Raw genomic sequence first — 54,526 nt, forward strand, 5'->3', positions numbered from 1 at the left:
GGAGCAAGCTCCGCTCCACGCCAAACCACATCGCCTCTTCGTAGAGCGGAGCTCGCTCCGCTCCGCGATGTCTCATGCGCACGTCTCAAGCCATCATCCACAACAGGCAAAAAGAAAGCGGAGCAAGCTCCGCTCTACACAAACCACATCGCCTCTTCGTAGAGCGGAGCTCGCTCCGCTCCGCGATGCCTCACGCGCACGTCAAGCCATCATCCGCACAACAGGCAAAAGGAAAGCGGAGCAAGCTCCGCTCCACGCCAAACCACATCGCCTCTTCGTAGAGCGGAGCTCGCTCCGCTCCGCGATGCCTCATGCGCACGTCAAGCCATCATCCGCAGAACAGGCAAAAAGAAAGCGGAGCAAGCTCCGCTCTACGCGTGTATTTCAAGCGGACGACGCCGGCTTACTCGCGCATTTCGGCGAGCGCGGCCAGGCGCTTGCGATCCTTCAGGCTCACCCGGTGCGGGTCGTCGGTGGCGATCAGGCCGTCCTGGCGCAGGCGGGTGAAGCTGCGGCTGACGGTTTCCACGGTCAGGCCCAGGTAGTCGGCGATGTCGGTGCGCGACATCGGCAGCACCACCTCGTCGCCGCTGTAACCCTGGCGGCGGCGGCGCGCGTGCATGTCCAGCAGGAACGAGGCCAGCCGCTCCAGCGGCGTCATCCGCGCCAGCGACATCAGGTTGTCGCGGGTGGCGTCCAGCTCCACGCAGGCGCGTTCCAGCAATTCGCGCTCCAGTTCCGGATAGCGCGCGCACAACGTGCGCATGTCCTGCATGGTGAAGGCGCACAGCTCGCTGTCGACGATCGCCTCGATCGAATGGCGGTAGTGGGTGGCGCCGCTGAAGCCAATGAAATCGCCCGGCATCAGGAAGCCGGCCACCAGCCGGCGGCCGTCGGCCAACAGGCGGATCCGGCGCAGCGCGCCGGCGGTGACGGTGAACACCTCGCGGCGGGAGTCGCCTTCCCGCGCCAGCACTTCGCCGGCCTTGAGCGGAATGTCGCCGGCCAGGGTCTCCAGCGCCCGCGCCTGGTCCAGCGGCAGTGCCGCGCAGACCGCCAGGTGGCGGACCTGGCAACCGACGCAGTCGCCCTGGGCCGGGCCGGCCAGGGGATCGGCGTCCCCTCGGCTCCCGGGGACAACGGGCTGTCCGTTGTGACGCAGTACGCGCAGGCTCATGGGGGCGGTCGGGTCGAGAAAACAGGGGCTTATAGTATATCGGCCCGGCGCGGCATTCCTTTCGGCTGAACGGAAAACCGCCCCTCCCGGTCCATAAAATCCCCGCTGCCGCCCGGAATCGGTTAAAGTGCGCGCCGTTTGCCAGCGGCCGTTCGTTTCCCCGACGGTCCGCCGATGCCGGTCCCCCGCGGTCCCGCATCCGCCCCACTCCGACTGCTTTCGCTGTGCAAACCCGGAGTCGCCATGTGGCGTCTTCCGCCTTTTTCCCCTCTCGCAGCGCGGTTTCCAGGGAACGCTACGGGTAAACGGCCGATCCGCCATCGCCGCCGCGCCTGACCGCGCGTTGTCGGCGCGGGTGGCGTCCGCCGCCTTTGGAGTATTCCGCAATGACGTTCGAATCCCTCGGCCTGGCGCCGGCACTGCTGCGCGCGCTGGACGAGCAGGGCTACACCGAGCCCACCCCCGTCCAGGCCCAGGCCATTCCGCTGGCGCTGGCGGGTCACGACCTGCTGGCCGGCGCCCAGACCGGCACCGGCAAGACCGCCGCGTTCGGCCTGCCGCTGATCCAGTACCTGGCCACCACCCCGCAGGAAGTCGCCCCGCGCGGCGGCCGCAAGCCGCGCGCGCTGATCCTGACCCCGACCCGCGAACTGGCCGTGCAGGTGCACGACAGCCTGCGTACCTACGGCAAATACCTGCGCATCCCCAGCACCACCATCTACGGCGGCGTCGGCATGGGCAACCAGCTGGACGCGCTGCGCCGTGGCGTGGATCTGGTGATCGCCTGCCCGGGCCGCCTGATCGATCACATCGAGCGCCGCAGCATCGACCTGTCCGGCATCGAGGTTCTGGTGCTGGACGAGGCCGATCGCATGCTCGACATGGGTTTCCTGCCCTCGATCAAGCGCATCCTCGCCAAGCTGCCGCGCCAGAACCGGCAGACCCTGCTGTTCTCGGCCACGTTCGCCGATCCGATCCGCGATCTGGCGCTGGAGTTCATGCGCGAGCCGCAGCAGGTGCAGGTGACCCCGAACAACACCGTCGCCGACACCATCGCCCACCGCGTGCATCCGGTCGACGGCGGCCGCAAGCGCGAACTGCTGCTGCACCTGCTGGCCGCGGACAGCCGCGTGCAGACGCTGGTGTTCGGCCGCACCAAGCACGGCTGCGACAAGCTGGCGACGTTCCTGGAAAAGAGCGGCGTGCGCGCCGCCGCCATCCACGGCAACAAGTCGCAGGGTGCGCGCCTGCGTGCGTTGGGCGATTTCAAGGCCGGCCGCGTCAACGTGCTGGTCGCCACCGACATCGCCGCGCGCGGCATCGACATCGATCAGCTGCCGCGGGTGATCAACTTCGACCTGCCGATGGTGGCCGAGGACTACGTGCACCGCATCGGCCGCACCGGCCGCGCCGGCGCGCAGGGCGAGGCGATTTCGATCGTCGCCCAGGACGAAGCCAAGTTGCTGCGCCAGATCAACCGCATGCTCAAGCGCGATCTGGACATCGTGGAAGTGCCGGGCTTCGAACCGCAGGTGCCGATCCGCTGGGGCAACTCGCAGGCCGGCCGCGACGATCGTCCCGCCGGCAACAAGGCACCGCGCAAGCACAACCGCCGTCCGCACGCCGCCCCGCCGCGGCATGCCCATGCCGGCGGTCCCAAGCCGCAGGGCCAGGGCCGTCGCCAGGAAGGCCGTGGCGCCCGCGGTGGCCGTGGGGGTGGTTCCGGACGCTGATCGCTCCAGCGAAGGCCGTCTCCAATCAGCCGCGTCGACGTCCGTCGACGCGGCTTTTTCGTTTCCGGCAGGTGCGATGGACGCGCGGCGGAAACGGAACCCGCTCAGAAGCTGTACGACACCGACACGCGATAGTTGCGGCCCGGTTCGCTGTAGCGGCCGATGCCGTCGTCGGTGGCGTAGCCGTACAGGTAGAAGTCGCCGCGGGTGACGTTGCGGATGCGCGCCCACGGGTAGTAGCGCTCGTCCATCAGGTTGTACACGCCGGCGTTGATGCGCAGATGATCGTTCACGCGCAGGCTGCCGAACAGATCGATCGTCGTGTAGGCATCGCTCAGGAACCGCTGCGGTACCTGGCCGAAGACGTCCGGCTGCAGATCCACGTCGCGGCCCTTCTTGGCCAGCGAATGGGTCAGGTTGCCGGTGATGCGCAGGCGGTCATCCCAGCCCTGCCAGCTCAGGCCCAGCACGCCCTTGTCCGGGTTGATGCTGTCCAGCGGGCGTCCGTTCTTCTGCTCGCCCTCGTTGTGCGACCACGCCGTGCGCAGCAGCCAGGCGTCGCCCAGTCGCCACAGGCCTTCCAGCTCCACGCCCTTCACGGTGACCTTTCCCACGTTGGCCGGCGTGTTGTAGTCGTAGCCGAGCCGGGTGGTGCAGGTACCGCGCGAGCAGGTGCGGTATTCGGTGCCTGGATTGGCGGTCACCCGCGTGTTTTCGATGAAGTTGTCGTAGCGATCACGGAACACCGAGATGCCGAAACGCGCGTTGTCGCTTTCCCAGCGATAGCCCAGTTCCACGCTCAGGCTCTTTTCCGCCTCCAGATCCGGATTGGCCGCCGCGGTTGGCACCAGCACGGTGTTTCCGGTTCCCACTTCGGTGATCTGGGTGGTGCTGGTGGGCGCGTACATCTCGCCGGTGGTCGGCGCGCGGAAACCGCGCCCGGCCTGCAGCCACAGCGACTGGTTGGGCAGGAACCGGTAGCTGATGCCGGCCTGCCAGGTGGGCGAGGCGAAACTGACGTCGCGCACGCTGCCGGTGGGATCCAGGAAGGTGCCACCCACCCGCGGCGAGTAGTCATAGCGGTCGTAGCGCGCGCCCAGGGTCAGTTGCAGGCGGTCTTCCAGGAAGCCGATGCGATCGCGCAAATACAGGTTCCAGGAGGTCGCATCGGTCTTTGGCACCTGCGCCGGGTCCACGGTGGCGGTGTCCAGCGCCCCGGCATTGTTCCAGCGGTAGTCGATGGCGAGGAAGTCTATGTCGCGCTGCTGCCAGGCCGCGCCGTAGACCAGCGCGTGCCGGGTCGAACCGGTGTCCAGGGCCTTGTCGAAGTCCAGCGCCACCCGGTCCAGGCTCTGCTCGGTGGTGCGATCCTCGGCGCGCCGACAGGTCAGCGCGAGCGTGCACGGGGTGGTGACCGGCGTGGCCGGCGTGCTGGATGTGCCGCTGCCGGTCAGGATGCGGGTGATGCCGCGGCTCTTGGTCTCCTGGCGATCGGCCTGCAACTCCATGGTGTCGAACATGGCGTTGCCGGCATCCCACCGGTAGCGGATGCCGTAGCGGTCACGTTCGCTGCTGTCGTCGCCCCAGCGCTCCAGGTAGCCGGGCCCGCTGACCCGGCTCAGGTTCTCGACCAGGTTGTCCACCCGGTTGCGCTCATAGACCACGCCCAACCGGTGCGCATCGCTGATCACGAAATCGACCTTGGCCAGCACGTTGGTGCTGTCGTGATCGATCGGATCCGGCAACCGGCGCGCGCTGCCGGTTTCCGCCGCGGTGTTCGAGAACCAGCCCTCGGATTCGTGCGCCTTGCGCCGGGTGTAGACCAGCATCGATTCGACGATGCCGGTGCGGTTGGCCAGGGTCAGCGAGCCGAGTTTCTCGTCGTTGTGGCTGGTGTATCCCAGTTTCATGCCGACATGGGTGTCATTGCCTTCCTGCTTCAGGTAGTCGGCCGGATCCTTGGTGGTGAACACCACCGCGCCGCCCAGCGCGCCGCTGCCGGCGGCGATCGAATCCGGTCCCTTGATCACTTCCACGGTCTTCAGCGAATCGATGTCCAGGCCACCGCGCCCGGCGCGGAAGAATTCGTAGCTGCGCGCCGTCTCCAGGCTCTCGGCCATGCCCAGGCCATCGATGGTCAAGGCGACGCGATCGCCCTCGATGCCGCGGATGTTGAAGCCGTTGTCGCCAAAGCGACCGAGGTCGACGATGCTGACGCCGGGGATGTAGCGGATGACGTCTTCCATGCTCTCCGCCATCTCGTTTTCCATCTGGCGGGCGTCGATGACGGTGACGTTCTGGTTGGCGGACTTGCGCTTCTCACGCGCGGCCTTGACCTCGACGGGGTCGAAGGTCTTGGTGCCGTCGGCATCGGACGGGGTTTCCGCGTGCAGGGGGAAGGACAGGCTCGACGCGATGGCCAGCGCGAGCAGGCTGGGGGGCAGCTTCATGGTGGAACTCCGACAGTCGGGAAGGGAAATGCGCGCTTCGATGGGAGCGCTCCGGTCCTGGCTGCCGCCGCCATCGGCGGTCCTGCGTTGCTGGGAAAGGCATCGCGCACGGGCGATGCGGGAAGTGGGGTGACGCCCGCTATCGCGGGTGTTGGCAGGGATCGACGCGCCGTCGCGACGGAAGGCGCCGCGCAGGACGCGCGCATGGGGACATCCCCTGGAGCGATGCGGTGTTCATCGGCATCCCCATGCCGGTGCCTGTCAGCGTCCCGCGGCGGTGCGGGCCGGCCGTGCCGGCGGCGGCAACGCCGCGTCGGCCGCGTCGACTACGCCGTCGTGGTTGCGGTCCGCGGCGTCGAAACTGCGCCGACCGGACACCTGGTACTCGGCGAAGGTCATCCGGCCATCCTTGTCCGTGTCCAGGGCGGCGAAACGCACGCGCGTCTGCTTGTCCGAACCGCCACCCAGCGCGGCGTAGTGCTGGTCCAGGCGCTGGCGGAATTCCGCCAGGTATTCCTCGCGGTCCAGCGCGCCGTCCCGGTTGGCGTCGGTGCGTTCGAATTGTCCGGCGCGGGCGCGATCGAATTCCGCGCGTTCGACCTGGCCGTCGCCGTTGCCGTCGTACAGCGCCAGGAAGCCATCGCCGGTATGCGCGCTGGGCAACTCCATCCGGCTGCGCCTGCGCTCGGCGCGCGCGGCGCGTTCGGTGGCCGCGTCGCCGCTCTTCGCCAGCTCGGCGTTTTCCTTCTCCAGTGCCTTCCGGCCTTCGGCGAACACGCGTTCGCCGGAAGCGTCGAACTCGGCCCGCGACACGCGCCCGTCGCGATCCGCATCCAGCGCGTCGAAGCGGCGGCCGGTCTGGGTGATCTGGTTTTCGCGTGCCTGTTCGCGCGCCTGCCGCGATCGGGTTTCGAACTCGCGCACGTATTCTTCCACGTCCACGCTGCCGTCGCGGTTGGCATCGGTGGCATCGAAGCGCTGGCGGCGGAAGGCTTCGAATTCCTCCCAGCCCAGGCGACCATCGCTGTTGCCGTCATGCTGGGCGATGAAGGCGGTGATGTTGTCGCTGTGGCCCACCACCAGCGGGCGCACGGGCGGCGATTGCCAGGCATTGGCGGCGAGGGGAAGCAGCAGCGCGGTGGCGACCGCGCCGGTGAGGAAGGCGGTTTTCATCGAGGGACTCCAGCGGATCCGGAAAGGCGGATCAGGGTTCGAGCACGCGGAAGGTCAGGGTGTAGCTGTGGCTGTATTCAGCCACCGGCGCGCCGGCCGGGGCCGGCGTGCGATGACGCGACAACGCCAGCCAGGTGCCGGCGCGCTGCAATGGAAAACTCACCCGGCCTTCGGCGTCGGTGGTCAGGTTCACGACCTGCGCCTTGCGATCCGACGTCCAGACCGCCTCGGTGATCTCGACCGGCTGGTTGGCCAGCGGCTTGCCGTCATGCTGGACGACAAAGGCGAACGACTCGCCCACGTACAGATCGTTGGGATGATCGACCGGCACGAACTCCAGCCCCTGCCCGCGCGCGCGCAGCGCCGCGGTATCCGGCGCGCCGATGCTGACGTAGGTCTCGGCCAGGGTAAGTGACTGGAAATTGGACAGGATCTTGGCGCCGGCCGGGATCTTCACCGCCGGATCGCGCGAACTCTCGCGCTTGCCGCCGGCTTCCCAGGTGCGGAACAGCGCGCCCAGGCGCGGCCCGGTGCTGAACCGGTAGGTGCCCTTGCCCTGCGGCATGCGGTGCTCGGCGACCGCGCGGGTCTTGAACACCTGCACCGTGTCCGGCGCGGCGCTGGCGCCGTCCGGCCCGATGATCACGAAGCGGCTGTTGTCGAACGCGGCTTCGGGCACGAAGAAGGTTTCGGCGAAGGCGGCGTCGAGCGCCAGTGTTTCGCCGGCCTGCGGGGCGAAGTTGCTGGGCGAGAGATAGGGCGTGTGGGCGGAGGCGGTCGCGAAGGCGGCCCAGGCGAGCGCGCCGGTCAGCAGGGTCAGCGGTTTCATCGTCGGTTCCTGAGGGGACGGAATCGCTGGCGGAACCGGGGACGGTTGCTGGCTGCCGGGCGCATCTTAGATGCAAATGCGAATCGTTACAATCCAGTGAAGATGGATTTCCGAAAGAAGCCCGACACAGCGGGCGACGCCGGATTTGCCGCCTTCATGCGCCGCAGCGGACAATACGCGCATGGATATTTTCAAGATCTTCACCCTGGAAGCCGCGCACCGCCTGCCAAACGTGCCGGAGGGGCACAAGTGCGCGCGCCTGCACGGCCATTCGTTCCGGGTGGAACTGCACGTTTCCGGCGACATCGATCCGCACACCGGCTGGGTGATGGACTTCGCCGACATCAAGGCCGCGTTCAAGCCGATCTACGACCGCCTGGATCACCACTACCTCAACGATATTCCCGGTCTGGAGAACCCGACCAGCGAGCGCCTGGCCGCATGGATCTGGGAACAGCTCAAGCCCGCCCTGCCCGGCCTGAGCGAAGTCGTGGTCCACGAAACCTGCACCGCCGGCAGTCGCTATCGCGGCTGAGCGCCCGGACCGGCGACATGTCGGTCGCTGGGTAGGGGCACCGTATCGCATGGTCGAAAACGGCTGGCCTCGCCGACCACGCGAATCCTTGGAAACCCGGAAGAAAACGTTTGCACCGCGGCGGTGCGCCTGTGCACGCCCGTTTCCCGCGCAACCGTGGCTTCCCGTCCTCGCCTCCCCCTGTTCAGCTTTGTCCCGCAAACCGCTGATTTTTAACGGGGACTGACCGTTCGTCGGAAAACCATACGCCTGTTATTGCACCGCAACAAAGACCTCGATATGCTGCGCCGCAACATCCTCGTATTCCCTTTTGGAGTGCACCATGTCCGCACAGTTCAACGAGCAGTTCAGCACCTACACGCACCAGTTCGCGGCGGCCGCTGCCCGCGCGAACCGTCTGGCCCTGGAAAGCGCCGAGACCATCTTCGGCGTCCAGCTGAAGACCTTCGAGAAGAACGTCGACGCCACCACCGCCTTCTTCGGCGAGCTGGCCGAAGTGCGTGATCTCGACAGCTACAAGACCCTGTGGCCGAAGGGCGTGCAGATCGCCAAGGACAACACCGAGCGCCTCGTCGCCGCCGGCCAGGAAGTGTTCGGTCTGGCGCTGAAGACCGGTGAAGCCTTCGGCCAGCTGGCCAAGTCCCAGTACGAAGCTGCCACCGACAACGTCCAGGCCACCGTGGCCAAGGCGACCAAGGCTGCCAAGGCCGCCAAGTAATACCGCTTCAAAGTTCTCTCTACATTGCGCGGACTCCCCTCCCGCCGCGCAATCCGGCCCGGCCAGCGCCTCCCCGCTGCCGGGCCTTTTCTTTTTCCGCGCTCCCTTTCCTGCAATTCCTTCCCCCGCCCTGCGGGGGAAGGTGCCCGAAGGGCGGATGGGGGCGCTTTTGGCCAGATCCCACGGCCACCGAAAATCAGTTCTCCCGACAGCCGGAAGCTCGAAGGCAACCGCGGAAAAGCCCTCGCCCGGCTTACCCCGGCAACACCAACCGCCCCGCTCCCACCGCCGGATCCGCCGACGCGGCATGCATCAACCGCCCCCAGCACGGCGCATCGATGCGCGCCTTCAGCAGTTCGAAGTTCTCGTCCCGCCGCGCCATCTCCGGATCCACTTCGCTGGCGATCCAGCCGATCAGCTCCGCACCGTCGGCACGGATGGCGCGCGCGGTCAGCCGCGCATGGTTGAGGCAACCCAGCCGCATGCCCACCACCAGCACCACCGGCAGGCGCAGCGCGCGCACCAGATCGACCTGATCCAGCGACGCCGACAGCGGCGCCGCCCAGCCGCCCACGCCTTCCACCACCACCACGTCCGCCTGCGCCCGCAACCGCTGGAAGGCATCCACGATCGGCGGCAACGCCAGGACCACGCCGGCTTCCCGCGCGGCGATCTCCGGGGCGAGCGGCGCGGGTAACGCATAGGGATTGAGATCGGCATAGGCCGGACGCGGATCGCTGGCAGCCAGCAACGCCAGTGCATCCTCGTTGCGCCAACCGTCCACGGTGCGTTCGCAGCCGCTGGCGACCGGTTTCATCCCGACCGCGCGAAGGCCCCGACCACGCAGGGCATGCAGCACGCTGCTGCTGGCGAAGGTCTTGCCTGCCCCGGTATCGGTGCCGGTGACGAAGAAGCTGTGCATCCGTTTCCTGTGGCAATGCGCCCCGTCGGCGCGTGGCCGCCCATCGTAGCGGGCCGGTCCGGCGAAGGCAGCCGCGTGCCAGCGGAACATTCCGACGCCGGCGCGTCCTGTTTTGGCGGGTCATCACGTTGTCTTCATCAATCCAACCATTCCCGGCGCACCGGCCCCCTCGCGGGTTCGGGCTAGAATCCAGTGATGTCCTTCACCAGCCAGACCCTGACCGGCAGCAAACCGGAACAATACGCGCAGCTGGCCGCCCAGGCGCGCGCCCTGCTCAGCGGCGAAAGCGACCACGTCGCCAACGCCGCCAACCTGTCGGCGCTGGTCTACCACGCGCTGCCGGATCTCAACTGGGCCGGTTTCTATTTCCACGACGGCACCGAACTGGTGGTCGGTCCTTTCCAGGGCCTGCCCGCCTGCGTGCGCATCGCCCTGGACAAGGGCGTGTGCGGCGCGGCCGCGCGCACCCGCCAGACCCAGCGGGTGGAAGACGTGGAGGCCTTCCCCGGCCATATCGCCTGCGACAGCGCCTCGCGCTCGGAACTGGTGGTGCCGCTGGTCAAGGGCGATCGCCTGATCGGCGTGCTGGATCTGGACAGCCCGCGGTTGGCGCGTTTCGACGAGGAAGATCAACGCGGGCTGGAAGCCATCGCCGCCATCTACGTGGAGACGCTGGCATGAGCATCAGCACCGCGAAGATGCGCAATATCGGTCCCAAATCGGCGGCCTGGCTGCGCCAGGTCGGCCTGCGCACGCAGGAGGATCTGGTGGCGGCCGGTTCGGTGGAAGCCTTCATGCGGGTCAAGCGCGCCGGTTTCCGTCCCAGCCTCAACCTGCTGTACGCGCTGGAAGGCGCACTGCTGGACTGCCATTGGCAGCACCTGCCGGAGGAACGCCGCAGCGAACTGCTGGTGGCCTACGACGCCGCCGCCGCGCTGCTGCCGCCACCCCGTGGCCGTCCGGCAGCCGCGCCGGTGACCACCACCACCCATGGGCAGGAAGATGAAGGCAGCGCGCCTTCGATGAACCTGTTCGACTCGCCGGGCGGCGGCGAACAGGACGACTGATCCGCCTCAGGACAGGCGCCACGCCGCCGGCGCGAGCGCCAGCGCCAACAGCAGCAGCGTTTCCAGCACCTCGGTGCTGGCGCCGAGGCAGTCGCCGGAGATGCCGCCGAGGCGGCGCTTCCAGTACCACGCGGTCAACGGTGCCAGCAGCAGGCACACCAGCAACGGCGGCGCCAGCCACAGGCTGATCGCCGCCAGCGCCACGCCCCACGCCCAATCCCAGTACGCGCCTTCGTTGCGGTACCAGGCGAAGCGCTCGGCCATGCCCGCATGCAGCGGCGGCAACCAGCGGCTCCACAACAGCGTGGTGGCCCAGCGCGCCCACGCAGGTACCAGCAGCACGCCCCACAGCCACGCGCCATCGGCCAGTTCGGCCAGCAGCACGAACTTGGCCAGCACCTGCATGACCACGGTGACCACGCCGAACACGCCCATGTGCGGATCCTTCAGCACTTCCAGGAAGCGCTGCGGATCGCGATGCGCGGCACCGAAGGCGTCGGCCACGTCGCCCAGCCCGTCCAGGTGCAATGCGCCGGTCACCCACACCCAGGCCAGCAAGGCCAGCAGGCCGGCCAGCCACGGGCGCGCGTCCAGCGCCCACAGCGGCAGCGCCACCAACGCGCCGATCAGCACGCCCACCAGCGGGAAATACACCGCCGTGCGGCTCAGTTCTTCCTCGCGGAAGTCGCGCAGTTGCGGCGTGGGCAGGCGGGTCAGGAACTGCACCGCCAGGATCAGCTTGCGCATGCTCATGCCTGCCGCACCTCGATCAGTTCGCCCCACAGCTGATCCCGGTCATCGATCTGCACGCGCAGGCGCAGGCGGGTGCCGTAATCGATGCGCACCGCCCACAGCGACGCCAGCGGCAGGCCGCAGGCCAGCGCCAGCGCCAGTCGCAACGGGCCGGCATGGCTGACCACCAGCGCGGGCGAGGTGTCTTCGCGTCGCGCCAGCGCGCGCAGGCCGCGACCGACGCGTGCTTCGAAGCCGGCCCAGGGTTCGGCGTTGGGCGGCGGATGCGCGCCGGGATCCCGGTAGAAATCCTGCAAGGCGCGCTGCGAGTGCGGGTCTGCCGCAAGGGTGTCGCGATGGCGACCGTCCCAGTCGCCGAAATCCCACTCCGCCCAGTCATCGGCGATGTCCACCGGCAACGCCTGCGCGGCGGCCAGCGCCTGCGCGGTATGCAGCGCGCGCTGGCGTGGCGAACTGATCACCCGTGACCAGGCAATGCCCGTGCAACCGCCGCAGACCGCGTCGGCGGCGCCCGGCAGCAGCGGCGGATCGGTGCGGCCATCGAAATGACCGACGCGTCCGGTCGAGGCATGGCGCACCAGGTCGAGGATCATGGCGTCTCGTCGCGTCCGGAAACCGCGGCTTCGGCGAAGGTGGCCATACCGGCGTGCAGCGCGCAGGCCAGTCGCAGCAGCGGCACCGCCAGCGCGGCGCCGCTGCCTTCGCCCAGGCGCAGATCCAGTTGCAGCAGCGGGCGCGCTTCCAGCGCGGCCAGCACGCGCGCGTGGCCGCGCTCGGCGGACTGGTGCGAGAACAGCAGCCATGGCCGCGCCTGGGGTTGCAGGCGGACCGCCGCCAGTGCCGCGGCCGAGACGATGAAACCGTCCACCAGCACCGGTACGCCCCGCTGGGCGGCGGCGATCATCGCGCCGGCCATCGCGGCGATTTCCAATCCACCGACACGACGCAGCGCCTCGCGCGCGGGCTGCGGGTGCGCGGCGATGTGCGGACGGTGCAATGCGAGCGCGTCCGCGATCACCCGTTGCTTGTGCGCAATCCGATCGCCCTGCAATCCGGTACCCGCGCCGACCAGTTCCTCCAGCGGCAGATCCGCCAGCGCGCAGGCCAACGCGCTGGCCGCGGTGGTGTTGCCGATGCCCATTTCGCCGAACACGAACAGATCGGCGTCGCCGGCCGCTTCCACCGCGCGCCTGCCCGCCGCCAGCGCATGCGCGAGTTCATCCTCGTCCATCGCCGCTTCCACGCTGAAGTCGCGGGTGCCCAGGCAGGGCTTGTCGGCGTGTACGCCGGCGATGGGCTGGCTGCCGCGGGTGCCGGCATCCACCAGCCGTAGCGGCAGACCGAGTTCGCGCGCCAGCACCGAGATCGCGGCGCCGCCGTGGGCGAAGTTGTGCAGCATCTGCACCGTCACCTCGGACGGAAACGCCGACACGCCCTGGGCGACCACGCCGTGATCGCCGGCGAACACGATCACCGGCACCCGTGCCAGCGTGGGACGATCGGCGCGTTGCAGCGCCGCCAGTTCCACCGCCAGGGTCTCGATGCGGCCCAGCGAGCCCTGCGGCTTGGTCAGCTGATCCTGGCGCGCGCGCGCGCGTTCGGCGTGTTCGGGGGAAGGTTGCCGGCAATCGGCGAGGATCCAGTCGGAAGACACGAGGCGATTTCTTGCGGCGAGGGAACCGGGATTCTACGGGAGGCCTCGCGCCCATCCCCGTCCGCCCCGATGCATGCCTTGCCTTGCCCGCTTTCCATCGATGCGCGCTGCCGCCCGGGCGCGGCCCGCCCATCCACAGGATCGGCATCCGCCAGACCGGTATCTGGTAGGATCGCCGCGCTTTCTGGTGACCCGCGGACGATTCCGCCCCGGGTTGAAACGGGAAGCCGGTGAACCCGCGCACGCCATCCCGGCGCTGCGGGTGATTCCGGCGCTGCCCCCGCAACGGTAAGCGAGCCAGGACAGGGCATACGCCACTGTGCATCCGCACGGGAAGGCGCCCTGGCCGGCGATGGCGCCGCCATCGCGCTCGCAAGCCCGGAGACCGGCCCGAAAGACGACTGGTTGCGACGCGGCGGGCGTTGCGGCGGCGAGCGCCGTGCGTACGGCCGTTTCCGCTGTCTTCCCGTTCCCGCGTTGCCGCCTCCCCTCGTTATGCCGCGCGGGAGCGCGCGGCGCATGGAGCCGATTGCAATGCCACCTATCCGTACCCTGTCCCTGGCCGTCGCCCTGGCGCTGCCGGGCCTGGCGCTCGCCCAGGACGCCGCCACCGAACTGGACGAAGTCGTCGTCACCAGCACCCGCACCGCGATCGCGCTGGAAGACAGCCTGGCGCCGGCGCAGGTCATCGATCGCGCCGACATCGAGCGCAGCCAGGCGACCTCGCTGCAGGATCTGCTGCGCGGCCGCGCCGGCATCAACCTGACCAATGCTGGTGGCCCGGGCAAGCAGACCTCGCTGTTCCTGCGCGGCACCAACTCCAGCCACACCCTGGTGCTGATCGACGGCGTGCGGGTGAACTCGGCCGACTTCGCCGCCGCCGCCATCCCGGATCTGCCGCTGGCGCAGATCGATCGCATCGAGATTGTGCGCGGCCCGAACTCCAGCCTGTACGGCTCCGAGGCGATCGGCGGCGTGATCCAGATCTTCACCCGCCGCAACCAGGGCACCTACGCGCCGCACTTCCAGATTGGCGGCGGCAGCAATGGCCTGCGCCAGGCCAGCGCTGGCTTCGGCGGCGGCGGCGAGCGCGGCTGGTTCGGCGCGGACGCGGCCTACCAGCGCACCGATGGCATCAATGCCTGCCGCGGCTCGGTATCGCAGGGTCGCGGCTGCTACGCCGACGAACCTGACCGCGACGGCTACCGCAACGTCTCGGCCAGCCTGCGCGGCGGCTACAAGCTGACCGACACGCTGACCGCCGAGGCCAGCGCGCTGCGCGCCGAAGGCGCGAACCGGTACGACGGCTACTACAACTACACCGAGAACGTGCAGCAGGTGTTGAATGGCAAGGTCCGCTACGTGCCGACCGACCGCTTCGCCCTGACCGTCAACGTCGGCCGCAGCGACAACGAGACCGACAACTACCGTAACGAAGTCGATCACGACAGCACCCACAACACCCACCGCAACACCGCCAGCGCGCAGGCCGACATCGGCCTGGGCCAGGATCAGTTGCTGACCGTCGGCGCGGATTGGTACATCGACCATCTCGACAGCACCACCGACTACGCCGCCGACAGCCGCCGCAACACCGCCGGCTTCGTCGAGTACCAGGGCAAGTTCGGCGCCCACCAGTTGCAGGCCAGCGTGCGCAACGACGACAACGAGCAATTCGGCAACCACACCACCGGCAACCTCGGCTGGGGCATGAGCTTCGGGCGCGGCTTCAAGCTCAGCGCAACCTACGGCACCGGTTTCAAGGCGCCGACCTTCAGCGATCTGTACGACCCGTGGAGCGGCAACCGCGACCTGGAGCCGGAGAAGTCGAAGAGCCTCAATGTCGGCATCGCCCAGAACGGCGACGCCTGGCGCTGGGCGCTGGATCTGTACGAGACCCGCATCGATGATCTGATCACCTATGACGGCAGCAGTTTCGCGATGGTGCAGGTGGACGAGGCCCGCATCCGCGGCGCCGAGTTCACCGTCGACGTCACCCTGGCCGGCTGGGATCTCTCCGCCCAGCTCAGCCACACCGACCCGCGCAACCGCAGCGCCAGCAACAACGACAAGCTGCTGCCTCGCCGCGCGCGCAACACCGGTCGCATCGACGTGGATCGCGCGTTCGGCGACTTCCGCGTCGGCGCGACCGTCAATGGCGCGGGCTACCGCTACGACGAGCTGACCAACGCCACCCGCCTGGGCGGCTTCGCCACCGCCGACCTGCGGCTGGAATACGCGGTCACCCCGGAATGGACGTTGCTGGCCAAGGTCGACAACGTGTTCGACCGCGAATACGAAACCATCGCCTGGTACAACCAGCCCGGCCGCGAATACGGCCTGAGCCTGCGCTACCAGCCCAAGCGCTGATTGCGTGCATGAAAAAGCCCGGCAGACGCCGGGCTTTTTCTTTTTTGCCATCCCTCCCTTGTGGGAGCGACATAAGTCGCGATACCGGAAAGCCGGAAACTCCGGAAAAGCTCGCGACTCACGTCGCTCCCACAGGGAGACATCCGGGTTACAGAGATTTATCGAACAATCCTTGCTGCTCGACCGCGAATGCCGGGCGCCTTGTTGCCTTTCTCCCTTGTGGGAGCGACCTAGTCGCGATACCGGAAAGCCGGAAACTCCGGAAGAGCTCGCGACTCACGTCGCTCCCACAAGGAAAAATCCAGGTTACGAGGCGTCTTCGAACAGCCCGGGCTGCTCGACGACATCCTCGCGATCGCGGAAGCCGGACAGGCCCACGCCGACCAGCCGGTACAGGGTATCGGCCGGCAGGTCCACGCGTTCGCGCAGGGCCAGCGCGATGGCGGTGAACTCCTCGAGTGTGGCCGGCGGCGCTTCTGGGGTGAAGCTGCGGGTGAGGATGCGGAACTGCGCGGTTTTCAGCTTCAGCACCACGGTGCGGCCGACGCGATCGGTCTTGCGGGTCGCTTCCCAGGTCTTGCCGGCCAGGCGCCGCACCGCCTCGCCGATGTCCGCCAGCGGCACGTCGCGCTCGAAGGTGTCCTCGGCGGAAATCGACTGCACCGGCTGATCCGGTTCCACCGGGCGCTCGTCGACGCCGCGCGCACGCCGGAACAGGCTGCCGCCGAAACTGCCGAAGCGCTGTTCCAGTTCGATCTGCGGCCACTCGCGCAGCTCACCCACGGTGCGGATGCCCATCGCGTGCAGCTTGCCCAGCATCACCTTGCCGACGCCGGGAATCCGCTCCACCGGCAGCGGGATGAGGAAGGCGTCCACCTGACCCGGCTTGATCACGAACAGGCCGTCCGGCTTGCGCCAGTCCGAGGCGATCTTGGCGAGGAACTTGTTCGGCGCCACCCCGGCGGAGGCGGTCAGCGCGGTTTCCTCGCGGATCTGCGCGCGCACGGCCTCGGCGATGGCGGTGGCCGAAGGCAGGTCGGTCTTGGGCGCGGTCACGTCCAGGTAGGCTTCGTCCAGCGATAGCGGTTCGACCAGATCGGTCTGGCGCAGGAAGATCTCGCGCACCTGCCGCGACACCGCCTTGTAGCGCGTGAAGTCCGGCGGCACGAAGATGCCGTCCGGACACAGCCGTTCGGCGCGCACCGCCGGCATCGCCGAGCGCACGCCGAAGGTACGCGCCTCGTAGGAGGCCGCGCACACCACCGAACGCGCGCCGCGCCAGGCCACGATCACCGGCTTGCCGCGCAACGACGGATCGTCGCGCTGCTCCACCGACGCGTAGAACGCGTCCATGTCGATATGGATGATCTTGCGCATGCCGGCGGTATTGTAAGAGTCCTGCGGTCTTCTTTCCCTGCGGGAGCGATGTCGGTTGCAATGGCGGGAACCTTACCCTGAGGAAAAACTCGCGACTTACGTCGCTCCCACAAGTGGGGTTATGGATGGCAGGGCCAAGGATTTGAGAATTTTTCCTTGTGGGAGCGACGTCAGTCGCGATGGCCGGAATCGTCCGCTGAGGGAAAAGCTCGCGACTTACGTCGCTCCCACAGGTTGGGACAGGAAGGCGGTGGCCAGGGTGCCCAGGGTCGTGATGGCCTGTTCGGCGCGTGCGTCCAGCGGGTGGCCGTAGTTGAGGCGGATGCAATGGCGGAAGGCCCGGCTGGCGGAGAACATCGGTCCGGGCGCCAGGCTGATGCCCTGGGCGAGCGCCTGCCGGTGCAGGGCCAGCGCATCGACCTGCGGCGGCAGTTCCACCCACAGGAAGTAGCCGCCCTGCGGCCGGGTCATCCGCGTGCCCTCGGGGAAGTGGCGGGCGATCGCGCCCATGTATTCCTGCTGCTGCCGTTCCAGCGTCTTGCGCAGGCGCCGCAGGTGGCGCTCGTAGCCGCCCTTTTCCAGGTACGCGGCCAGGCCGAGCTGGCTGGGCGCCGAGGTTGCCAGCGAGAACGTCAGCTTGTGGTGGGCAATCTCGCGCCGGTAGCGGCCCGGCGCCACCCAGCCCACCCGATAGCCCGGCGCCAGGCTCTTGGAGAACGATCCGCAATGCAGCACCCGTCCGCCACGGTCGAACGCCTTGGCCGGCAGCGGGCGGCGTTCGCCGAAATACAGTTCTGCGTAGACGTCGTCCTCGATCAGCGGGATTTCATGGCGATCGAGCAGGTCCACCAGCGCGCGCTTCTTCTCGTCCGGCAGGGTGCAGCCCAGTGGATTCTGGAAACTGGTCATCAGCCAGCACGCCGCCGGACGATGGCGTTCGATGGCCTGCGCCAGCGCGTCCAGGTCGATGCCTTCGCGCGGATGGGTGGGCACCTCCAGCGCGTGCAGGCCATGCCGTTCCAGCGCCTGCAGGGCGGCATAGAAACAGGGCGATTCCACCACCACCGTATCGCCGGGCCGGGTGACCGCCTGCAGGCACAGGTTCAACGCTTCCAGCGCGCCGTTGGTGATGACGATCTCGTCGGCCGACACCTGCACGCCGGCGATCAGGTAGCGCAGCGCGATCTGCCGGCGCAGCTGGATCTTGCCGGGGGTCAGATCGTCCACCGTGCTCCACGGATCCAGCGATTGCGCGGCGCCGGCCATGGCCCGGCCCAGCTTGTCCAGCGGATACAGCAGCGGGCTGGGAAACGCCGAACCCAGCGGCACCACGTCGTGGACCATCGCCGATTCCAGCACCTCGAACACCAGTTCGCTGACGTCCACCGGCCGCGCGCCGTCGGCTGGCTGCGAGGCGCGCTCGGGCTCCGGCGGCAATGGCCGCGCGTCATCGGCCACGTAGTAACCCGAGCGCGGGCGCGAGCGGATCAGGCCGCGCGCTTCCAGCAGGTAATAGGCCTGGAACACCGTGGCCGGACTGACCTTGCGGCGGGCACTGGTCTGGCGCACCGACGGCAGCCGCTGGCCCGGCCGCAGCAGGCCGTCGCGGATGGAGCGGGCGATGTCCTCGGCCAGGGATTCATAGCGCTTCATAGGAGCATTAAAAATCAATCAGTTACGGTTACAGCGTCAAATCTGATCCGGTTTTCTGGCAAGGATTCTGATTCTTGGACAACTGCTCCGCAATGCCTACGATCCCGTCCAGATTCCCGCCCCTCCGTCCGCAGTCCCATGAACGCACAGGTCGAACTCAATCTGGCCCTGATCCTGTTCCTGCCCTGGTTCGCGATCCTGGCCGCGCTGTACTGGATCTATCCGCGTCAACCGCGCGGTACCGGCCGGCGCCTGTTCGACACCATCGCGCTGGTGCTGGCCACCGCGCTGTCGGCCTGGGGCATGCATTGGGGATTCCTCAATGCCGATCCCAATGCCGGCGCGATCTGGAAACAGGTGCTCGCCACCTCCGTCGCCTACGGCCTGTTCCTGATGGTGATGACCCTCGCCATCGCCGTGCGGGCCTGGTGCATGCCCGCTTCCCCCGCGCGCGCCCGCTGACGCGCCCCCACTTCACCGGACCACGTCCATGAAACTCCTGCTCGTCCTCGGCTTTCTCGGCATCATCATCTACAACCTCGGCGCCGGCCTGTACTACATGCTGGTCGACACCGGCGGCAGCAAGCGCACCGTCAACGCGCTGACCCGGCGCATCGGCTTCTCGGTGGCGCTGATCGTGATCGTGATGATCGGCATCGCCAGCGGCTGGATCCAGCCGCACGGCGTGCTGAACTGATCCCGCCGCCAGCGGGTGGCGCGCTTCCACTGCGCACCACCCGAAGGGCCGCCGGTGTTCAGCGGCGTGCCTCAGCCTCGCGCAGCTTCTGCGCGCATTCCTCGCAGCACACCTCCACGGTGTGGCCGCCGATGGTGACTTCGATGGCGTTGCCGTCCAGCGGGTAATCGCAGACGGCGCAGGTCTTCTCGCTCATGACACTCTCCGGTGGTTGCCCGGCCGTTCCGGGCAGGGACAGGAGACCATCGCGGCGACGGCGGCGCTGTCGGATTCTTTAGCGATTCGATACCAACGCGCTCACCCGCTCTTGGCGAGCGCGGCCTGGCGGAACGCGCTCGGCGTGCGCCCATGCACCTGCTTGAACGCGGCGGCGAAATGGCTATGGCTGGAGAAGCCAAGATCCTGCGCCAGTGCCGACATGTCCTCGCAACCGGCGACGAGATCCAGCGCGCGCGCCAACCGCAGACGCAGGTGGTAGCGGTGCAGCGGCATGCCTTCGACCTGCTGGAAGACCTGGGTCAGGTACACCGGCGATCCGCCGATCTCCACTGCGATGTCAGCCAGGCTCCAGCGCCGGCCCAGATCGCTGGCCAGCAGCACCTTCACCCGATCCACCAGCCGGCGGCGCGCGTGGGTGGCGGTGGTGCCATGGCTGGTGCGCGGTCCCAGGCTGCGACACAGCAGGGTCAGTCCCAGGCTTTCGGCTTCCAGCGGCTCGATCGCGCGGTGACGGAGGCTGTGGCGCAGCAGCGCCACCAGCGCCTGCGCGCGGGGATCGATGCGCCGCGATTGGGTGCGGAAACCCGCTTCCTCGCGTCGTTGCAGCAGATCCGCCGGTGCCAGTTCGCGCAGCAGCGTCGGCGAAATCGACAGCACCAGACTGGCATCGCCGCCGGCCACCGGATGGCTGACCTGATAGCCCTCTTCGGCATTGAAGAACAGGACGTGGTTGGCATCGGCCACCGATTGCTCGCCGCCGACGTGGCGCAGGTACAAGCCGCGATAGGGAAACACCAGATGGGTGACCCGCGCGCATTCTTCCGCACTGCGATGGCGACATTCACCGCGGCACAGCACGTCCGTGATCCCGACGGTGCCGGTATCCAGCAGCGGATGGACGGTGAACTCGGACATCGCGATCAGTGCTTCGCCGGTTGTGGTCGCGTCGCTAGGTGATGCTCGCGCAGCCACAGGAACCACGGCAACGCCAGCGACACGCCCACCGACAACCCCAGCAGCGGCAACCACCAGCGGCGCATGCCCAGCCGCCGCCCTTCGATCGCCATCAACGCGATCACCGCCACGCCCGACACCAGCACGTCCGCCCAGGCGAAGCCGGCAATGGGGGTGGCGAACGCCTGTCGCGCCAGCAGCGGCAGGTCGATGCCGTGCTCGGCGATCCATGGCCACAGCCGCGAGAGCGGCCAGAGCGTTCCCAGCAGGCACAACAGCGCGTAGACGGTTCGCATGTCCTCATCCTGGCTGGCCGGTGCGCCGATGATGACAGGCCCGGCGTCATGGCGCCGCCACGGCCGATTGAAGCAGCTCCCGGCCAGGCGTGCTGTCGAAATCTTTAGTGGTTTCCCGGCCTAGCTCGGTGATGCGCTATCAGGCCCATCGAATTCGCTCCTTCCGGAACGCTTCGTCAGGGCATTCGGCCGGCGGCCCCTGGTAGCTTCAACACGGATACCACGCACAGCGTCCCCGGCCATTGGGCTCCGTGCCCCCGCGACTTCGCAGTGAAGATGCCCGTCAGCTGAACACGTTGCCGGCTATATTCGGCATCGATACTGCTTACCCAGACTTGCTCGTCGAAATTACCGCTGTAGCTCTCCGCCTCGGGCTCCGGATGCAGCGCGGCGTGCTCGAAATATCCGTAGTAGTAGCCCTCCACACGGATGAATTTTCCTTCATATGCGGTGGGTCGGGCTGCGAGATCCGCCAGTTCCACTGTATTGGCCGCCCCTAGCGTGGAGGGACATTCTTCCCGTGCCGACCCCGACCAACTGTACTTTGCCGCAGGGACATCTTCTTCCCGGTGGCAACCCGCCAGTGCGATTATTCCCAGCAGGATCAGGCATGCATGAAAAAACGGCCATCCGGGGAACGTTCTCATTCTCGAGCATCCTTGGCTTGGTTGTGAGTGCTGAACAGCCTCTCTCAACGTCATGATAGATACAAGGCGAAGCCTTGATTGCCACGCACGATCATCCAACGCGTCGGCATACCCCGACCATGGAGTCCCACGTGACCCATCCTGTCCCATTGCGTATCCGCTGGGCCGTCGAAGGCCTTGAGTTGTCTCCGGGGCATCGCGTGCTCGAGATAGGCTGTGGCAATGGCGTGTCCTGCACGCGCGCGATTCGGATCCGGGATAGATCAGGAACGCCGGCCGCGCTCGCGTTTGATCCAGGCGCGTATCGCCAGCGCCACCAGCGCGGTGAACACCAGCCAGGACACCAGATTGAACAGGCCGTCCCCCATCAGCGCGCTGATCAGTCCGACCAGGCTGGCCAGCGTGATCCACGCCGGTGCCACGAACGGACTGGAAGGACCGCGTTGGGCCCGGCTCATGCCTGCGCCTCGCCGTTGCCGATCAGGCCGCTGCGCTCGATTTCGGTGACGCGCGCCTCGGTGCTACCACGCTTGAACCATAAGTACAGGCCGGACACCAGCACCCCGATGGTCAGCAGATCCAGCAGCGCCCACAGGATCTTCAGCGGCATGCCGCCGTAGTCGCCGAAATGCAGCGGCTGCGAAAGCAGCAGCGTGGTCATGTAACCGGGCAGTTCCGGCTTGGCGGTGAGTTCGCCGGTTTCGGCGTCGATCAGCACCGGACGATACAGGCGTTCGGTCAGTGGCGTGTTGCCGTGCATGAACACGCCATAGTGGTGGTTGCCGCTGTAGCCGGTGCCCGGGAAGCTCACGAACGCCGGCACCATGTCCGGCTCGGACGCGCGCGCCGTCGCCACCGCAGCGTCCAGCGAAGCCAGCTTTCCGGGCCGCGGGCGGTCCTGGTAGCGCGCGGCGAACTCGCCGAGCTGATCGGCTTGCCACGCCTGTTCCAGCGGACCGGCGAGCGTGTTGATCGCGCCGGTGATGCCGACCACGAAGGCCCAGCCCAGCGTCACCACGCCCAGCACGTTGTGCAGATCCAGCCAGGCCAGCCGGCGGCTGCGACCAGTCCGCAGCGTGCCGAACGGCAGCTTGCGCATGAACGGACCGTACAACACCAGGCCGGACACGATCGCCACCGCGAACAGCAGCGCCATCGCGCCCAGGAACAGCATGCCCGGCAGGCCGACGAAGACGTCGGTGTGCAGCCGGTAGAGGAAATACATCACCCCTTCGTTGAACTGCGCCGCCGGCAGCACCTCGCCCGTGTACTGGTGCAGCACCGCGGTGTGCATCTCCGGCGGCGGCGTATCCGGCCGCGCGCCGGTGTTGACGTAGACGCTGGGCGAATGGTCATCCCAGCCGAAGAACAGCGGCACGTCGCCCGGATACTTCGCCAGCGCCTTCTCCACCAGCACGTCGATATTGGCCGGCTGCGCACCCGGCGCCGCCGCCTCGACTTCGGGTTCGGCGCCGGTGAGGTGGCTGATTTCCTCCCAGAACACCAGCGGCAGGCCGGTCAGGCACAGCAGCAGCAGGAACAGCGTGCACACCAGGCTGGTCCACTTGTGGACCAGGAACCAGGCCTTGAGCGTGCTTCGCTGCATGGCGGGCCTCAGAAACGGTAGGTGACGGTGCCGGTCACCATGCGCGGATTGCCGCTGAAGCAGTCACCGAAGTTGCGGCACGGCGCGTAGTACGCCTTGTCGAACAGGTTGGTGACGTTGAGCGCCATCGTCCAGGACGGCATCTGCAGTTCCAGCAGCGCGTCGGCCAGCGTGTAGCTGGGCGTGCGCACCACGATGCTCGCGCCGGTGGAGACGGTCGAACCCACATGACGGCCACCAATGCCGGCGCGCAGCTTCATGCCGTCGCCGATCTCGAAGCCTTTGGCGACCCAAACCGAGGCCAGATCCTGCGGGGTGTCGTTCAGGCGCTTGCCCAGTTCCGGGGTGAAGTTGCTGCGGGTGACCTTGGCATTGTTGTGGCTGTAGGCGGCGGTGACGGTGAAATCGTTGTCCGACACATAGGCGGCTTCCAGCTCCACGCCCTTGGATTCGATTTCACCGGTCTGCACCGTGTTCAGCACGTTGTCCGGGTCGTTGGTCTGGCGGTTGGTCTCGGTGATGCGATACACCGCCAGGGTGGCGAAGAGGTTGCGGCTCGGCTGCCACTTCACGCCGGTCTCGTACTGGTCGCCGCGCATCGGCTCGAACGCGCGGCCGTACAGATCCTGGCCAGGTACCGGCAGGAACGACTCGCTGTAGCTGATGTACGGCGACAGGTTGGCGCCGATGTCGCCGATCACGCCGATGCGATAGGTGGTCTCGTTGTCGGTCTTGTCGCGCAGGCCCTGGGTCTTGGACCGCACGTGGTCGCGGCGCGCGCCGAGCACAAGCGATACGCGATCCGCGTAGCGGATCTGATCCTGCACGTAGACGCCGGTCTGGGTGGTGCGCTGGTTGGGCAGCCGCCCCCATTCCGGGATGGTGACGCCGGTGGAGACCGGGTTGTAGATGTCGATCGGCGTGCCGGCGCCCGAGAAGCTCAGCGCCTCCTCGCGGAAGTCGGTGTAGTCCACGCCGGCCAGCAGCAGGTGGCGGAACGCGCCGGTGGCGAAATCGAACTGCAGCGCGTTGTCGGTGGTCAGGATCCGGTTATCCGGCTTCACGCCGTAGGACAGCCGGTTGAGCACGCGGTTGTCGGCATCGATGAAGGGATTCTCCGGATTGCTGTAGGTATCCGGGAACAGCTCGCGGAACTCGGTCTCCGAGTCGATGTAGCGCAGGCTGGAACGCCAGGTGATCACGTCGCTGAAGGCGTGATCGAACAGCACGGTCGCGCTGATCTGGCGCGCGTCGAGCTTGTCGAAATCCTTGTCGCCCAGGAAGGTCGACGGATCCAGGCGCCGGCCCGGCGGCGCCTTCAGGGTGGCCGCCACCGGCAGGAACTGCTGGCTGGAGGCGGTGCGATCGCGCTGGTAGCTGGCCAGCACGGTCAGGTTGCTGCGTTCGCCGCGCCAGGTCAGCGAAGGCGCCAGGTAGATGCGGTCGTCGTCGATGTGGTCGGTCTGCATGCCCGAATCGCGCACCACGCCGACCAGCCGGCCGGCCAGGTTGCCCGAATCGCCCAGCGCGCCGGTGATGTCGCCCTGCAGCTGGCGGCGGTCGAAACTGCCGACCTGCAATCCGATTTCACCGGCGGACTGGAAACTCGGGCGCTTGCTCATCGCGTTGATGATGCCGCCCGCGCCGCCAGCGCCGTACAGCACCGACGAGGGGCCGCGCAGGACTTCCACCCGCTCCAGGCCATAGACCTCGGGCCGCGCCATCGGGCTGAAGTTGTAGAGCTTGCGCATGCCGTCCAGGTACTGCACCGGATCCAGGCCGCGCACGGTGCTGGCGTCGCCGCGGGTATCCAGGCCCCAGGCGTCGGCGGTCACGCCGGCGCTGTAGCGCAGGGTTTCCTGCAGGTTGTTGGCGCCGCGATCGATGAACAGGTCCGAGGTCACCACGCCGATGGACTGCGGGGTCTCGGTCAGCAGGGTGTCGGTCTTGGTCGCCGTGCTGGCGCGGTCGGCAACCACCTGCACGCTGTCCAGGGTCCTGGCGTCGCCGGAATCCTGGGCCTGGGCCAGGGCGGAGGCCAGCAGGGAGGGCGCCATCAGCGACAGCAGCAGGCCGTTGCGGCGGCCTCGGACAGGAGCGGGCATTGCGGTTTCCGGTCGGTTGGGAGCCGGAAATTATGAGAAGCGGCACCTTCAAACGCAAATGATTATCGTCCACCTGGATTCCCGTCCGCGGCCGCGCCCGCCAGGCCGGCGGGATGGCGGCTTCCGCCGGTGCTTCATGCAAGCCGTGTAAAATGTGCGTTTTTTCAGCCCCATCGAATGTTGGAAGCCCCCCAACGGGCGGCGATTCGTGGCCCGACGTTCATCCGTCTGCTGGCCCGCCTGACGGCCACGGACGTCCCCTCGCCCACGCAACCGCTGTCGGACCGGCTGAGCCACTGGATCGACTGGACCCACGCAGTCGCCCTGTCCACCGCGCTGGACAGCCGGCCCGAGTCCGATCCGCTCGCCGATCCTTTCGCCGAACCCGCTTCGGCCGAAGCCGTGGAAGCGGACTGCGCCCGCGTGCGCGCCGCGTTGACCCGTGCCATCCACGAAGACCCCGCCTTCGATCCCGCCGCCCGGCGCGGCGGCGCATCGGCATCCGCCGGTGCGGAGGATTCCCCCGATTACCTGTTCTTCCGCCAGCGCTACCTGTTCCTGCAACAGTCCATGGACACCGCCATCGGGCTTCTGCGGTCCCGCCTGCGTGATGCGCTGGCGCCGCGTTCGACGGAACTGGCGCGCCTGGCCGCCGTCGATGCGTCGATGGAACGCGCGCTGGCCCGCCGCGAACGTCGGCTGCTGGCCGCCGCGCCCACCCTGCTCGGCCCCCATTTCGAACGCCTGCGCGCGAACGCGTCGGCGACTTCCCCTTCATCCAACGAACCAGGCGAGCCCGCGACCGTTTCGGACGCGTGGCTGGACAGCTTCCGCAGGGACATGCGGAACCTGCTGCTCGCCGAACTGGATGTCCGCCTGCAACCGGCCGAGGGCCTGCTCTCGGCCCTTCGCACCCACCTGCCTGGATAACATGCTCAGAAACCTGCTCGCTCCCGCCCTCTTTCTCGCCGGTCTGGCCGCTGTCTGCTGGATTGCGGTGGGCTATGTCGGCGCCAACCCGCTGGCCCTGTCCGTCACCCTGCTGATCGGCGCCTGCTATGTCGTCGGAGGATGGGAGCTGTACCGCTACCGGCAGGCCACCGCCACCCTCGCCGGCGCCGTCGCGGATCTGTCCGCGCCGCCGGCCGCGCTGGCCGAGTGGCTGGCGCGCCTGCATCCCTCGCTGCGCAATCCGGTGCGCCTGCGCATCGAAGGCGAGCGTGCCGCGCTGCCGGCGCCGTCGCTCACGCCTTACCTGGTCGGCCTGCTGGTGCTGCTTGGCATGCTCGGCACCCTGCTCGGCATGATGACCACCCTGCGCGGTACCGGCATGGCGCTGGAAAGCGCGGCGGATCTGCAGGCCATCCGCGAATCGCTGGCCGCGCCGGTCAAGGGTCTGGGCTTCGCCTTCGGCACCTCGATTGCCGGCGTCGCCGCCTCGGCCATGCTCGGCCTGCTGGCGGCGCTGTGCCGGCGGGAACGCCAGTTGGCGGTGCAGTCGCTGGACGCGGGCATCGCCTCCGCCCTGCGCGTGCACTCGCAAACGCACCAGCGCGAGGAAGCCTTCCGCCTGCTGCAGCGGCAGACCGACGCGATGCCCGCGCTCGTCGATCGCCTGGAAGCGATGATGGCCGCGCTGGAGCAGCAGAGCCGCGCCGCCAACGATCAGTTGCAGGCCCGCCAGGATGCGTTCCACGAGCGCACCGAGGCCGTGCACGCGCGCCTCGCCGCCTCGGTGGAGACCTCGCTGAAGGAAAGCGTCGGCGAAAGCGCGCGCGCCGCCAGCGCGGCGCTGCAACCGATCATGGAAACCACCCTGTCGGCGATCGCGCGCGAGACCACCACCCTGCATGGCGCCCTCAACCAGGCCGTGCAACAGCAACTGGACGGGCTGTCGTCCGGCTTCGCCACCACCACCACCACGGTCGCCGATCTGTGGCGGCAGGCACTGGCCGAGCAGCGCGCGTCCAACGGTACGCTGGTGCAGGATCTGCGCGGTTCGCTGGACGGCTTCGCCGGCACGTTCGAACAGCGTTCGGCCGAACTGCTGGAAAGCGTCTCCGCGCGCTTCGACGCCGCCAACGGCGCCGCCGCGCAGGCCTGGAACGACACCGCGTCGCGACAGGCCGCCGCCAACGAGGAACTGGCCACGCGCAACCAGCAGGCGCTCACCGCCGCCGCCGCTGCCTTCGAACAGCACGCCGCTTCGCTGGTCGACCGGATGCAGCAGTCGCACGCGGATCTGCAGACCGCGCTGGAAGCGCGCGACCAGCAGCGTCTGTCCGCCTGGAGCGACGCATTCGGCACCCTGAGCGATGCGCTGGGCCAGCGCTGGGAACAGGCCGGCGAACAGGCCGCCGGCCGGCAGCAGGCCATCTGCGACACCCTCGCCGCCACCGCGCAGGACATCTCCGCGCAGACCCAGGCGCATGCGCGTGACACCATCGCCGAGATCTCGCGGCTGGTGCAGGCCGCGTCGGAAGCACCGAAGGCCGCCGCCGAAGTCATCGCCGAACTGCGCCAGAAGCTCTCCGACAGCATGGTCCGCGACACCACCATGCTGGAGGAACGCAGCCGCCTGCTGGAAACCCTGCAGACCCTGCTGGACGCGGTCAACCACGCCTCCACCGAACAGCGCACCGCGATCGATGCGCTGGTCACCACCTCGGCGGATCTGCTGGATCGGGTCGGCACCCGCTTCACCGACCACATCGAGGCAGAAACCGGCCGGCTCGGCGACGCCGCCAGCCAGATCAGCGCCGGCGCGGTCGAAGTCGCCAGCCTGGGCGACGCCTTCGGCGCGGCCGTGCAGCAGTTCGGCGACTGGAACGATCGCCTGGTCGAACGCCTGCAGGGCGTCGAGAACGCGTTGGACAAGTCGCTCGCCCGCAGCGACGAACAGCTCGCCTACTACGTCGCGCAGGCGCGCGAAGTCATCGACCTGAGCATGCTGGCGCAGCGCCAGATCATCGAGGATCTGCAGCAGTTGGCAGGTCGCCGGGCAGACGCTGAAACGGAAGCCGCATGAGCGCGGACATCGAGGCCGAGGTCGAATCGAGTACACCGATCTGGGCCGCCTTCGGCGACCTGATGTCGGTGCTGCTTGGCGTGTTCGTGCTGATCCTGGTCGGCGTGATCGGCGCGCAGATGCAGCTGTCGCACCGGCTGGACGAGGAAGTCCGCCAGCGCCAGCTCGAGTCGCAGCGGCGCAAGGCGCTGGAACAGGCGCTGGCGGTGCCGCTGGCCGAAGGCCGGGTGACCCTGGTCGATGGCCGCATCGGCATCCGCGGCAGCGTGCTGTTCGCGTTGAACTCGGATCAATTGCAACCCGAAGGCCAGGCGCTGCTGAAGAGCCTGGCCGGACCACTGGCCGACTACCTGCGCGCGCGCGACGAGATCCTGATGGTCAGCGGCTTCACCGACGACCGCCAGGTGCGCGACGGCAACCGCCAGTTCCTCGACAACTGGGACCTGTCGGCCAATCGCGCGCTCACCGTGACCCGCACCCTGATCGCCGAGGGCGTGCCCGCGTCGTCGGTGTTCGCCGCGGCGTTCGGATCCGAACAGCCGGTCAGCTCCAACGCCAGCGAGGAAGGCCGCGCGCGCAACCGGCGCGTGGAAATCGCACCGATGCCGCGGCCGAAGGCCGCCGCCGCCGCCGCACCCGATCGCGCGCATGAGCGATAACGGCGACCATTTCCCGACACCCACGCCCGTCCGGCAGTTGCTGGCCGAGGCGCTGGCGCGTCGTGCCGGCGAGCACGGCGATGCCGTGCGACAGCGGCTCGAAGCGCGACTGGCGACGCTGCGCGACAGCGACGACCAGACGCGCCGCGTTGCCGCCGTCGCCGCCCCGCCGGCGAGCAGCGCGTTGCGTGAACTGCTCGACCACATCGCCGGACAGGCCGCCGTGCGCGACAGCGAGCAGCTGGCGGCCGGTGATTCGCCACGCCCCGCCTACCCGGAAGTGGCGCAACTGGAAGACGCCCGCCGGCGCTGGTCGCGGATCCGCGCCGAGAGCCAGCTGCGCGAATCGCTGGAAGCCGCGCCGGCCGACGCCGGCCCGCTCAATTCCGGCCGGCTGGTGCATCGTTCGATCACCCTGATGCGCGAACAATCGCCCGGCTACCTGCAATCGTTCCTGTCCTACCTCGACGCGTTGGCCTGGCTGGAACAGATGAGCGACTGCGGCCTGCTCGCGACCGCAGAAGCACCGCGCGCCGCCACCGAGACCAAGCGCCCCCGCAAGCCGCGCAAGCGTCGCGAATAGCGCTGTTCCAGCCTCCCCGCGCCGCTGATGCGGACGCCGGTCAGCGCGGCGAGGCCGCCGCCGGCCTGGAACCCTCCACTGCCGCCGCGCCGTTCGTCTTGCGGAACACCATGCCGTCGAACGCAATCGACTCGACCCGCGCGTCCTTCATCGTGAAAGCCAGCAGTTGCCCGCTGTTGGGCACGAATTCGATGCGCACCTGATCCGCTTCATCGCTGCCCGTGGCCACCGCCTCCAACCGGCCCCAGCGCAGGCGCAGACCCTGCGTGTCCTCCGGTGAGACGATCAGGTCGCCCAGCAAGTCATGATGATAGGTGCCGGCATAGCGATCGCGCGGAAGCGACAGGTGCCAGGCACGCGCGCGGATTTCTTCGCGCTTGGCGAGCGTGCCGCGTCGGAATGCCTGCGCCTTGGCCTGCAGCTCCGCGAACCGGCGCCCGGAATTCGCGGTGACTTCCACTTCGCCCAGCAGCAAGCCGTACACGTGATCGGCAATCAGGTTGGTCAGCTGCGCGCCCAGCACGTCCTCGTTGTTGAGCACGACCAGGCCGATGCCTTCCGCCGGCATGAACGAAAGATGGGCGTGGAAGCCGGCGAAGCCGCCGAAGTGGTGCAGCATCGTCCGGCCCTTGTAGGGTCCGGTATACCAGCCCCAGGCATAACCGCTGCGCTGGAAATCCTGGTACTTCGCCTCCAGCCCGATCCGGGTCTGGTGCGAACGCAGGATCGTCGCCGCCGGCAGGCCGCCGACACGCGCATCCGGAAATTGCGCCAGCAGGAACCGCGCGAGATCCGGCGCGGTCGAGACCAGCCCGCCGGCCGCCTGCATGGTGTCGTCGGACTTGGTGAGGTACAGCGGCACGCGCGGGTCTTCGGACGCCATCGAGTAGGGCTTGGCCAGCGTCCAGCCCGCGGCCTGCGCGCGGCTGATCCGGGCCGTGGTGTGGCGCATGCCCAGCGGCTGGAAGATGGCATTCTCCAGTTGCGTCTGCCATGGCGCGCCGAATCGCGTATCCATCCAGACGCTGGCGATGTTGTAGCCCACGTTGGTGTATTTGAAAGTGCCGTGCGCCGCTTCCGGATCGGCCGTCGATACTCGCACCAGCGCGCGCCGCGACGCCGCGTCGTGCAGGCCGCTGAACGCGGTCGCCCAGGCCAGCGGCGGATTGTCCACGCCGGAGCCATGGACGAGCAGATCGCCCAGGGTCACCGCGTCGGCGTCGAAACCGGTGAAACGCAGATCCGGAAACATTTCCCGCATCGACAGGCGCATGTCCAGTTGTCCGGCGTCTTCCTTGAGCAATGCGTTGAGGGCGAAGAACGGTTTGGTCGCCGAGGCGATGTAGAACACGGTGTCGCGGCTCACCGGCGTGCGCGCGGCGATGTCGGCCTCGCCGAAATAGCCCTCGTAGATCACCTTGCCGTCCTTCACCACCGCCACCGCGGTGCCGGAGGGAAGCCCGGTGGCGTCCTTGGTCTGCTGGATGAGGCGGGACAGCGGCGCGAAATCCGGATCGGCGGCGGACGCCGGCGCAGGAAGGGTCGCGACCCAGACGGCGACGGCCGCCAGGAAATGCTTCATGGTCGTTTTCCGGTGAAGGGAAGAGACGCCGCCGCGGAGTCGCGGCGGCGGCCGGCTCAGCGGCTGCGGCGTTCCAGCAGGTAGTAGGCGATGTTGCCCAGGCCGGTCGCGCCCAGCAGCAACGCGATGGTGCCGGGGGTGATCTCCTCCGCGCCGATCAGTTCCACCCCGGCGAAGCCCAGCGCCAGCGCCAGCATCACGCACCCCCAGTGCAGCGAGGCCTGGCGACGGCGGGTGGTCTCGCCTTCCAGCAGCGAGCGCACCAGTTCCTCGGAACCGCGCGTTTCGATGACCCGGCGGCGCGTGTAGGCATCCACCACCGTCTTGATGGAATAGACGATGCCGATGATCAGGGTGATCGGGATGAGCAGTTCGAAGTTCATGGCGGTTACCGGGAGGGATGGGTTGTCGATTGGGATACGGCTACTGGCCCGCCGGTTGCACTTTCGCCGGTTGCAACCGCTCGCCCCTCCGGCGTATCCCTATGCCGATGCCCGCCCCGTCCACCACTGCCGATATCGCCCCGCAGGCCGACCGCGACCTGGTCGAGGCCGTGCTGGCGGGCCGGCGCGGCGCCTTCGAACAGCTGGTGCGGACCTACCAGGGACTGTGCTGGCGCATCGTGGACGACATCGTGCGGCACCCGGACGATACCCGCGAGCTGTGCCAGGAAGTGTTCCTGCGCATCCACCGATCGCTGCATCAGTATCGCGGCGACAGCGCCCTGAAGTCATGGGTGGCGCAGGTGGCCTGTTCGGTCGCGCTGCGGCACATCGAGCGCAAGCGCCTGCCGCTGGCCGACATCCGCGACGACGAGGACGGCCTGGCCCCGGCCGAACGGGTCAGCGACGGCTTCGACCTGGAGACGGCGACGGCCGACGAGGACATGCAGGCGCATCTGCATGCCGCCATCGACGCCCTGCCGCCGCTGCAGCGCATGCTGCTCACGCTCTACCATCTGGAAGAAATGCCCATCGGCGACATCGCCCGTTCCACCGGACTGGCCGAAGGCACCATCAAGAGCCACCTGTTCCGCAGCCGCAAACGGTTGCGGGAGATTCTGGAAGCCCGCATCGGAGTTCCCGCATGAACAACCGCGACAAGAACCCCTTCCACCAGGACGCGCCCCCGCAACCGGCGTTCGACGCCAGCGAATGGGAGCAGCAGGAACGCGGCCTGCGTGCCGCCAATCAGGCCGATGACGCCGGACTGGAAGCGCTCGCGCGCGACTACCGCGTCGTGGCCCATGCCGTGCGCTCGCGTCCACGCAGCGGGCCGCCGATGGATTTCGCGGCGTCGGTCGCCCGCCAGGCCGCCGTTCGCGAGGCCGGCATCGAACGCCTGCTGTCGCGCTGGCTGGTGGTCACGCTGGTGATCGTGCTGGGCATCGTGGGCGTGCGCTACGGCGCCGAGGTCCGGGCATCGTTCCAGCAGGCGCTGGGCGATGTGGCCAGCGGCTGGATCCTGATCGGCCTGGCCTGCGCGGGCCTGTCCTGGGCCTGCGCCCGGGTCCAGGCATTCATGGCTCAGGACCGGACCGCGCATCCGTCGCCCTGAATACGAAAGCCCCGCTCCCCGAACGCTTGCGCATGGGCCACGCCACCCGCGCGGTGCCCATGACCAAAGATACTTGCCGCCCCGCGCCGGTCCGTTGAAATAACGGATTGGAACGGGACATCGGACGGCATCGACACCGGTCCGCGGGGGATAGGGGAACCTTTACCTTCCGGCGGCGGTCGGTTGCGGTTCGGGGCATCGAGGGAGCGGGAATGATTGAACTGCATGGCGTGCAGCGCCACTACGCCATGAGCGGGCAGACCGTGAAAGCGCTGGCAGGCGTGGACCTGCGCATCGACAGCGGCGAGTTCGTCGCCATCACCGGCCCGTCCGGGTCCGGAAAATCCAGCCTGCTGAACATCCTTGGCTGCCTGGACCATCCGAATGCGGGACGCTACCTGTTCGAAGGTCGCGACGTGGCCACGTTCGACGACGAGGCCAGCAGCGATCTGCGCAACCGGCGCATCGGCTTCGTGTTCCAGAGTTTCCACCTGCTGCCGCGCCTGACCGTGCTGGAGAACGTGCTGTTGCCGTTGCGCTTCCACCGCCAGCCGCCGGCCGGCACCCATGAGCGCGCGATGGCATTGCTGGATCGCGTCGGCCTGGCCGAACGCCGCGACCACCGGCCCAGTGAACTGTCCGGCGGCCAGATGCAGCGCGCGGCCATCGCCCGCGCCCTGCTGCTGCAGCCGGCGCTGCTGCTCGCCGACGAGCCCACCGGCAACCTGGATTCGCGCAGCGCCGCCGACGTGCTGGCGCTGATCGACGAAGTCCATGCCGGCGGCCAGACCGTCGTGCTGGTCACCCACGACAATGACATCGCCGCGCGCGCGCCGCGCCAGGTCAAGCTGCGCGACGGGAGGGTCGAGCATGATGCGCTGCAATAACCCCCTGCTCGCCGGTCTGTGCCTGGCCGCGCTGGCCGTGTCCGCGCACGCGGTGGTGCTCACCGGCGAGGTGCGCGCGATCGATGCGCAGCAGATCCTCACCCCGCAGTCGAACAGCTCGCCGGTGGTGGTCCGCTACTACGTGCCCGAAGGCGAACGGGTGAAGAAGGGCGACGTGGTCCTGCGCATCGACCCGGGCCAGTCCGCCAGCCGCATTCCCGACCTGGAAGCGGAGATCGAGCAGACCCTGGCCAAGAACGCCAAGGACGTGGCCGAATTGCAGGTCAAGGCCGTGCAGGCCGAAACCGAACTGGTCGACGCCGAAGCCGAACTGGCCACCGCGAAGCTGGACGCGCGCATCCCGCGCGAGCTGATCTCCGCGCTGGACTACGACCGCTACCAGGGCGATCTGGATCGCACCACCCGCGAGGCCGCGCTCAAGCGCAAGCAACTGGACGCCGCGCGCGCCGCCGTGCAGCGCGCCATCAACGATGGCCAGTTGCAGGTGCGCAAGCTGGAACTGGAGCGCGACTACCACACCGCGATGGTGCGGACCTCCGAGGTCAAGGCCGATCGCGATGGCGTGGTCGTGCACGGCTTCAACAACAATTGGATCGGCGGTCGCATCGACGAAGGTTCCTCGACCATGCCCGGCAGCAAGGCGGGCGAGGTGGTCAGCAGCGGACGCATGAACGTGCGCGCCTGGGCGCTGGAACCGGATCGGCGCGACCTGAAGGTGGGCCAGCCGGTGGACCTGAGTTTCGACGCCCTGCCCGGCAAGCGCGTTCCCGGCCGCATCGGGTTCATTTCCGGCGCACCCGAGCGCAGGCCCGAATGGGGCGAGGGCCGCTATTTCACCGTCGACATCACCCTGGACTCGGGTTCGCTGGCACTGATGCCCGGCATGAGCGTGCGGGTGATCGCCAAGCCGCAGGCCACCACCGCGAACGGAGGCAAGGGCCGATGAAACCCGCTCGATTCAACTCCCTGCGTGGCGCCCTGTTTGCCCTGGCACTGGCGTGCGCGCTGCCGGCCACGCACGCCGCCACCCTGCGCGTGGACGGCGAGGTCTACGCGCAGCGCAGCTCGCAGCTGATACCGCCGTCGGTGGATCGCATGTGGCAGTTCAACGTCACCCAGTTGGCGCCGGACGGCAGCTCGGTGAAGAAGGGCGACGTCGTGGTGGCCTTCGACACCAGCGATCTGGTCCGCCAGCTGAGCGAAAAGCAGAGCCTGTTGCAGGAAAAGAAACGCACGCTGGAGAACCTCAGCCTGGATCTGGCCGAGCGCGAGCGCAGCCAACGGCTGACCACCGCCGAGGCGGAAGCCAAGCACGACAAGGCGCGCCGCAAGACCGAACAGCCGCGGGAACTGATCGCCGCGCTGGAATACGACAAGCTGGTCGAGGAGCGTCGCCGCACCGAACGGCTCGCCGCCCTGGCCCAGGTCGCCGAACGCGCCGCCGCCGAACAGCGCAAGCAGGAATTGCGGCTGGTGAATTCGGAACTGCAGCAGGCGCAGGCCGACGTGACCCGCCTGCAATCCTCGATCGCCGCGCTCAACCTGCCGGCGCCGCGCGATGGCGTGATCATGCACAAGAGCAGTTGGAACGGAGAGAAGTTCGACGTCGGTTCGCAGGTCTGGCGAGGCCAGACCGTCGCCGAGATTCCCGATCCCACCACCCTGGCGGTGCGTGCGCAGCTGCCGGAGCGCGATTTGCAGCGGGTGAAGGTGGGCGTGCCGGCGCGCATCGTGATCGAGGGCGGCGGCGGCAGCGTCCACCACGGCAAGGTCGCCAGCATCGGGCGGGCGGTGCGTAGCAAGTCGCAGGTGCAACCCGTGCCCATCCTCGATCTGGAGATTCGCCTGGACGATGCGAGGGCGAAGCTGCGCCCCGGCCAGGCGGTGCGGGTGGAGCTGACCGTCCCGGATGTCGCCGGAGGTGCGAAATGATCCGTTTCCGCCATGCCGGAGCAGTACTGGTGCTCGCCTGCGCGCTGGCCGCCTGCGGCAAGCCCGAGATGCCGGTCGCCACCGAAACCGTCGCGCCGGGGCATCTGCGCATCGCCGTGCGCGGCGAAGGCGAACTGCGCTCGGCCAAACCCACGCCGTTGATGGTGCCCGGCCAGAACTGGAGCGCACGGCAGGTGGAATGGATGCTGCCGGAAGGTTCGCTGGTGAAGAAGGGCGATCTGCTGGCGCGCTTCATCTCGCCCGATGGCGAGCAGCAGCTGGCGCAGGCGATGATCGATCTGCAGCGCAACGCGCTGGCGCGGATCGCGAAGGAAGGCGATCTGGCTTCCGCGCTGGGCCGGGTGGAAGTGGATCTGTCGCAGGTCGCCGTGCAGTTGGGCATCGCCCAGCGCTACGCCGAGGCGGACCTGAGCACCGTCGCGCGCAACCAGGTGCTCGACGCCATAGAGGACAAGGAATACCTGCAGGTTCGCCAGGGCACGCTGCAGTGGCAGCGTGATCAATCCGGCGTGCGCGGTGAAGCGGAAATGGCCGTACTGGACGCGCAGCGCGCGACCTTCGACATCAACGCCCAGAGTCGCAAGTCGGATCTGGATGCCCTGGAACTACGCGCACCCAATGACGGCGTGCTGATGCTGTCGGCCAACTGGTCGGGCGACAAACCCATGGTCGGCGCCAACCTGCGCGCCGGATTCGAGTTCGGCAACCTGCCCGATACCGGCGCGATGGAAGTCGAGATCGATCTTCCGCAGATCGAGGCGCAGGGCGTGCAGGTCGGCGATACGGTGGTGCTCAACCCGCTTGGACGCCCGGATCAGCGCATCGAGAGCAAGCTGTCGTGGGTGGCAAGCGCGGCCAAGGTGCGCAACCGCGAAAGCCCGGTTAAATATCTGTCGATGCGCGCATCGGTTCCCACCGCCGCGGTGGAGCGCTACCGCCTGCTGCCCGGCCAGCGTTTCGAGGCGACCGTGGTGCTGCTGGACGCCAAGGACGCGATGGCGGTACCCAACGTGGCGATCGAGCAGCGCGACGGCCGTCACTGGGTGCGTCTGCGCCAGGGCGGCGACTACGTCGCCCGCGAGGTGAAGCTGGGCGTGCGCGGCACTGCGCGCTCGCAGGTGCTGTCCGGTCTGAAGCCCGGCGATCAGGTGCGCCTGTCGCAGGTCGAAGTACCCGTACCGGGCGACGATGCCAAGGACGACGCGAAAGACGCCGGCAAGGACACCGCGCCGGCTGGTGACGGCGCCGACGACAAGCAGGAAAAGAAAGCATGAGTGGTGCTCCGCTGAAGGGACTGTTCAACCGCCTGCCGACCGTCTGGCGCGAGGCCGTGGAGGAGCTTTGGCGGCGGCGCCTGCGCACGCTGCTGACCCTGCTCGGCATGATCTTCGGCGTTGGCGCGATCGTGGCGATGCAGGCGGTCGGCGAAGGCAGCCGCCGCGAGGCGCTGCGGCTGGTGGAAGGACTGGGCCTGCACAACCTGATCGCCGAGGCCAAGCCGCAGGACGAAGACACGTTGAAGGAGACACGCGAGCGCAGCCTCGGCCTGACCGTGGCCGATGCCGAAGCCGCGCGCGGTGTCGTGCCCGGCGCCGAACGCCACGCCGCCGAGAAGACCATCCGCACCCATACCGTGTTCAGCGATATCGGCCGCAGCGACGCGCAGGCCAGCGGCGTCAGCGCCGACTGGTTCGGCCTGTCCTCGCTGCGCATCCGCGATGGCCGCGCGTTCAGCGCCGAGGACGAGGCCAGGCTGTCGGCGGTGGCGGTACTCGGCCACCAGGCCGCCGCGGACCTGTTTCCCAAAGGCAACGCGATCGGCGGACTGATCAAGGTCAATCACGTGTGGCTGGAAGTGATCGGCGTGCTGGCCGATCGCGATCTGGGCCAGGACAGTTTCGAGGGCGTGCAACTGGGTTCGGAAAGCAACCGCATCTATGTGCCGCTGGCGAGCGCGCGTGCCCGTTTCCGCTTCCAGCCGCAGGAGGACGAAGTGGATCGGTTCCTGCTCCGGTTGGACGATCCGACCCGGCTGGCGGCCGGCGCCGGCGTGCTCGCGGCGGTGCTGGACCAGCGCCACGCCGGCATGGCGGACTACCAGTTGATCGTGCCGCAGCAGTTGTTCCAGCAGCACCAGCAGACCCAGCGCATCTTCCAGGTGGTGATGGGCGCGATCGCCGGCGTCAGCCTGCTGGTCGGCGGCATCGGCATCATGAACATCATGCTGGCCAACGTGCTGGAGCGGCGCCGCGAAATCGGCCTGCTGCGCGCGCTCGGCGCGCGCCGGCGCGACGTGATCGCCCAGTTCCTGCGCGAGGCCACGGTCATCTGCATCGCCGGCGCGGGGCTCGGTCTGGTGTTTGGCGGCGTGCTCGCCTACCTGATTGCGATGTTCGCCGGCTGGCAGGTCGCCTGGGCTCCGCTGCCGATCCTGCTTTCGGCCGGCTTCTGTGCATTGGTCGGCCTGGCCTTCGGTGTATATCCGGCACGACAGGCTGCGCAGTTGGATCCAATCGCGGCGCTGCGGCACGATTGAAGCCAACTCCGCCCCCTTTAGAAAAAGGGGGCGGGCGCCTGCGAAGCAGGTGACGGGGGATTGGCTCTTCGCGCCAAAAGCAAATCCCCCTCGGTCCCCCTTTTTACAAAAGGGGGAGGCAAAAGCCATGCTCTCCCCAATTCCGAATCCCCAATCTCCACCCCCCGCCATGTACGCCAAACACATCACCCCGATCCTCAACGTCTCGGACATGGAAAAGAGCTTCGCCTGGTTCAAGGCGCTGGGCTGGGAGAAGTGCTGGGACTGGGGTAGTCCGCCCACCTTCGGATCGGTCGGCTCGGGCGAGTGCGAGATTTTCATGTGCCTGGATGGCCAGGGCCATCGTCAGGATCCCGCCGGTCCCCACGTGGAAACCGGCGGCGTGTGGATGTCCATCTGGGTCGACGACGTGGACAGCATCCACCGCACCTGCCTGGCGAACGGCATCGAAGTGACTTGGCCGCCGACGGACGAACCCTGGGGCGTGCGCGAGATGCATGTCCGCCACCCGGACGGACACGTGTTCCGGATCAGCCAGTCGCGCTAGGGCCAGGCTCCCGCGGCAGCAACAGGAACACGCCCGTTGCAATAAAGAACACCGCACTCACGGATCGCGCAATTTGCGCACCGTACGCCGGCGGATGCGGTATCCGAGGGTAGCCGACCGGACAACGCGCATCCGCGAAAATCCAAGCGCCGCCTTGTTCTTCGTCCGCCTACGCCGGCGTACGGAAACACGGGGCTGATCTGCGTCAATACAGCTGTATGCACAATTGTGCATTATTCTGGTTCCTGACCTGTCGGATCACGCATGAAATCCCCCGCTTCCTTTACCCGGGATCAGCTGCTGGCCAGCGCCCGCGGCGAACTGTTCGGCCCGGACGCCGGCCGCCTCCCCAACGACCCGATGCTGATGTTCGATCGCATCACCGAGATCCGCGAGGACGGCGGCGCGCACGGCAAGGGCATGGTGCGGGCGGAACTGGATATCCATCCGGACCTGTGGTTCTTCAAATGCCACTTCCTCGGCGACCCGGTGATGCCCGGCTGCCTGGGCCTGGACGCGCTGTGGCAACTCACCGGTTTCTATCTCACCTGGATCGGCGCGCCCGGACGTGGCCGCGCGCTCGGCACCGGCGAGGTGAAGTTCACCGGCCAGGTGCTGCCCACCGCCAAGCGGGTGAGCTATGAAATCGACATCAGCCGCGTGATCAACCGCAAGCTGGTGCTGGCCGTGGCCGATGGCCGCATGCTGGTCGATGGCCGCGAGATCTATACCGCGCGCGATCTGCGCGTGGGCCTGTTCACCTCCACGGAGGCGTTCTGAGCATGCGCCGCGTCGTCATCACCGGCCTGGGCATCACTTCCTGCCTGGGCAATGATTCCAACACCGTTTCCGCCGCGCTGCGCGAAGGCCGCTCCGGCATCCGCCATCTGCCGCAATACGCCGAGCTCGGCTTCCGCAGCCAGGTCGGCGGCGCGCCGGAGCTGGATCTGGAAGCCCTGATCGATCGCAAGCAGAAGCGCTTCATGGGCGATGCCGCCGCCTACGCCTATCTGGCGATGCGCGATGCGATCGCCGATGCCGGCCTGGACGAAGCGCTGGTCAGCCAGCCGCGCACGGGCCTGATTGCCGGTTCCGGCGGCGGCTCGGCCGAATGGCAGATCGAGGCGGCGGATCTGCTGCGCCAGCGCGGCATCCGCAAGGTCGGTCCGTACATGGTGCCGCGCACGATGTGCTCGACCGTCTCGGCCACGCTCGCCACCGCGTGCAAGATCAAGGGCGTGAGCTATTCGCTGTCGGCCGCCTGCGCGACCTCCGCGCACTGCATCGGCGCGGCGGCGGACCTGATTCGCGCCGGCCGCCAGGACATCGTGTTCGCCGGTGGCGGCGAGGAACTGCACTGGGCGCTGACGATGATGTTCGACGCCATGGGCGCGTTGTCCAGCCAGCGCAACGAGGATCCGACCCGCGCCTCGCGTCCGTATGACGCCGATCGCGATGGTTTCGTCATCGCCGGCGGCGGCGGCATGCTGGTGCTGGAAGACTACGACCACGCGGTCAAGCGCGGTGCGCGCATCCACGCCGAACTGCTTGGCTACGGTGTCACCTCCGACGGCGCCGACATGGTCGCGCCGTCCGGTGAAGGCGCGGTGCGCTGCATGCAGATGGCCCTGGAAGGCGTGGACAAACCGGTCGACTACCTCAACACCCACGGTACTTCGACGCCGCTGGGCGACGTGGTGGAACTTGATGCCGTGCGCAGCGTGTTCGGCGATGCGGTGCCGCCGCTGTCCTCGACCAAGGCGCTGTCCGGCCATTCGCTTGGCGCGGCCAGCGTGCACGAGGCGATCTACTGCCTGCTGATGATGCGCGACGGCTTCATCGCCGGCTCGGCGAACATCGATACGCCGGATCCGCGCGTCGAAAGCTTCCCGATCGTGCGCGAAAGCCGCGACGCGACGCTGGACACGGTGATGTCCAACAGCTTCGGCTTCGGCGGCACCAACGCCACGCTGGTGTTCGGACGGGTCTGAGGCCCGTCGCGGTTTCTTCCCGACCTGGACGATGCCCATGGTCGGGAGCCTCCCGCTGCCGTCTGGCCGCCTGCCCTGTTTCGGGCGGGCGGCGTGTCATGGCGATCTATCCGGCCGCCCACACGCTGTTCGGGTCGCCGTTGCGCCCGCGCGCCCGCGTGGCCACCGCCATGCGCCAGAACACCAGCGCCATCGCCAGCGCGGTGCCGTCGATGAAGAAGCGATGCCAATGTCCACGCCCCAGTGCCGTGAACAGGTGCTCGCCCGAAGCCACGTAGCCGGCGACCGGAATCGCCGCGGTCAGTACGACGCACAGCCACAGCAGTTCGTATCCGGCGCGCACCGGACGTCGCAGCAACGCCCACGCCAGACTGGCGAAGAACACCACGTAGTACGCCGTTGACGGGGCCAGCGCGGGCAATAGCGCCGCCGATACGAATACCGCCGACACGCCGGCCACGCAGCCCAGGCAGATACCCAGGGTCAGCCCCGCCATCACCCGGGTGCGGCGCGGCTGCTGCACCTCGCGCCGCTTGCGCCGGGCCTCGATCCACAACAGGTTGCCGCTGTAGAACAGGAACGCGCCGGCCAGACCCAGCAGGAAGTACAGCCACTTCACCGCCATGTCGCCGAAATTTCCGTAGTGCAGATGCTGCAATCCGCGCAGGAAGGCCATGCCCGGCGGATAGTCGCGCGGCGGCAGCGCCTTGATGACCTGTCCGCTGGCGGCATTGATGGCGACGCCCGCCATATGGTTGAGCCGGCGCTGCGGCAATTCGCCGTACAGCGTCACCTGTGCGTTGGCATCACCCGCGTCGTGATAGAACAGGCTTTCCACCGCCATGCCCGGCAGCGCGACTTCCGCGCGCCGTACCAGTTCGGCGACCGGCAGCATCGGCCGCGCGACACCGGCCGGCTCGACATGAGGCGCCACGTCGAAGTCGCCTTCCAGGATCTTCAGCAACTTGCCGTCGTAGACCAGGAACTGGAACGGCGCCAGCATCAGGAAACCGATGGTCAGCACCGCGCCGCTCCAGGCGAAGATCACATGGAACGGCAACGACAGCATGCCGATCACGTTGTGCGCGTCCTGCCATAGGCGCTTGATGTTGCGGCCCAGGCGCAATGCGAACAGGTCCTTGAGGAACACCGGTGCATACAGGATCACGCCGCTTACCAGCGCCAGGCCGTAAAGGATGCAGAACACCCCGAACAGGTACATGCCGAACGTGCGCGGCAGGCCGGCAGTGAAATGAAGGTCGTAGATGAAATCGACAAAACCAGCGCGCGCGGGCGTCTGCACCAGACCCCCATCCTCCAGAGTGAACCTGTGCTGGTCGCCGGTTTTCTCGTCGTACCAGTAGAGCGACGCCTGCGGCCCGTGTTCGCCGGGCAGGGTCACGACCAGACTGTGGCTGGCCTCGGGATGGCGGCGCAACACGCCGTCCACCAATGCCTGGGCCTGGGCATGGCCGGTTTCCGGCGCGGGCATCGCCTGCGGCGGGCGTTCCCAGCCCTGCAACTCGTGCACGAACACGGTCACCGCGCCCGCGTAAAACGCAATGAACAGGCCCATGCCGGCGATCAGGCCGACCCAGGTGTGGACGGACAGGAAACTGCGCAACGTCGCTGCCTTCATGCCGGCAGCTCCGCGGCCCAGCCCAGCAGACGGGACACTTGGATCAGGCCGAAGCAGAGCAGCGTGCCGCCACCCATCCACAACCATGCGCGCAGGCCGGTTCGGGCCAGGAACGCCAGCGACATCACCGCCACCCACAGCGGGAAGGAGAGCAGCAGCCATGGCATGGTCACCCGGGCCAACTCGCCCGGCCAATGCAGCGCGATCACACCGATGATGCCCACGGTCAACGGAAGTCCCAGCAGCGCGGCCGCCAGCGATTTAGCCCACATGGATCTTCTCCTTCCGGATCTGCCACCAAGCATCGGCATACGGCAGCACCACCAGTCCCAGCATCAGCGCCGAAAGCGCGGCGAACACGCCGGACCACACGCCGAACGCGCCGCAGGCCACTCCCGTGGACAGCAGCATGCAGGTCCACGCCACCCACCGCAGCGCACGCGCGCGATCGCGCAGGCGCGGCGCCAGCCGCTGGTGCGCGCTGGCCAGGTAGAACGCCAGCGCGGCCAACCCCGCCAGCAGCAGATAGAGCAGGCTCATCGGCAAATTTCCTTCCATCCAGGATTGCGCTTACCAGCGGTATTCGATGCCCAGGCCCACCACGCGCGGCGCGCCCAGGATCACGTTGGGACTGTCGTCGGACCACGCGTACTGGGTGTAGTCCTCGTCGAACAGGTTGTTGGCAAACAGGTACGCGCTCCAGTCTGCCAGCTCGTAGCCGAACCGGGTGTTCACCACCGTCCGGGACGACAACGTCCGCATGCCGGTTCCCACGTCGGGATTCACCCGGCTGCGGTAGTTGGCGTTGAGGTTGGCCACCCAGCCTTCGCCAAAGCGCAGGTTGGCGCCCACGGCGAACGTCCAGCGCGGCGCGTAGGCGAACTCCTGGCCGGAGTAGTCGTTGATGCGCGCGCCCAGATCGGTCTTGAACTCGTCGTAGCGCGTGCGCGAATAGCCCAGCGAGGCGTACCAGTCGAAACCGCTACCGAGGCGGTGGCTGGCCTCCAGTTCGAAGCCGTACAGGTGCGCCTTGCCCGCGTTGACCGTGTGGTAGTCATAGTCATTGATGCCGAACATGGCGATGACCTGCTTGTCCTTCCAGTCGATGTAGTAGACGTTGGCGTTCAAGGTCAGCGCATCGTCCAGCCACTGCGAGCGCAGCGACAACTCGGCGTTCCAGGTGTACTCCGGGTCGTACGCATAGTTGCGGCCTCGCGCGATGTTGAAGGTCGATCCGCCCGACCGGTAACCACGCTGGACGACGAAGGCCGTGGACAGGTCCTCGTTCCAAGCGAAGCGCAGGCCGAGTTTGGGCAGGAACGCGGTGAACTCGCGGGTGTCCAGCGGCGTATCGCTGTTGGCCTGCCGCACCATGGCCAGTACCGCCTGGTTGATCCCACCAATGGCCGGCGACAGCGCCGGGCCGAACGCATCGGGATCCGGCAAGGTGCCGGCGAATATCGCCGTGGCGTCGGAGCCGAACCGGTACTGTTCGCGGTCGTAACGGAAACCGCCCAACAGCGACAACCGTTGCGCCAGGTCGAATTCGAAATCGGTGAACAGCGCCGCGTTGCGCGCACGCGACTGGCTCTTGCTGGTGTAATCGACCGGAATCACCGGCACCGCCTGCGCGTACAGTCCGGCCACGTAACCGGCGGTGGCCGGATCCAGCCCGGCGCCCTGCAGCACGGCGGCGATCGTGCCCACCGGCGTTTCCACGTTGGTGCGATTGACGCTCAGGTTGTCCATCTCGCGCTGCGAGCCGTACAGGCCGAGCAGGCCACGCAGGCGATCGCCGCGGTAGTGCAGGCGGAACTCCTGCGACAGCGTGTCGTACTGTTCCCGGGTGTTGCCGTAGGCTTCCGGCCGCTCGGTCAGGTCGGTGTCGAAACTGCGCTGCATGTCGGTATCCGACCAGGCCGTGACGGCCGACATCGACCAGGGGCCGGACAACGCGTAGTCGATTTCCAGCGTCGCGATCCGGCTTAGCGCGTCGGTGCTGGACGGATGGTCCGAGGTGTTGATGCGATGGTCGTAGTAGTTTGGTACGTCGTTGCGCGCGTAGGCATACATGTAGGGGCCCTTGCGATCGTCGCGGGTGAAGGTCAACCGCGCGGCCAGGCCCTCGATCGCCTTTGGCGTCCACAGCAGCTTGGCGCGCGCCATCGTCGACTCGCGCTTGTCCTCCGGCACGCCGCGGGTGGGATTGTCGATGAAGCCATCGAAGCGGCGGTCCTCCACCGCCACCCGGAACGCCAGTTCGTCGGCCAGCAGCGGACCGCCGCCGGCGAACGCCACCCGGCGATCCCCCGGATCAGCCAACAGCACGCGTGCCCGACCCGACCAGTCCATCGTCGGGTCTTCGGTGCGCAGCACCACCGCGCCGGCCAGCGCGTTCTCGCCCTGGATGGTGGATTGCGGTCCGCGCAGCACTTCCACCTGGGCGATGTCCCACAGGTCGGTCGGGCCGGCATCGCTCGCGTTGCTCGGCAACGCCGCGCCATCCACATAGATCGTCGCCAGCGGATTGGGCGCGCCGGCCTCGTTGGCGATGCCGCGGATGGTGAAGCCACGGTCACCGTACATCTGCGACACGTTGGCGGTACGGTTGAGGATGTCGAACAGGCTTTGCAGGTTCTCCTGCTCGATCCGCACCGAGGTCGTCACCGCCACGCTGGCGGTGGTGTCCTGCAGGGAGCGCTCGGTCTTCTCGCCGCGGACGACGATTTCATCCAGGGTTTTGGTCTCCGGCACGTCGGCGGCGCCAACGCCGGAAGGCGCCTGTTGGGCCTGGGCCTGGAGGGCGGCCAGCAGGCAAACGGCCAGCGCTGACCCGCGCTGGCGGGCAACGGGAATACGGGGGTACGACAAAGGAGGTTTTTCCCACGAGTAGAACCGGGAAACCGGTCGCCAGGGACGCGGCGAGGGGCTGACGTCCGACAGCGCGTATTATGTGATAATAATTCACATTTGCAACGGGGGCACACCGGCCTGCGCGGTCCAGGCCGGCGGTGGGGACACATGGCGCCGCCACTAGCTCTCCGAAGCCCGGCGGGCGCTGGCGACGTATCCCGCCAAGGTTCCAAGCGCCGCTCCCAGCAGGGACGCCACGACATACAAGACGGTGAGTAGCGCAGGCTGTGTTGAGGGCAGCCACAATCCGATCACCACACTGAACGCCTGCGCGATGCCCGACATCAACAGGAATACGAGTGCCGCGTGTTGCAGGCGGCGCTCGCGTTGGCGACAGGCCAGGTGGGCGAATATCAGGAAGTCCACCGATGCCATGACCGCAAGGCCAATGGCCGTCTGGTGTATCACCGTATCCTTGTCGGAGGCAGCGGGCACGAACATGCCTTCAGCCAAGCCGATGGAGAAGTGGATCAGGAACATCAGGATCGCGTACCGGGTGATACGCGCCCAATTCAAGGGTTCCCCCGTCTGCACGCGCGGCATGTCTTCATCCGGCAAGTCGCTCTCTCCTGCTCCCGCACCGGACAACGGACCACGCTGTTACCGTCATCAGAGACGGCGCGAGCCAGGGTCGCATGATCAGAACGCCGGCAACACGGCGCCCTGGTACTTCTTCTGGATGAACTCGCGCACGGCCGGGCTGGTCAACGCGGCTTCCAGCTTCTTCACCCGCGGGTCGTCGCGCAGGTCCGGGCGGCCGACCAGGAAGTTCACGTAGGGCGATTTCACGTCCTCGATGGCGAGGGCGTCGCGGGTCGGCTGCAGGCCGGCATCCAGCGCGTAGTTGGTGTTGATCAGTGCCAGATCGACCTGATCGAGCACACGCGGCAGCATCGCGGCGTCGAGTTCGCGGAACTTCAGCTGCTTCGGATTGGCGGTGATGTCGCGCAGGGTCGCCATCTGGTTGGACGGATCCTTGAGCTGGATGACGCCGGCGCGATGCAGCAGGATCAGCGCGCGGCTGTTGTTGCTCGGATCGTTGGGAATCACCACGTCCGCGCCCGCGGGTAGCGCATCCAGCGACTTGTAGCGGCGGGAGTACGCGCCGAACGGTTCGATGTGCACGCCGATGTAGGTTTCCAGCTTCGTGCCGCGATCCTGGTTGTAGGCTTTCAGATAGGGCTCGGTCTGGAAGTAGTTCACGTCGATCTGGCCCTGCACGACCTGATCGTTGGGCTGCACGTAGTCGTTGAACACGCGCACCTCCAGCTTCACGCCGTCCTTGGCCAACAGCGGCTTGACCACCTCCAGGATTTCCGCGTGCGGCACGGCGGTGGCGGCGATGGTCAGGGTATCGTCGGACTTCGCCGCCGGCTTGCAGGCCGCCAGGGCCAGCAGCAGCAGCGACAGCGGGAGCAGCAACTTCTTCATGGGGAAATACCGGGGAGAGGAAAAAGGGAATCAGCGGCGGTTGAAACGCCGGACCAGGCTGTCGCCCAGCCATTGCAATAGTTGGACGATGATCAGCAGCAGCGCGACGGTGATCACCGCCACCGATGTCTGGGATCGCAGGTAGCCATCACGATACGCCAGATCGCCCAGGCCGCCGGAACCGATGGCGCCACCCATCGCGGTGAAGCCGATCAGGGCCACCGCGGTGACCGTCGCCCCCGCCAGCAGGCCCGGCATGGACTCAGGCAGCAGCACGCGCCGGACCAGTTGCCACGTGGTGGCGCCCATCGCCTCGCTGGCTTCGATGACGCCCGGATGGACTTCCCGCAGTGCCGTTTCGACCAGCCGTGCGTAGAACGGCACCGCGCCCACGACCAGCGGCAGGATCGCCCCGCGCACGCCCAGCGACGTGCCCACCAGACTCAGCGTCACCGGGATCAACACGATCATCAGGATGATGAAGGGCGCCGAGCGCACCAGGTTGACCAGCAACGCCAGCGCGCCATGCAGCCAGCGATTTTCCAGGCGCTGGCGCTTGTCACTGAGGAACAGCAGCACGCCCAGCGGCAGGCCCAACAGCAGGGTCAATGGCAGGGCGCCGGCCAGCATCAGCAGGGTATCGCCGCTCGCCACCAGCACTTCGCCCCACTTGGCCGGATCCAGTCCCAGCACGGTCGCGATCGTGATCATGCGCGCAGCACCTCGACATCGACGCCGGCCTGTTGCAGGCGGGAGGCGGCATCATCGGCGTCGCCTTCGGTCATGGCGATGGTGAGCTGGCCATAAGGCGTATCGCGGATACGACCGATGCGGCCGCCCAGGATCGTGTAGTCCACGCCGGTCTGGCGCGCGACCTGGCCGAGCAATGGCCGGTAGGTATCGCCACCGAGGAAGGTCAGGCGCAGGATGCGGCCGGGCACGGCGTCCAGCGCGCGGCGCTGTTCGTCCTCGTCCAGGTGTTCGGCATCGACCACGAACTGCCGCGTGGTCGGATGGGCCGGATGCAGGAACACCTGCGTCACCGGTCCGGTTTCCACCAGTTGTCCCGCGTCCAGCACCGCCACGCGATGGCAGATGCTGCGCACCACTTCCATCTCGTGGGTGATCAGCACGATGGTCAACCCGAGTTCGCGATTCAGATCCGCCAGCAGGCGCAGGATGGATTGGGTGGTCTGCGGATCCAGCGCGCTGGTGGCCTCGTCGCACAGCAGCAGGTGTGGCTGGGTGGCCAGCGCGCGCGCGATGCCCACGCGCTGTTTCTGCCCGCCGGACAACTGGGCCGGGTAACGATCCGCCAGTGCCCGCAGGCCGACACGGTCCAGCAACTGCGCCACCCGTTGTTCGATCTCCGCACGCTTCATGCCGGCCAGTTGCAGCGGGAACGCCACGTTGTCCGCCACCGTCTGCGAGGACAGCAGGTTGAAGTGCTGGAAGATCATGCCGATGCGGCGGCGCGCGGCGCGCAATTCCGGATCCGGCAGCGCCGCGATGTCCTGCCCTTCCACCAGCACCTGGCCCTGCGAGGGACGCTCCAGGCCGTTGATCAGGCGCAGCAGGGTCGACTTGCCGGCGCCGGACTGGCCGATGATGCCGAAGATCTCGCCCTGCCGGATCTCCAGATCCAGCGGTCGTAGCGCCACGGTTTCGCCGCCGGGCGTGGCGAAGGACTTGCTGATGTTCTTGAACTGGATCATGGCGCCGTGGGCCTGGCGGGAGAGCGATCACCCGCCCGCAGGAACGTGGGAGTGCGGAGGTGCCGCCGGGCTTGGCCGGTACGCGGCAGGGAGCGCCAAGATAGCCTGTCCCCGCCGGCTGTCAAATGCGCCCGGCCAGCGGGATTCCGGCTGCGCGCGGGCAGATGGAAGAAGCGCCGCCGTTCATCCGTCCACGGCAACGGCTTGCGGGTGAGCCGCGCTCGCCGTGGGTGGGAGAGGCAGCGCAGCGGCGAGCACGGCCCATGAACCTGTTTCGACATGCGATATCCGGATGACAACGACAACCGCGTCATCCGGCTTGCGTCGCCTGCGCGCAGTGGCGGAAGGCATCCGACGCAGGCGCCGGGCGTGCAACGGCTCTACTGGGAAGCGCAAGGATACCGCCACGCGCCCGTCCGCGTGATGGTCGCGACGAATGTGCTTATGCCGTATTCCCACTTGCCATCGCGGCGGCTTCCGTCTTCCGCGATCGTCCCTGCCATCGAACCTCGCGATGGTCGCGCGATCGCACCGAATCAGCCTGCCTGGTTTGCGGCGTCCGTGATCCTCACCGCTGTACCGCTGACACGGATTCCCTCGCGCGGATCCTCCGGCACCGTCACGCCGATCCGGCTCGGCCGCCCGAGATCATCGCCCTGGTGAACTCGGAAAACGCGATCCACCGGCAATGCCTCGTTGTGCGCCAGATACGCACCCAGCGCGGCGGCGGCGGCGCCCGTGGCCGGGTCCTCCACCACGCCACCGGGTGGAAACGGATTGCGGGCGTGGAACGTATCGGCATCCGCGCGCCAGATCAGGTTCAAGGTGGTCCAGCCGCGTTGCGCCATGAGTCCGGAAAGCGCATCGAAATCGTAATCCAGCCGCGCCAGGCGGTCGCGGGTGGATACGGCGATGATCGGATGCCACGCGCCGGCGTAGGCGACGGCCGGCGCCAGTGCGGGGTCCAGTTCATCGCGATGCCAGCGCAGGACGGCGAGCAGGCGATCCAGATCGTCCGGATCCAGCGGCGCCATGCGCGGCTCGACGCTGGTCAGCGTGGCGGTGAACTGCTCGTCCACCTGCACGCGCACGCGTCCGGCGCGTGTATGCAGCACCTTCTCGCCCGCACCGTATGCCTCGGCATGCGCGACGGTCGCGGCGATGGTGGCGTGTCCGCAGAACGGCACCTCGGCCAGCGGACTGAAGTAGCGCACCTCGAACGTGCCATCCTCGCGCGGCAGCAGAAAGGCGGTTTCCGAATAGCCCAGATCGGCGGCGATGCGCTGCATGTCCGCTTCCGGCAGGCCGCGCGCATCCAGCACGACTCCGGCGGGATTGCCGCCGGCCGGATCCGTGGTGAAGGCGCTGTAGCGGAGCACGTTCGCGTTCATCACGCTTCCTCCGGCAAGGCGATGCGCGTGTCGGGATCATCCAGCCGCACCACCAGATAGCGCAGGAAGAACTGGGTCAACGGCCCCACGCCCAGAGCGAAGATCACCGTGCCCACGCCGACGACGCCACCCAGCAATACGCCGACGATGAGCACGGTGACTTCGATGATCGTGCGCACCTTGCGGATCGACCAGCCGGTGCGGCGCGACAGTCCGGTCATCAAGCCGTCGCGCGGGCCCGGTCCCAGCTGTGCGCCGACATAGAGCGCGGTGGCGAAGGCGCAGGTCAGCACGCCGCCCAGCATGTAGGCGATGCGCAGCCACAGGCTTTCCGGCGTGCCGAGCATCGCCAGGCTGATATCGGCGAACGGCCCCAGCAGCAGGCTGTTGGCGACCGTGCCCAGTCCCGGCATCTGCCGCAGCGGCATCCACGCCAGCAGCACGACCACCGCGGTGATGATCATCACCACGCCGAACGACACCGGCAGATGCAGCGACAGGCCCAGGTGGAACACGTCCCATGGCGAGGCGCCGATGGCGCCCTTCACCATCAGGGCGATGGCCAGGCCATACAGCCACAGGCCGACCAGCAGCCGGAACAGCCGCTCGGGCAGGCGCCCGGCCTTGAGCTGCGCGAGGGGGCCGAGATTGGACAGGCCCGAGGAGGGGGAGATCGTTGCCATGGGGCCACCTTGAAGGTAATTGGCCCTTTTCCATAGAGCCAATCGTGCGATAGTGGCCCCATGAATCGCACGCTGGCTCCCGAACGCCTCGCCACCCTGGTCGGCGAGTTCAACCGCTCCCCCGCCTACCGCGGGCTGTGCCAGGCCCTGCAGGAACTGATTGGCGACGGCCGCATTCCCTTGGGCACCCGCCTGCCCAGCGAGCGAGCGGTCACCCTCGCGCTGGGTGTCTCGCGCAATACCGTCACCCGCGCCTACGCCGATCTGATCGCCGCCGGTTTCGCCACCGCCCGACAGGGCGCCGGCACCTTCGCCACGGTGCCGGTGGATCGACGGCGCGCGCACGATCACGCCCTGCACGCGCTGGGCACGAACCCGGCCATCGAAGGCGCCATCGATCTGAACTGCGCCGCCGGCGCCGCCACGCCGGGCGTCGCCGCCGCGTACGAACGCGCCCTCGCCGCGTTGCCTTCGTATCTGTGCAGCGACGGTTACCTGCCCTCGGGGCTGCCCGGCCTGCAGGCGATGATCGCCGAGTCGTATGCGCGGCGCGGCCTGCCGACGGCGCCGGAACAGATCGTCATCACCAGCGGCGCGCTGTCGGCGCTGGCCATCACCGCGCGTGCGCTGTCGCGTCCGGGGGATCGGGTGATGCTCGAATCACCGGTGTATTCCAACGCCATCGAAGCGCTGCGGCTGGGCGGCGGCAAGCTGATCAGTTCGCCCCTGGCCGATCCGCTGGGCGAGCAGGGCTGGGATCTGGACGGCATCGAGGCCACCCTGCGACAGACCTCGCTGCATCTGGCCTACCTGATTCCCGATTTCCAGAATCCCACCGGCTTCCTGATGGACGACGCCACGCGCGCGCGCTACGCCGCCGCGCTGCGCGACGCCCGCACCACCGCCATCGTCGACGAAACCCTGCAAGCTACCGCGCTGTCCGACGCGCCGATGCCCGCGCCCTTCGCCGCGCTTGCCACCGACGCCATCACCCTGGGCAGCGCGTCCAAGATGTTCTGGGGCGGCCTGCGCGTGGGCTGGATCCGCGCGCCACGTCCGCTGATCCGCCGCCTGATCAACGCCCGCGTGCAGTTCGATCTCGGCAGCTCGCTGTTCGATCAACTGGTCGTCGCCGAACTGCTGGCCCAACCGGACATCCTCGCCAATCGCCGCGAACTACTGCGCCAGCGCCGCGACGCCCTGATCGCCGCGCTGCGCGAACACCTGCCCGACTGGCGCTTCCGCCAGCCCGAAGGCGGCCTGACCCTGTGGGTGCACCTGCCCCACGGCAGCGCCACCCGCCTGTGCGCCGACATGGAACGCAGCGGCATCCACCTCGCCCCCGGCCCGGTCTTCAGCGTGGAAGGCGGCGCCGACGGCTGGCTGCGGATTCCGTATGCCAAGCCGGAGGAAGAACTGGTGCGGGCGGTGAAGGAGGTGGCGAAGACGTGGGCGGTGGCGCCGAGGGAGACACACGGCAGGCATGAGGTGTCACGGCGGTTGATTGCGTGATGCTGCTGCGGGGCGCCACTTCATTTCCATGCGGCAAGAGCAAATCCCCCTCAATCCCCCTTTTACAAAGGGGGAAGCAAAGCAGACTCCTACGTGGCTGCGGGATCACGGAGGAAAGCAAGCCCTGATAGCCCCCTTTGAAAAAGGGGGCGGGCGCCTGCACCGCAGGCGACGGGGGATTTGCTTTTGGCGATGCAGCTGAAAATCTACGTAGCCCGCCCCACCCCATAAGTCCACAGCGGCCGATATGCGCCCCGATGCCACCACGCCAGCAACAGCAGCCAGGCGAAGTGGAAGGTCCCCCAAGGTGCATTGTCGTTGAGCAAAAGATGGAACAGGAAGATGCCGGCCACCAGCGGAAACAGCACCACGATACCCAGCGGCGCGGTGCGCCGGATCAGCAGGAGCAATCCACCCACCAGGCAGGTGGCGGCAATCAGCGGATCGACGATCCCGCTGGCGCTCAGCGCCAGGGTCAGCGTCCGCGCGGGGGGCGTTTCCTCAGGTACGACCCACGGCTTTCCCAGCATCCAGTGGATGAACCACGAACCGCCCACATACACGTAGAACAAACCGAACAGCCAGCGCATTACCGCCATTACCTTGCCCATGCCTGTCTCCATGTCCGCCGTTGAAACGGGGGTTATCGATTCCGTCTACGTCGTCGACGATGGCTACCGGCCAGTGCTGGGGCGTATTGCCGACCACGATGGAAGAGGCAGCGGGAACCTGTCAGTGATCCATCCAGCTGTAAACCAGCTGCCGTTCCCGATCCCACATCACCCAGCGTCTGCCCGGACAGGCATGGATCTCGCTTGTTCCTTCGCTCACTCGTTTCCAAGCGTCCCTGGCGAATTGTGGAAATCGCGGCATGACTCGCGTGTAGGACAGGACCGGAGCGGCTGGGCTCGCGCATTCATCCGGATTCTTCCAACGATCTGATTTCAGGCGGTCTTATAGACGAAACTCCGGTCCGGTCGCCGGCAGATAGGAAGACCCGTTTGCGCGTGTTCTTTTGCCATTGATTTCGGCGAGCAGTCTGCTGCGCTTTGTTGCGGCAAGAGCAAATCCCCCTCGGTCCCCCTTCTTCGAAGGGGGAGGCAAAGCGGATTCCCGCTTATCGACAGGACTCAGGAAGCAGCCCTGATAGCCCCCTTTTGCAAAGGGGGCGGGCGCCTGCGCAGCAGGCGACGGGGGATTTGCTCTTGGCGATGCAGCTGGAAATCCGGCCAATCGCCACGAGCAGGAGACGACTCGAATCGAGCCGGAGATGAAGATACCGACCCCGGCGGAAACAGCACCACGACGCCGGGCAGCGCGGTGCACCGATGACCCGACATCCCGGGATGTCGGATCGGGCACCTTGCGCAGGGGTGCCGGTGTTGGCGAACGCCTCTTGGCTCAGTGCTTGGTATCGGGATTCGGCGGAGGCATCCAGGCCATCCGATCGAGGACGTGCTGGGCCTGCGCGGCGAACGCATCGAAGCTGGCGTGCCAGGCCTTGATCGGGATGTGCGGATCCTTGTCTTCTTCCACCGCCATGCACGCCAGGCTCAGGTGGCTCATCAGGCGGAGCTGGCCTTGCAGGGAAAGCAGGCGCAGGTAGCCCTCGTCGGTCAACAGGTAGCCGGAACGGCGATCGGGGGGCGGTTGGGTCTTGCTCATGCGGGTACTCCTTTTCCGTGTGAAAACCCGTCTGCGGAGGTGCAGACGGGTGTCGGGAGGTTAGGAAAGCCGCGTAGTGTCGGCGGGCGTATTCCCTCTTGCGAGGTCTTGTATTAGCCGCCCTCCCGACGTGGAACTACAAAACGTCGGAAGTACCGATGATGCTGGTACGAAAGAGCCATCCACGTTTCCGTGATGACCTCGCACTACGCTGGAGTTCCTACACTCCGGGAATGGAGTCTGCTGAGTGTGGCGCGTCGATTCAATAGATCCGGATTCAATGTTAGTCGTTGAACTCGCATGTCATTCCTGGCGAAAAATTCGATAGGCAGCCTCCTTCGTGAGGCCTCATCGGTGATACCCGCCTCGCTGAACACCTGCACTCGATCATGGCGTCGCCGTTTCACCTCCGGCATTGAAAAGATGCCACATCGGAAGCACTTTCCGGACAAACAAGGCCCACTGTCCGACACGCTTCGTGGGAAGATTCCCGCCATGACCCAGGCCGACCCACATGCCGATCCCCGCTGGCAGCGCACCCATCAGGATCTGCTGGTCGCGTTCCTTTCACTGGTAATCGGCCGGCGTTATCACGACATCCGGATTGCCGACGTGCTGGCGCGTTCCGGGGTCAGCCGCTCGACCTTCTACGAGCATTTCCGCAACAAGGACGAACTGCTGTCGGCAAGCCTGGAGGAACCTTTCCGGACCCTGGCCGGCTTGATCACGGATGACACCGACGCCGCGCGCGTCCGCATGATGCTGGATCACTTCTGGACCAATCGCGCATTGGCCCCCAGCCTGTTCCAGGGACCGGCGCTGCGGGTCGTCCGCAGCGCATTGGTCACGCAAGTGGAAGCGGCACTCGACCGCGGGGAGTTTCGACTGCGCATCCCGGCGCGGCTGGCGGCGTATTCACTGGCCGACGGCATGTTCTCGCCCATCACGGCCTGGTTGTTGGGCGAGTCCACATGCGGCACCCAGGATCTGGCGATTGCATTGCAACGGACCACGGCTGCAATGGTGCGGGCATTGCGGACGGATTCCCTCCCATCCGGCGACACGGAGTAGACCCATGAAGATGCAACGCCTGATTCCCATGCTGCCGGTCCGCGATATGCCGGCCAGCGTGGAGTTCTACGGAAAGCTCGGCTTCGCGGTGGAAAACCGCAATGACGAATGGCGCTGGGCCATGCTGGCCTTCGACGAATGCCGGCTGATGGTGGACGAATCCATCAACATGCCGCCGGATGCGCCGCGCACGTCGGTGATCTACCTCTATCCCGACGATATCTTTG

General features: G+C 67.6%; 56 protein-coding genes and 1 riboswitch (1 of these 57 cut by a window edge). Of the genes, 25 read left to right on the plus strand and 31 right to left on the minus strand.

The features are described 5' to 3' along the window. Window positions 1–403: 403 nt before the first annotated feature. Entirely contained in the window at window positions 404–1,177 is a 774-nt protein-coding gene (locus ACTJI2_RS07515) for a Crp/Fnr family transcriptional regulator (protein WP_183640860.1), read from the minus strand. Window positions 1,178–1,563: 386 nt separating this feature from the next. Between ACTJI2_RS07515 and ACTJI2_RS07520 the strand changes: the two genes are divergently transcribed. Next, complete coding sequence (locus tag ACTJI2_RS07520; RefSeq protein WP_183640858.1) at window positions 1,564–2,910, plus strand: DEAD/DEAH box helicase; 1,347 nt, start codon at window positions 1,564–1,566, stop codon at window positions 2,908–2,910. A gap of 104 nt (window positions 2,911–3,014) precedes the next feature. Here ACTJI2_RS07520 and ACTJI2_RS07525 read toward each other — a convergent pair whose 3' ends face one another. The 3 genes from ACTJI2_RS07525 to ACTJI2_RS07535 form a co-directional block, all read right to left on the minus strand. Beyond that, the gene (locus ACTJI2_RS07525) at window positions 3,015–5,360 is read right to left on the minus strand and encodes a TonB-dependent hemoglobin/transferrin/lactoferrin family receptor (RefSeq protein WP_440841613.1); all 2,346 of its coding nucleotides are present in this window, start codon (window positions 5,358–5,360) and stop codon (window positions 3,015–3,017) included. Window positions 5,361–5,621: 261 nt separating this feature from the next. After that, window positions 5,622–6,533, minus strand: coding sequence for an EF-hand domain-containing protein (locus ACTJI2_RS07530; protein ID WP_440841614.1), 912 nt, complete (start codon window positions 6,531–6,533; stop codon window positions 5,622–5,624). A gap of 31 nt (window positions 6,534–6,564) precedes the next feature. After that, on the minus strand, window positions 6,565–7,362 hold the full coding sequence (locus tag ACTJI2_RS07535) for a DUF4198 domain-containing protein (protein WP_203321854.1): 798 nt from the start codon (window positions 7,360–7,362) through the stop codon (window positions 6,565–6,567). 181 nt (window positions 7,363–7,543) lie between these two features. Here ACTJI2_RS07535 and queD point away from each other — a divergent pair, with 181 nt between their 5' ends. After that, entirely contained in the window at window positions 7,544–7,897 is a 354-nt protein-coding gene (gene queD, locus ACTJI2_RS07540) for a 6-carboxytetrahydropterin synthase QueD (protein WP_141454267.1), read from the plus strand. 322 nt (window positions 7,898–8,219) lie between these two features. After that, window positions 8,220–8,615, plus strand: a complete 396-nt coding sequence (locus tag ACTJI2_RS07545; protein ID WP_183640850.1) for a phasin family protein — start codon at window positions 8,220–8,222, stop codon at window positions 8,613–8,615. A gap of 253 nt (window positions 8,616–8,868) precedes the next feature. Here ACTJI2_RS07545 and bioD read toward each other — a convergent pair whose 3' ends face one another. Further along, entirely contained in the window at window positions 8,869–9,537 is a 669-nt protein-coding gene (gene bioD / locus ACTJI2_RS07550) for a dethiobiotin synthase (protein ID WP_440841615.1), read from the minus strand. A 195-nt stretch (window positions 9,538–9,732) separates the two neighbouring features. Here bioD and ACTJI2_RS07555 point away from each other — a divergent pair, with 195 nt between their 5' ends. Beyond that, window positions 9,733–10,218 (plus strand): GAF domain-containing protein, encoded by a 486-nt coding sequence (locus ACTJI2_RS07555; RefSeq protein ID WP_183640847.1) that lies wholly within the window; start codon window positions 9,733–9,735, stop codon window positions 10,216–10,218. A gap of 2 nt (window positions 10,219–10,220) precedes the next feature. Then, a complete protein-coding gene (locus ACTJI2_RS07560) occupies window positions 10,221–10,604 on the plus strand; it encodes a TfoX/Sxy family protein (protein WP_141454604.1) in 384 nt (127 codons plus the stop codon). Between the two features lie 6 nt (window positions 10,605–10,610). Here the strand turns inward: ACTJI2_RS07560 and cobS are convergent, their stop codons facing one another. The 3 genes from cobS to cobT are packed head-to-tail and all read right to left on the minus strand — an operon-like array spanning window position 10,611 to window position 13,011. Next, complete coding sequence (gene cobS, locus ACTJI2_RS07565; RefSeq protein WP_203321856.1) at window positions 10,611–11,357, minus strand: adenosylcobinamide-GDP ribazoletransferase; 747 nt, start codon at window positions 11,355–11,357, stop codon at window positions 10,611–10,613. Next, window positions 11,354–11,950, minus strand: coding sequence for a histidine phosphatase family protein (locus ACTJI2_RS07570; protein ID WP_183640843.1), 597 nt, complete (start codon window positions 11,948–11,950; stop codon window positions 11,354–11,356). Before ACTJI2_RS07570 ends, cobS begins: the two co-directional genes overlap by 4 nt. Beyond that, entirely contained in the window at window positions 11,947–13,011 is a 1,065-nt protein-coding gene (gene cobT / locus ACTJI2_RS07575) for a nicotinate-nucleotide--dimethylbenzimidazole phosphoribosyltransferase (RefSeq protein ID WP_192199120.1), read from the minus strand. The genes ACTJI2_RS07570 and cobT overlap by 4 nt, the downstream gene beginning before the upstream one ends. A gap of 168 nt (window positions 13,012–13,179) precedes the next feature. Continuing rightward, a riboswitch (cobalamin riboswitch) is annotated at window positions 13,180–13,419 on the plus strand. Between the two features lie 126 nt (window positions 13,420–13,545). Here cobT and btuB point away from each other — a divergent pair. After that, window positions 13,546–15,381 carry a TonB-dependent vitamin B12 receptor gene (gene btuB, locus ACTJI2_RS07580; protein ID WP_440841618.1) on the plus strand — a complete coding sequence of 612 codons (1,836 nt, stop codon included), beginning with the start codon at window positions 13,546–13,548 and terminating at the stop codon, window positions 15,379–15,381. A gap of 306 nt (window positions 15,382–15,687) precedes the next feature. Here btuB and dinB read toward each other — a convergent pair whose 3' ends face one another. Next, window positions 15,688–16,758, minus strand: a complete 1,071-nt coding sequence (gene dinB, locus ACTJI2_RS07585; RefSeq protein WP_192199118.1) for a DNA polymerase IV — start codon at window positions 16,756–16,758, stop codon at window positions 15,688–15,690. A gap of 216 nt (window positions 16,759–16,974) precedes the next feature. Beyond that, window positions 16,975–18,411, minus strand: coding sequence for a PLP-dependent aminotransferase family protein (locus tag ACTJI2_RS07590; RefSeq protein WP_440841619.1), 1,437 nt, complete (start codon window positions 18,409–18,411; stop codon window positions 16,975–16,977). A gap of 138 nt (window positions 18,412–18,549) precedes the next feature. On the opposite strand from ACTJI2_RS07590, the gene ACTJI2_RS07595 reads away from it, so the two are divergent. Then, window positions 18,550–18,873, plus strand: coding sequence for a hypothetical protein (locus ACTJI2_RS07595; RefSeq protein WP_192199116.1), 324 nt, complete (start codon window positions 18,550–18,552; stop codon window positions 18,871–18,873). Window positions 18,874–18,901: 28 nt separating this feature from the next. Beyond that, window positions 18,902–19,108, plus strand: coding sequence for a twin transmembrane helix small protein (locus ACTJI2_RS07600; protein WP_183640831.1), 207 nt, complete (start codon window positions 18,902–18,904; stop codon window positions 19,106–19,108). Window positions 19,109–19,166: 58 nt separating this feature from the next. Here ACTJI2_RS07600 and ACTJI2_RS07605 read toward each other — a convergent pair whose 3' ends face one another. The 7 genes from ACTJI2_RS07605 to ACTJI2_RS07635 form a co-directional block, all read right to left on the minus strand. Beyond that, window positions 19,167–19,304 (minus strand): hypothetical protein, encoded by a 138-nt coding sequence (locus ACTJI2_RS07605; protein WP_440841620.1) that lies wholly within the window; start codon window positions 19,302–19,304, stop codon window positions 19,167–19,169. A gap of 101 nt (window positions 19,305–19,405) precedes the next feature. Next, window positions 19,406–20,242 carry a helix-turn-helix transcriptional regulator gene (locus tag ACTJI2_RS07610; RefSeq protein ID WP_440841622.1) on the minus strand — a complete coding sequence of 279 codons (837 nt, stop codon included), beginning with the start codon at window positions 20,240–20,242 and terminating at the stop codon, window positions 19,406–19,408. Window positions 20,243–20,247: 5 nt separating this feature from the next. Then, window positions 20,248–20,577 (minus strand): DUF2834 domain-containing protein, encoded by a 330-nt coding sequence (locus ACTJI2_RS07615; RefSeq protein ID WP_440841623.1) that lies wholly within the window; start codon window positions 20,575–20,577, stop codon window positions 20,248–20,250. A 176-nt stretch (window positions 20,578–20,753) separates the two neighbouring features. Further along, complete coding sequence (locus ACTJI2_RS07620; protein WP_440841624.1) at window positions 20,754–21,224, minus strand: hypothetical protein; 471 nt, start codon at window positions 21,222–21,224, stop codon at window positions 20,754–20,756. 263 nt (window positions 21,225–21,487) lie between these two features. Then, window positions 21,488–21,682, minus strand: a complete 195-nt coding sequence (locus tag ACTJI2_RS07625) for a hypothetical protein (RefSeq protein ID WP_440841625.1) — start codon at window positions 21,680–21,682, stop codon at window positions 21,488–21,490. Further along, the gene (locus ACTJI2_RS07630; protein ID WP_440841626.1) at window positions 21,679–22,830 is read right to left on the minus strand and encodes a PepSY-associated TM helix domain-containing protein; all 1,152 of its coding nucleotides are present in this window, start codon (window positions 22,828–22,830) and stop codon (window positions 21,679–21,681) included. Before ACTJI2_RS07630 ends, ACTJI2_RS07625 begins: the two co-directional genes overlap by 4 nt. 8 nt (window positions 22,831–22,838) lie before the next feature. Continuing rightward, window positions 22,839–24,935 carry a TonB-dependent siderophore receptor gene (locus ACTJI2_RS07635; RefSeq protein WP_440841627.1) on the minus strand — a complete coding sequence of 699 codons (2,097 nt, stop codon included), beginning with the start codon at window positions 24,933–24,935 and terminating at the stop codon, window positions 22,839–22,841. A gap of 177 nt (window positions 24,936–25,112) precedes the next feature. On the opposite strand from ACTJI2_RS07635, the gene ACTJI2_RS07640 reads away from it, so the two are divergent. The 4 genes from ACTJI2_RS07640 to ACTJI2_RS07655 are packed head-to-tail and all read left to right on the plus strand — an operon-like array spanning window position 25,113 to window position 29,205. Continuing rightward, entirely contained in the window at window positions 25,113–25,865 is a 753-nt protein-coding gene (locus tag ACTJI2_RS07640; protein WP_440841628.1) for a DUF3348 domain-containing protein, read from the plus strand. A 1-nt stretch (window position 25,866) separates the two neighbouring features. Then, window positions 25,867–27,963 carry a DUF802 domain-containing protein gene (locus ACTJI2_RS07645; RefSeq protein ID WP_440841629.1) on the plus strand — a complete coding sequence of 699 codons (2,097 nt, stop codon included), beginning with the start codon at window positions 25,867–25,869 and terminating at the stop codon, window positions 27,961–27,963. Beyond that, window positions 27,960–28,622 carry an OmpA family protein gene (locus tag ACTJI2_RS07650; protein WP_141454288.1) on the plus strand — a complete coding sequence of 221 codons (663 nt, stop codon included), beginning with the start codon at window positions 27,960–27,962 and terminating at the stop codon, window positions 28,620–28,622. Before ACTJI2_RS07645 ends, ACTJI2_RS07650 begins: the two co-directional genes overlap by 4 nt. Beyond that, the gene (locus tag ACTJI2_RS07655) at window positions 28,612–29,205 is read left to right on the plus strand and encodes a DUF2894 domain-containing protein (protein WP_440841631.1); all 594 of its coding nucleotides are present in this window, start codon (window positions 28,612–28,614) and stop codon (window positions 29,203–29,205) included. The genes ACTJI2_RS07650 and ACTJI2_RS07655 overlap by 11 nt, the downstream gene beginning before the upstream one ends. Before the next feature lie 40 nt (window positions 29,206–29,245). Here the strand turns inward: ACTJI2_RS07655 and ACTJI2_RS07660 are convergent, their stop codons facing one another. Together ACTJI2_RS07660 and ACTJI2_RS07665 are read right to left on the minus strand one after the other, a co-directional pair. Next, window positions 29,246–30,787, minus strand: a complete 1,542-nt coding sequence (locus tag ACTJI2_RS07660) for a serine hydrolase domain-containing protein (RefSeq protein ID WP_318288356.1) — start codon at window positions 30,785–30,787, stop codon at window positions 29,246–29,248. A gap of 56 nt (window positions 30,788–30,843) precedes the next feature. Next, window positions 30,844–31,170, minus strand: a complete 327-nt coding sequence (locus ACTJI2_RS07665; protein WP_318288355.1) for a hypothetical protein — start codon at window positions 31,168–31,170, stop codon at window positions 30,844–30,846. Window positions 31,171–31,271: 101 nt separating this feature from the next. Between ACTJI2_RS07665 and ACTJI2_RS07670 the strand changes: the two genes are divergently transcribed. From ACTJI2_RS07670 to fabB, 10 genes are all read left to right on the plus strand, one after another. Beyond that, the gene (locus tag ACTJI2_RS07670) at window positions 31,272–31,877 is read left to right on the plus strand and encodes an RNA polymerase sigma factor (RefSeq protein ID WP_318288354.1); all 606 of its coding nucleotides are present in this window, start codon (window positions 31,272–31,274) and stop codon (window positions 31,875–31,877) included. Then, window positions 31,874–32,344: a hypothetical protein gene (locus ACTJI2_RS07675; protein WP_318288353.1), complete on the plus strand. Its 471-nt coding sequence runs from the start codon at window positions 31,874–31,876 to the stop codon at window positions 32,342–32,344. Before ACTJI2_RS07670 ends, ACTJI2_RS07675 begins: the two co-directional genes overlap by 4 nt. A gap of 212 nt (window positions 32,345–32,556) precedes the next feature. Then, window positions 32,557–33,231, plus strand: a complete 675-nt coding sequence (locus ACTJI2_RS07680; RefSeq protein WP_203321870.1) for an ABC transporter ATP-binding protein — start codon at window positions 32,557–32,559, stop codon at window positions 33,229–33,231. Next, window positions 33,215–34,198 (plus strand): HlyD family secretion protein, encoded by a 984-nt coding sequence (locus ACTJI2_RS07685; protein ID WP_440841632.1) that lies wholly within the window; start codon window positions 33,215–33,217, stop codon window positions 34,196–34,198. The genes ACTJI2_RS07680 and ACTJI2_RS07685 overlap by 17 nt, the downstream gene beginning before the upstream one ends. Beyond that, window positions 34,195–35,184 (plus strand): HlyD family secretion protein, encoded by a 990-nt coding sequence (locus tag ACTJI2_RS07690; RefSeq protein WP_440841633.1) that lies wholly within the window; start codon window positions 34,195–34,197, stop codon window positions 35,182–35,184. Before ACTJI2_RS07685 ends, ACTJI2_RS07690 begins: the two co-directional genes overlap by 4 nt. Next, window positions 35,181–36,479 (plus strand): efflux RND transporter periplasmic adaptor subunit, encoded by a 1,299-nt coding sequence (locus tag ACTJI2_RS07695; protein ID WP_440841634.1) that lies wholly within the window; start codon window positions 35,181–35,183, stop codon window positions 36,477–36,479. The genes ACTJI2_RS07690 and ACTJI2_RS07695 overlap by 4 nt, the downstream gene beginning before the upstream one ends. After that, window positions 36,476–37,741 (plus strand): ABC transporter permease, encoded by a 1,266-nt coding sequence (locus tag ACTJI2_RS07700; protein WP_183640803.1) that lies wholly within the window; start codon window positions 36,476–36,478, stop codon window positions 37,739–37,741. Before ACTJI2_RS07695 ends, ACTJI2_RS07700 begins: the two co-directional genes overlap by 4 nt. 169 nt (window positions 37,742–37,910) lie before the next feature. Further along, window positions 37,911–38,288: a bleomycin resistance family protein gene (locus ACTJI2_RS07705; protein ID WP_440841635.1), complete on the plus strand. Its 378-nt coding sequence runs from the start codon at window positions 37,911–37,913 to the stop codon at window positions 38,286–38,288. A gap of 264 nt (window positions 38,289–38,552) precedes the next feature. After that, window positions 38,553–39,068 (plus strand): 3-hydroxyacyl-[acyl-carrier-protein] dehydratase FabA, encoded by a 516-nt coding sequence (gene fabA / locus ACTJI2_RS07710; protein ID WP_141454298.1) that lies wholly within the window; start codon window positions 38,553–38,555, stop codon window positions 39,066–39,068. 2 nt (window positions 39,069–39,070) lie between these two features. After that, window positions 39,071–40,279 carry a beta-ketoacyl-ACP synthase I gene (gene fabB, locus ACTJI2_RS07715; protein WP_183640799.1) on the plus strand — a complete coding sequence of 403 codons (1,209 nt, stop codon included), beginning with the start codon at window positions 39,071–39,073 and terminating at the stop codon, window positions 40,277–40,279. A 106-nt stretch (window positions 40,280–40,385) separates the two neighbouring features. Here fabB and ACTJI2_RS07720 read toward each other — a convergent pair whose 3' ends face one another. The 10 genes from ACTJI2_RS07720 to yczE all read right to left on the minus strand — a co-directional run bounded on the left by ACTJI2_RS07720 (window position 40,386) and on the right by yczE (window position 50,051). Next, a complete protein-coding gene (locus ACTJI2_RS07720) occupies window positions 40,386–41,918 on the minus strand; it encodes a PepSY-associated TM helix domain-containing protein (RefSeq protein WP_203321873.1) in 1,533 nt (510 codons plus the stop codon). After that, on the minus strand, window positions 41,915–42,190 hold the full coding sequence (locus ACTJI2_RS07725; protein WP_192199103.1) for a hypothetical protein: 276 nt from the start codon (window positions 42,188–42,190) through the stop codon (window positions 41,915–41,917). The genes ACTJI2_RS07720 and ACTJI2_RS07725 overlap by 4 nt, the downstream gene beginning before the upstream one ends. Then, window positions 42,180–42,458 carry a hypothetical protein gene (locus ACTJI2_RS07730; protein WP_225562482.1) on the minus strand — a complete coding sequence of 93 codons (279 nt, stop codon included), beginning with the start codon at window positions 42,456–42,458 and terminating at the stop codon, window positions 42,180–42,182. Before ACTJI2_RS07730 ends, ACTJI2_RS07725 begins: the two co-directional genes overlap by 11 nt. A gap of 30 nt (window positions 42,459–42,488) precedes the next feature. Beyond that, on the minus strand, window positions 42,489–44,789 hold the full coding sequence (locus tag ACTJI2_RS07735) for a TonB-dependent receptor (protein ID WP_440841637.1): 2,301 nt from the start codon (window positions 44,787–44,789) through the stop codon (window positions 42,489–42,491). A 162-nt stretch (window positions 44,790–44,951) separates the two neighbouring features. Next, a complete protein-coding gene (locus ACTJI2_RS07740; RefSeq protein WP_440841638.1) occupies window positions 44,952–45,389 on the minus strand; it encodes a hypothetical protein in 438 nt (145 codons plus the stop codon). Window positions 45,390–45,470: 81 nt separating this feature from the next. Continuing rightward, window positions 45,471–46,262: a MetQ/NlpA family ABC transporter substrate-binding protein gene (locus ACTJI2_RS07745; RefSeq protein ID WP_440841639.1), complete on the minus strand. Its 792-nt coding sequence runs from the start codon at window positions 46,260–46,262 to the stop codon at window positions 45,471–45,473. Window positions 46,263–46,292: 30 nt separating this feature from the next. Next, window positions 46,293–46,973 carry a methionine ABC transporter permease gene (locus ACTJI2_RS07750; protein ID WP_192199099.1) on the minus strand — a complete coding sequence of 227 codons (681 nt, stop codon included), beginning with the start codon at window positions 46,971–46,973 and terminating at the stop codon, window positions 46,293–46,295. Next, the gene (locus ACTJI2_RS07755; RefSeq protein WP_183640790.1) at window positions 46,970–47,977 is read right to left on the minus strand and encodes a methionine ABC transporter ATP-binding protein; all 1,008 of its coding nucleotides are present in this window, start codon (window positions 47,975–47,977) and stop codon (window positions 46,970–46,972) included. The genes ACTJI2_RS07750 and ACTJI2_RS07755 overlap by 4 nt, the downstream gene beginning before the upstream one ends. A 536-nt stretch (window positions 47,978–48,513) precedes the next feature. Continuing rightward, entirely contained in the window at window positions 48,514–49,368 is an 855-nt protein-coding gene (locus ACTJI2_RS07760; protein WP_440841640.1) for a PhzF family phenazine biosynthesis protein, read from the minus strand. Then, window positions 49,368–50,051: a membrane protein YczE gene (gene yczE, locus ACTJI2_RS07765; protein ID WP_440841641.1), complete on the minus strand. Its 684-nt coding sequence runs from the start codon at window positions 50,049–50,051 to the stop codon at window positions 49,368–49,370. The genes ACTJI2_RS07760 and yczE overlap by 1 nt, the downstream gene beginning before the upstream one ends. Before the next feature lie 60 nt (window positions 50,052–50,111). On the opposite strand from yczE, the gene yczR reads away from it, so the two are divergent. Next, on the plus strand, window positions 50,112–51,563 hold the full coding sequence (gene yczR, locus ACTJI2_RS07770) for a MocR-like transcription factor YczR (protein ID WP_440841642.1): 1,452 nt from the start codon (window positions 50,112–50,114) through the stop codon (window positions 51,561–51,563). A 206-nt stretch (window positions 51,564–51,769) separates the two neighbouring features. Here yczR and ACTJI2_RS07775 read toward each other — a convergent pair whose 3' ends face one another. Beyond that, a complete protein-coding gene (locus ACTJI2_RS07775; RefSeq protein ID WP_440841643.1) occupies window positions 51,770–52,174 on the minus strand; it encodes a hypothetical protein in 405 nt (134 codons plus the stop codon). 790 nt (window positions 52,175–52,964) lie between these two features. After that, the gene (locus ACTJI2_RS07780) at window positions 52,965–53,228 is read right to left on the minus strand and encodes an XAC0095 family protein (RefSeq protein ID WP_183640777.1); all 264 of its coding nucleotides are present in this window, start codon (window positions 53,226–53,228) and stop codon (window positions 52,965–52,967) included. Between the two features lie 495 nt (window positions 53,229–53,723). Between ACTJI2_RS07780 and ACTJI2_RS07785 the strand changes: the two genes are divergently transcribed. Both ACTJI2_RS07785 and ACTJI2_RS07790 read left to right on the plus strand, forming a co-directional pair. Next, on the plus strand, window positions 53,724–54,299 hold the full coding sequence (locus tag ACTJI2_RS07785; protein WP_440841644.1) for a TetR/AcrR family transcriptional regulator: 576 nt from the start codon (window positions 53,724–53,726) through the stop codon (window positions 54,297–54,299). A gap of 4 nt (window positions 54,300–54,303) precedes the next feature. Beyond that, window positions 54,304–54,526 carry the 5' portion of a VOC family protein gene (locus ACTJI2_RS07790; protein ID WP_249889482.1) on the plus strand. It continues 128 nt past the right edge of the window, so only the first 223 of its 351 coding nucleotides appear in the window; it begins with the start codon at window positions 54,304–54,306; its stop codon lies off the right edge, out of view.

Source organism: Pseudoxanthomonas sp. 22568, assembly GCF_052044485.1.
Taxonomy (GTDB): domain Bacteria; phylum Pseudomonadota; class Gammaproteobacteria; order Xanthomonadales; family Xanthomonadaceae; genus Pseudoxanthomonas_A; species Pseudoxanthomonas_A beigongshangi.

What these genes read in the sequence shown, in the direction of transcription:
- ACTJI2_RS07695 (WP_440841634.1), top strand. Translation starts at nt 35,181, where the DNA reads ATGATCCGTTTCCGCCATGCCGGAGCAGTACTGGTGCTCGCCTGCGCG.
- ACTJI2_RS07605 (WP_440841620.1), bottom strand. Translation starts at nt 19,304, where the DNA reads ATGAGCGAGAAGACCTGCGCCGTCTGCGATTACCCGCTGGACGGCAAC.
- ACTJI2_RS07520 (WP_183640858.1), top strand. Translation starts at nt 1,564, where the DNA reads ATGACGTTCGAATCCCTCGGCCTGGCGCCGGCACTGCTGCGCGCGCTG.
- ACTJI2_RS07755 (WP_183640790.1), bottom strand. Translation starts at nt 47,977, where the DNA reads ATGATCCAGTTCAAGAACATCAGCAAGTCCTTCGCCACGCCCGGCGGC.
- ACTJI2_RS07545 (WP_183640850.1), top strand. Translation starts at nt 8,220, where the DNA reads ATGTCCGCACAGTTCAACGAGCAGTTCAGCACCTACACGCACCAGTTC.
- ACTJI2_RS07670 (WP_318288354.1), top strand. Translation starts at nt 31,272, where the DNA reads ATGCCGATGCCCGCCCCGTCCACCACTGCCGATATCGCCCCGCAGGCC.
- ACTJI2_RS07635 (WP_440841627.1), bottom strand. Translation starts at nt 24,935, where the DNA reads ATGCCCGCTCCTGTCCGAGGCCGCCGCAACGGCCTGCTGCTGTCGCTG.
- ACTJI2_RS07775 (WP_440841643.1), bottom strand. Translation starts at nt 52,174, where the DNA reads ATGGGCAAGGTAATGGCGGTAATGCGCTGGCTGTTCGGTTTGTTCTAC.
- ACTJI2_RS07675 (WP_318288353.1), top strand. Translation starts at nt 31,874, where the DNA reads ATGAACAACCGCGACAAGAACCCCTTCCACCAGGACGCGCCCCCGCAA.
- ACTJI2_RS07595 (WP_192199116.1), top strand. Translation starts at nt 18,550, where the DNA reads ATGAACGCACAGGTCGAACTCAATCTGGCCCTGATCCTGTTCCTGCCC.
- ACTJI2_RS07530 (WP_440841614.1), bottom strand. Translation starts at nt 6,533, where the DNA reads ATGAAAACCGCCTTCCTCACCGGCGCGGTCGCCACCGCGCTGCTGCTT.
- ACTJI2_RS07515 (WP_183640860.1), bottom strand. Translation starts at nt 1,177, where the DNA reads ATGAGCCTGCGCGTACTGCGTCACAACGGACAGCCCGTTGTCCCCGGG.
- yczR (WP_440841642.1), top strand. Translation starts at nt 50,112, where the DNA reads ATGAATCGCACGCTGGCTCCCGAACGCCTCGCCACCCTGGTCGGCGAG.
- ACTJI2_RS07525 (WP_440841613.1), bottom strand. Translation starts at nt 5,360, where the DNA reads ATGAAGCTGCCCCCCAGCCTGCTCGCGCTGGCCATCGCGTCGAGCCTG.
- ACTJI2_RS07705 (WP_440841635.1), top strand. Translation starts at nt 37,911, where the DNA reads ATGTACGCCAAACACATCACCCCGATCCTCAACGTCTCGGACATGGAA.
- ACTJI2_RS07760 (WP_440841640.1), bottom strand. Translation starts at nt 49,368, where the DNA reads ATGAACGCGAACGTGCTCCGCTACAGCGCCTTCACCACGGATCCGGCC.
- ACTJI2_RS07640 (WP_440841628.1), top strand. Translation starts at nt 25,113, where the DNA reads ATGTTGGAAGCCCCCCAACGGGCGGCGATTCGTGGCCCGACGTTCATC.
- ACTJI2_RS07720 (WP_203321873.1), bottom strand. Translation starts at nt 41,918, where the DNA reads ATGAAGGCAGCGACGTTGCGCAGTTTCCTGTCCGTCCACACCTGGGTC.
- ACTJI2_RS07610 (WP_440841622.1), bottom strand. Translation starts at nt 20,242, where the DNA reads ATGTCCGAGTTCACCGTCCATCCGCTGCTGGATACCGGCACCGTCGGG.
- ACTJI2_RS07555 (WP_183640847.1), top strand. Translation starts at nt 9,733, where the DNA reads ATGTCCTTCACCAGCCAGACCCTGACCGGCAGCAAACCGGAACAATAC.
- ACTJI2_RS07785 (WP_440841644.1), top strand. Translation starts at nt 53,724, where the DNA reads ATGACCCAGGCCGACCCACATGCCGATCCCCGCTGGCAGCGCACCCAT.
- bioD (WP_440841615.1), bottom strand. Translation starts at nt 9,537, where the DNA reads ATGCACAGCTTCTTCGTCACCGGCACCGATACCGGGGCAGGCAAGACC.
- ACTJI2_RS07620 (WP_440841624.1), bottom strand. Translation starts at nt 21,224, where the DNA reads ATGAGAACGTTCCCCGGATGGCCGTTTTTTCATGCATGCCTGATCCTG.
- ACTJI2_RS07745 (WP_440841639.1), bottom strand. Translation starts at nt 46,262, where the DNA reads ATGAAGAAGTTGCTGCTCCCGCTGTCGCTGCTGCTGCTGGCCCTGGCG.
- ACTJI2_RS07700 (WP_183640803.1), top strand. Translation starts at nt 36,476, where the DNA reads ATGAGTGGTGCTCCGCTGAAGGGACTGTTCAACCGCCTGCCGACCGTC.
- ACTJI2_RS07600 (WP_183640831.1), top strand. Translation starts at nt 18,902, where the DNA reads ATGAAACTCCTGCTCGTCCTCGGCTTTCTCGGCATCATCATCTACAAC.
- ACTJI2_RS07590 (WP_440841619.1), bottom strand. Translation starts at nt 18,411, where the DNA reads ATGAAGCGCTATGAATCCCTGGCCGAGGACATCGCCCGCTCCATCCGC.
- ACTJI2_RS07615 (WP_440841623.1), bottom strand. Translation starts at nt 20,577, where the DNA reads ATGCGAACCGTCTACGCGCTGTTGTGCCTGCTGGGAACGCTCTGGCCG.
- fabB (WP_183640799.1), top strand. Translation starts at nt 39,071, where the DNA reads ATGCGCCGCGTCGTCATCACCGGCCTGGGCATCACTTCCTGCCTGGGC.
- fabA (WP_141454298.1), top strand. Translation starts at nt 38,553, where the DNA reads ATGAAATCCCCCGCTTCCTTTACCCGGGATCAGCTGCTGGCCAGCGCC.
- ACTJI2_RS07570 (WP_183640843.1), bottom strand. Translation starts at nt 11,950, where the DNA reads ATGATCCTCGACCTGGTGCGCCATGCCTCGACCGGACGCGTCGGTCAT.
- ACTJI2_RS07690 (WP_440841633.1), top strand. Translation starts at nt 34,195, where the DNA reads ATGAAACCCGCTCGATTCAACTCCCTGCGTGGCGCCCTGTTTGCCCTG.
- btuB (WP_440841618.1), top strand. Translation starts at nt 13,546, where the DNA reads ATGCCACCTATCCGTACCCTGTCCCTGGCCGTCGCCCTGGCGCTGCCG.
- ACTJI2_RS07685 (WP_440841632.1), top strand. Translation starts at nt 33,215, where the DNA reads ATGATGCGCTGCAATAACCCCCTGCTCGCCGGTCTGTGCCTGGCCGCG.
- ACTJI2_RS07630 (WP_440841626.1), bottom strand. Translation starts at nt 22,830, where the DNA reads ATGCAGCGAAGCACGCTCAAGGCCTGGTTCCTGGTCCACAAGTGGACC.
- ACTJI2_RS07725 (WP_192199103.1), bottom strand. Translation starts at nt 42,190, where the DNA reads ATGTGGGCTAAATCGCTGGCGGCCGCGCTGCTGGGACTTCCGTTGACC.
- ACTJI2_RS07650 (WP_141454288.1), top strand. Translation starts at nt 27,960, where the DNA reads ATGAGCGCGGACATCGAGGCCGAGGTCGAATCGAGTACACCGATCTGG.
- ACTJI2_RS07750 (WP_192199099.1), bottom strand. Translation starts at nt 46,973, where the DNA reads ATGATCACGATCGCGACCGTGCTGGGACTGGATCCGGCCAAGTGGGGC.
- yczE (WP_440841641.1), bottom strand. Translation starts at nt 50,051, where the DNA reads ATGGCAACGATCTCCCCCTCCTCGGGCCTGTCCAATCTCGGCCCCCTC.
- ACTJI2_RS07660 (WP_318288356.1), bottom strand. Translation starts at nt 30,787, where the DNA reads ATGAAGCATTTCCTGGCGGCCGTCGCCGTCTGGGTCGCGACCCTTCCT.
- ACTJI2_RS07655 (WP_440841631.1), top strand. Translation starts at nt 28,612, where the DNA reads ATGAGCGATAACGGCGACCATTTCCCGACACCCACGCCCGTCCGGCAG.
- cobS (WP_203321856.1), bottom strand. Translation starts at nt 11,357, where the DNA reads ATGAGCATGCGCAAGCTGATCCTGGCGGTGCAGTTCCTGACCCGCCTG.
- ACTJI2_RS07730 (WP_225562482.1), bottom strand. Translation starts at nt 42,458, where the DNA reads ATGAGCCTGCTCTATCTGCTGCTGGCGGGGTTGGCCGCGCTGGCGTTC.
- dinB (WP_192199118.1), bottom strand. Translation starts at nt 16,758, where the DNA reads ATGCGCAAGATCATCCATATCGACATGGACGCGTTCTACGCGTCGGTG.
- ACTJI2_RS07665 (WP_318288355.1), bottom strand. Translation starts at nt 31,170, where the DNA reads ATGAACTTCGAACTGCTCATCCCGATCACCCTGATCATCGGCATCGTC.
- ACTJI2_RS07625 (WP_440841625.1), bottom strand. Translation starts at nt 21,682, where the DNA reads ATGAGCCGGGCCCAACGCGGTCCTTCCAGTCCGTTCGTGGCACCGGCG.
- queD (WP_141454267.1), top strand. Translation starts at nt 7,544, where the DNA reads ATGGATATTTTCAAGATCTTCACCCTGGAAGCCGCGCACCGCCTGCCA.
- ACTJI2_RS07680 (WP_203321870.1), top strand. Translation starts at nt 32,557, where the DNA reads ATGATTGAACTGCATGGCGTGCAGCGCCACTACGCCATGAGCGGGCAG.
- ACTJI2_RS07535 (WP_203321854.1), bottom strand. Translation starts at nt 7,362, where the DNA reads ATGAAACCGCTGACCCTGCTGACCGGCGCGCTCGCCTGGGCCGCCTTC.
- ACTJI2_RS07645 (WP_440841629.1), top strand. Translation starts at nt 25,867, where the DNA reads ATGCTCAGAAACCTGCTCGCTCCCGCCCTCTTTCTCGCCGGTCTGGCC.
- ACTJI2_RS07780 (WP_183640777.1), bottom strand. Translation starts at nt 53,228, where the DNA reads ATGAGCAAGACCCAACCGCCCCCCGATCGCCGTTCCGGCTACCTGTTG.